This is a genomic window from Mesorhizobium sp. B2-5-13, assembly GCF_006440535.1.
Classification (GTDB): domain Bacteria; phylum Pseudomonadota; class Alphaproteobacteria; order Rhizobiales; family Rhizobiaceae; genus Mesorhizobium; species Mesorhizobium salmacidum.
This window is the reverse complement of record NZ_VFUI01000031.1, coordinates 1-45978: the sequence shown is the minus strand read 5'-3', so window position 1 is coordinate 45978 and position 45978 is coordinate 1. Positions and strand designations below refer to the sequence as shown.

The following is a 45978-nucleotide window of genomic DNA, read 5'->3' as shown; positions in this document are numbered from 1 at the left end:
CCAGTTGCTCCGGTCGAGCCCGTCGCACCAGTCGAGCCAGTTGCTCCGGTAGAGCCGGTTGCTCCGGTAGAGCCAGTCGAGCCGGTAGCTCCAGTCGAGCCGGTCGACCCTGTCGCTCCGGTCGAACCAGTCGAGCCCGTCGAGCCGGTAGAGCCAGTTGCTCCGGTCGAGCCCGTCGCACCAGTCGAGCCAGTTGCTCCGGTAGAGCCGGTTGCTCCGGTAGAGCCAGTCGAGCCGGTAGCTCCAGTCGAGCCGGTCGACCCTGTCGCTCCGGTCGAACCAGTCGAGCCGGTCGCACCGGTCGAGCCGGTCGCACCGGTCGAGCCTGTCGCACCGGTCGAACCAGTAGAGCCGGTGGCTCCAGTCGAGCCGGTTGCACCGGTCGAACCGGTAGCTCCGGTCGAGCCGGTAGCTCCGGTCGAGCCTGTTGCTCCGGTAGATCCGGTTGCACCAGTCGAACCTGTCGCTCCGGTAGAACCAGTCGAGCCTGTAGCTCCGGTCGAGCCAGTTGCTCCAGTCGAGCCGGTTGAGCCTGTTGCTCCGGTCGAACCAGTCGATCCGGTTGCACCAGTAGAGCCCGTCGAGCCTGTCGCACCGGTCGAGCCGGTCGCACCAGTAGAGCCGGTTGCTCCGGTATCACCGGTTGCACCTGTGGCTCCCGTAGAACCGGTCGAGCCGGTTGCTCCAGTCGATCCGGTCGAACCGGTCGAGCCTGTCGCTCCGGTATCACCAGTTGCACCTGTGGCTCCCGTAGAGCCGGTCGAGCCGGTTGCTCCAGTCGATCCGGTCGAACCGGTCGAGCCTGTCGCTCCGGTATCACCAGTTGCACCTGTGGCTCCCGTAGAGCCGGTCGAGCCGGTTGCTCCAGTCGATCCGGTCGAACCGGTCGCTCCGGTATTACCGGTTGCACCTGTGGCTCCGGTAGACCCTGTCGAGCCGGTTGCTCCGGTCGAGCCGGTCGCGCCCGTGGCTCCTGTCGAACCCGCACCCGTGGCGCCGGTCGCGCCGGTCGCGCCGGTCGCCCCCGCGGGTCCGGTCGCGCCTGCTTGGCCTGTGGTGGCGATAAAAGAAGCGGTATCAAAGAAATTGCCATTATCGCCATTATTAGCAGGCACCGGGGTAAAACTATAACCTCCTACAACGGGGGAAAGCGTACCGTATAATTTGAAATTGCTGTCGTAAACGAAATAAATATCAGTAGTGTTTGGAACTGTTATAGTTGCTGAAAAGTCACTAATTAAACCATTTTGGTTTGCGGATGGAAGCTGGAACGCACCAACAACTGTATCATCCCCAGTATTAAGCGCCGGATTAGTCGGCGGAGCCACGTGAGTATCCACTATATAGTACGTGTTAACAGCCGAAGAGTTGCCGCCCGCAGTTATGATCCCATGGAGTGTAAGATCGGCGGCAAGCACCCCCGAGTAACTGGCCACGCCAGCTGAAGTCATCGGAGGCAAAGGCGTGGACGAGCTTACGCGTGCGGATATCTCCCAGGAGCCGCCCAGAGCGGCCGCGCCAATCAGCGACCTGGATGCGAGAACGTCCGCGCCCACTGCCTCTTCCAGCGCCTCTATGAAGGTTTCGCCCGCATTGCCCGATGCCGTTTCGCAGCTCCACAGCCGCAGTTCGCCGTCCGCGGCAAGCGCCCGGCCGATCGCGGCAAGATCCTCAGCCTCTTCCTTCAATGTGGCGGTAGACCACTCTCCTGCAGTGAAGCTGATCCGGCCAGGCGCGCCATGCGCGAAGACGTGCACCGCATCGAGCCCTGCGTGCCCTGCGAGCGCGGCAGCGATCTGCCGCGCCGCCGGCCGGCGGCCGTCGAGCACAATCACTTGAACCTCGGGGCGCACGTTGCCGAGAACCGTCTGGAGGTCGGAGACTGAAGGATCGACAAAAAGAATTTCAGAGGCACGGGCCATGACTGGCTCCTGTTGGCTTCGAATTCAATTCACGGGGACACAGCCCACCGGCCTGGCCGGCGAGCGCTGGGGACAAGGGGCTTGAGACGCGTCACCTTCCGGACGACCCGACGGCGCCGTCGGGCCGTCCTACGGCTGGGGTCTCGACGCGAAGGAAGCTGGCGGCCTGGAAATTCCCGCCATCATCAAACGTTCCAATGCCAAGTGAGCCGGCGGTGCTCGGGACCTTGACGGTGAGAGCGACGGCGAGGCTTCGCTTGACGGCTTTGGGCAGGATGACCTGACCGACGATCGCGCTCTTGGCCGTGTCCAGAATGAAATACGTTGCATTTTCGGTCGTGTCGCCGATCGGCAAAACGCCCCGAACAGTGACTTCCATGACCGCAAATCCTGCTGTGTAGCTCATCATGTCCTCCTCGTCCGCTGCGGCCATGCCGCAGCTTCCTCTTGTTTCGTATCCTTAGATTTCAACTGCTGATTTCACTCGCCGCCGAGTCCAGATAACTCGCGCGGATCGGCGGATCGACAAAGTCTCAACCCACGTTGGCTGCAGCTCCGCAAGCCAACCGGCGACGCGCAGGGTGACGAGACCGGCGCGCAAGACTTGACGGCGTCTTCGCGCTGCTCGATCGAACGTGTTCAATGAGGTGGGTGTGAAGTTCGCAGACGCGCTGCGATCCACAGGGCGCAGAGGAAAACCCGGCAATCTCGGGACAATCCTGGCTAGCGGCCAGGTGCGGATAATGGAGGGACTGATCGAAGCCGAACCCGCGTCGCGAGCGCATCGTTTCGTACTTGGTATCACGCCAACCACAGCCAACTCCCGTAACGCACGTGCCGATTTCTCGACGACGACTTGCGAGGGAACCGACTACTCGCGAGGGAATATCAGGTTGGGAAAACGCTGGCCTTGAGTTCAAGGCGATACGACGTCTCTCCAGCACGTCAACAAACGCCCCATGCGCCCTAACGCACGAAGTGATTTGGCCCTGCGCGCCCTCAACGCACAAAGTAACTTGCTCCAGATACTCTCCTGGTCTTGTAGACTGCGTAGCCGACAGGCCCTCTGCCCGGTCCGCGGCTACCTTCCCATGCACAAGACATTAGTAAATTCTAAATTTAGCAACTTGTAAATAACGAAGTTAACGATTTATTAATTGTTGAGGACAAGCAACTACTTTTCGGCCGAGATCGAAATGGCGCGCATGGCCCAAACGCCTTGAAAAAACCGAGGCTTAAAGACGTCCCTGGGCTCGCGTCGAGCCCTCGATGTCGCGGAAGAATTTGTGCGTCAGCGGTTGAGCCGACGGGAACGTTTGTTCGCACCCCCCGGGTGCAAGGGTGAACACGAGCCCCCTTGCTGTGACGGAAACCGCTGACTAACAATGGATAGGGTTGAGATGCTGAACAGGAAGGGGCGATCGATCTCTGCAACAAACGCCATGCAAATGGCCGAGGCCGCGCGGAATGTTGTCTTGCGAACTGTTCCCCTTCAACAATTTCGAGCAGCGTGTAACGAACGCCGCTCCGCCGAGGGATTAACATGAGCACCATCGGCCTATGCATGATCGTCAAGAACGAGGCAAAGGTCATCCTGCAATGCCTCGCCAGCGCGCTTCCTCTCGTTGACTATGTGCTCGTCGTCGACACAGGTTCCGGGGACGGCACGCAGGATATCATCCGTACCTTCCTGACCACCCACAATGTAAATGGCGCAGTCATCGACGAGCCCTGGCGGGACTTCGCATACAACCGAACCTTCGCCCTTGCCCGGCTGCGTGAAGTCGAGACGGTCGACTACGCCATGATCATCGACGCGGACGACACTGTGGTTCAAGACCCGGGCTTCGATCCGATCGAGTTCAAGTCGCGGATGGAACATGATCTATACGACATCGAGGTGTCCCATGGTGGCATTTCGTTTTATCGCCCGCAGATCTGCCGCAACCGGCTGCCGTTCTCGTTCAAGGGCGTGCTGCACGAATATCTCGAGGCCCCTCCTGGCAATCTCACACGCGAGACCGCCAAGGGGTTTCGCGTGGCGACGGGGCGTGGCGGAGCACGCAGCCAAAACCCGCGAAAGTACCAAGACGACGCGGCTGTTCTTGAAAATGCGCTTGCAACGGAGACCGATCCCTTCCTTGTTTCGCGATACACTTTCTATTTGGCGCAGAGCTACAGGGATTGCGGTGAACGTGAAAAATCGCTGGCGAACTATCTGGAGCGTGCCGAGCTGGGTTTTTGGGACGAGGAGGTCTATGTCAGCCTGCTCGAGGCGGGCAATCTCATGGCAGCGCTGGCACGGCCATTCGACGAGGTCGTTGCCGTATTTGAGCGTGCGACGCAGGTCGTTCCCACCCGCGCGGAGGCTCTTCACGCCGCGAGCCTCTATTGCCGCAACCAGGGTCGGAATGCGGAAGGAATGGAATTTGCGCGTCGAGGGCTCGACCTTACCCAACCCGCTGGACTTTTCGTACAGCCCTGGGTCTACGATCACGGACTGCTCGACGAGTTTGCTGTCAATGCCTACTGGACAGGCGCTTACCGGGAATCGCTCGACGCCTGTCTGAAATTGCTCGCCAGCGACAAGTTGCCAGCAGACATGCTGAAGCGCGTGGTGGCCAACGCGCGCTTTGCCGCCGACAAGCTTCAGGTCGGCGAGCCAGCGGCTTTGGGCAGGTTCGGCGCCGAGAGCTTGGTTGAACAGCACAAGCTCATCCCGCAGCGTTCGTTGCGATCGCGCATCAAGGGCACCCCACGCGTCCTCATAGCAATCTTGGCAAAGCAGAAGGAGCCGGCACTGCCGCTTTACCTTGAGTGCATCGAGGCGCTCGACTACCCGAAGGAGTCGATCGTCCTCTACATCAGGACGAACAACAACACCGACAGGACCGAGCACATATTGCGCGAATGGGTAGAGCGTGTGGGCCACCTCTATGCGGCGGTTGAGTTCGACGCCTCAGACGTATCCGATCGTGTGGAGCAGTTTGGCGAGCACGAATGGAACGAGACGCGCTTCAGAGTGCTCGGTCGAATCCGCAACATAAGCTTGCGGAAAACTCTCCAGCACGGCTGCGATTTCTATTTCGTTGTCGACGTCGACAATTTCGTGCGACCGGCTACGCTGCGAGAACTTGTTGCGCTCGACTTGCCAATCGTCGCTCCGTTGCTTCGCTCTATCTCGTCCGGCCAATACTATTCGAACTACCACGCCGAGGTCGATGCGAACGGCTATTATATGGAGTGCGATCAATATGGTTGGGTGCTCAACCGCCATGTGCGCGGCATTATCGAGATGCCGCTCGTGCATTGCACCTATCTCGTCCGCGCCGACGTGCTGATCGAACTGACATACGAGGACGCCACATCGCGGTATGAGTACGTCATCTTTGCCGACAGCGCCAGGAAGGCCGGCGTCGTCCAGTATATGGATAATCGACAGGTCTATGGCTACATCACCTTCGGCGACGGCCAATACCATGTGAGTGACGGGATCGAGCGCGCTCGAGCGCTGTTGCACGGTGCGGGCGACACCCCCGCATTCACTGCCGCCCCGCCCTCTGTCTCCGGGACGATGCCAGCCCGGCCTGTCGAGCCTACGGGTTCGCCGAAAATTCACCTGATAAACCTCGACCGCAGCGTCGAGCGCTGGAGCAGGTATCAAAGCAACAACTGGCATCTGATGCACAATACGGTTCGCGTATCGGCCGTTGACGGCACTTCTCTCGACAGGGCGGCGCTCGTCGAGGAAGGGCTGATCACCAGTGATTGTCCGTATCCCCCGGGCACGCTGGGATGCGCTCTATCGCATATCAACTTGTGGAAGCTGTCGGCTTCAGAGAACAAGACAATAACCGTTTTTGAAGACGATGTTCGATCATCGTTTCGATTCATGGAGGAATCCGCCGATATTTTATCTCAAGCACCAGCGGATTGGGATATGATACAGTGGGGCTGGATATTTGATCCATCTTTCATTTGGTTGGATTTTGGTTTCTCGAAGGCCAAGCTGGATTTCTACGATCGCCGATATACCAATAGAACTGCCTTGTTTCAGTCCGAGAAATTCGCCAGATCCCTCATCAAGGTTGAGCATTCATTTGGGCTTCAGGCCTACACAATCACACCAAGAGGTGCGCGGATACTTCTGGAAAAATGCCTGCCGCTACGAAGAAAGCTAATCCCATTTCCTGGAACTGCCGTCGTCCTTGACGACACGGGTATCGACTGCGCGATGTGTGCGGCATATGGCTCGATGCAAGCTTTCCTTTGCATGCCACCACTGGTCATTCTGGACGACGAGCAACCTTCAGATCGAGTGGCGGCGGATCAGGGGGTTGGTTAGCCGGATCGGATGGTTGCAGATTCAGGGCGGCGCTTGAAGTTCACCAAAAGGGACTTACCCTTCGATGGGCGCCAAGAAGAAATTGTTGTCCAAGGGAAACGTCTCTTTGACCGCATAGCGAAAGGTATCACACCAAGAGACAAGTTCCTGGTGACGCTCCGGCCATACTTCGATAAGTATGCCCGGACGCCATAGCTCGACCGTTTCTTGAATTCCCTTGAGTACGTCGAATTCTGCGCCTTCCACATCAATCTTGATGAAGCCTACAGGTTTCTGCCGCAGAAAAACGTCACCAGGGATACATTTGATAGCCCCATGGTCGGCCTTAAGCATCTGCGCTTGACCCATGTTGTTGGAGATCGGGTAAAATACGTCCGCCAGATTAGATTCTGAACTGAGCGCCAAGCCAAGATAGGCAGGATTTACGTTTGCGCACCCGTTCAGCGCCAGATTTATTTTGAGGATTTCGATGGCTTTCGGGTTGGGTTCGAAGACTATCACTTCCGAGGGGCTGCAGAATTTTGACATAAATATAGAATGATTGCCTATGTTGGCACCAATATCGACAAATACTTTCCCGGGCGGAGAAAGACGCTTTATTAAATCAAGCTCAGATCTCTCGTAAAAATCACCTCGAATCAAGAACGATTGGATGTAGTCATCACCGTTCGATATGAAAAAGCTTACTATTTTTCCATCAATCCGATGGCTTATTATAGTGCCACTTGATTCCGACGCATCTTCCCGTAAATGAAAACGCTCCCAGATTTCACACACTGATCTTGACAAAGTAATGCGCCCATCGGGCTCGGCGCATAGGAACATTCCATTTTGTTCGAGTCCAAATTCTCGGTCCGTGACGTTGACGGTCTTGAACCTATTTCCGGACAGAGAGTTGAGCACGTCGAAACCACCCAATTTATTTGAGCCGATGACCGCTGAATAATCGGCAAGATATGATATCTCTTTCTCAACTCCGGAATCGACAAATCTGAGATAAGCTTGCGATCCCAATTGCACCAAAACGATATTGTTTGGACTGCGCTCAAGAGCTCCGTGCCGGACTTCGCCGGATGACGTGTCGACGAACACGCTCGTTCCGTGCGATGTAAAGACTTGGCTAGCTCGGTTGGCGTTCGCGGCCATAACAAGGCCCCCCTCGATTCAGCGTGAGTGTAAGCACATTTGTTATTTTTTGCCAAAGACGACGAGAAAGTGGTGAACGGGCCGGAGGCAAAGACCCATCTACGGACTGCGCATAACAATACGGGCTGGCTTGGCGATGCGTCGATGCTAGCGATGAGCTCTGCATACGGTTCTCTGAGGGCGAGCATCGACCAGTGAAGAGGAGACGCTTTACGGTGCTGGCAGCCTCCTCATTGCTTACCAGCTTGGGGCCCACGATGCTGCGAAGCGCCACCGAAGGAGTCTACGCGGCTATGTCTCCCCAACAATCCCCGGCCGGCCCGCAGCCAACCCTCCTCACCGCCCCCATCGAGCTTGCCGGGGACTGGGGGCGCATGCTGCCTGGTGCGGCCCAGCAGGTCGTCGAGCGCATGCGGCATTCGTGCCTCGATGGGGTCCGCCTGCTGTCCGACCGCCAGCCGACGCGGCTGCGTGTCGACGAGCACACTTCAGGTACGCCGGCCGTCTGGCTGCATCCGGACGGCAGCAGCATGGCCTGGATCATCGTCGACATCGGCGAGCGTGACTGGTCGAAGCTTGCCTACCAGTTCGGGCACGAGCTCGGCCACGTGCTCTGCAACAGCTGGCAGCCGGACGCCAAGCCGGCGCCCCCTTGCCAATGGATCGAGGAAGCCATGGTGGAGGCCCACTCGCTGCGCGGGCTCGGGCGCCTGGCGAAAAGCTGGAAGGACGCCCCGCCCTTCGCCGGCGACAACGCCTTCGGCGATGCCATCGCCCGGTATCGCCAGGACATTATCGACCGCTATGCGGCCCTCGCTGAAAGCCAGGGGCTCACGCGCGACGCCGCTGCGTGGTTCGCCGACCATCGCGGCGAAATCGAAATGCCCGCCCTCAATCCATTCGCCCAGGCGATGTCCTTGACCATCCTCGCCGAATACGACCGCGCACCGGACTGCGTCGAGGCGCTGGGCGCACTCAACCGCTGGCCCGACCGAACCAGTATTCCGATCGCCGAATATCTCCGGCAATGGGAGAACAGCTGCAAGCAATTGCACGCCTCGCCGCAACTGCCGCGCCGATTGCAGGACTTGTTGCGTACGCAACGGTTCAAGTGAAAGTGAGCGCCGAGCTCCATCGGTCCGGCCTCAGACCGGGTGTGTCATGTAACGCTAAAAGGACCGTTTCGCAGTCTTCCCTACTCCCACTCGATTGTTGTAAAGCATCATAACGCATTGATCCATCGAGGAAAATCTTTCCGCTGACGACGGAGAACCGTATCCGGAACCGTCGGAAATTCTTGCTCTTGAATTCAGAGGAGAATTTCGGCGATCCTCGATCTGCTCGGCTTCAAAGACGGTCGGTTTATTTCCTGGGAGTTCTCCGCATTACGGCAAGCGTCGCCGGCGAGCTGCCGGGCGTCAGTCGCGCGATATGGACAGCCCCGCGAGAAGCGGAGCGTATGCGGCGAGCCTGCGGGATACGAACTCCGTGAAGAGCTGCACGCGCTTCGTCTTGCGTGTCTCCCCCTGCGTGAGAAGCCAGAGCGTTCCGTACATGTGCAGGTCGGTGCCCGGCACCCTCACCAGCAGGGGGTCGGCATCTCCGACGAAGCACGGCAGCGTCGTGATTCCGAGCCCTTGCCGCACAGCAACGATCTGCGCCTCGGCGTCCGTGGTCCTGAATGGAACCCCCGTGGTGCGAACCTCACCCTCGATGACCCAATCCGGAATTCCATGAATGCTTATGACGATCCACCGGATGGGATCAGGCGCGCCCGCACGCCATGCGGCCAGTCGATCGCGGGACATGTAGACGTGGCCGAACAGCTCCGGCCCTTTCAGGCCGTGAAGATTGAGCGGCAGGGTCTTGCGGTCGTAGACGACGCGGATCGCCACGTCGGCCTCTCGGTTGGTCAGATTTGCCAGCTCGCCGGACGATGAGATTTCCATCTCGATGTCCGGATGCAGACGCGCGAACTCGGCGAAGTCCGGCATGAGCAGGTGTGTCGCGAGGGTCGGAGCCAACGTCACCCGCAGAAGCCCGCGCACGCTCTGGTCGCGCCCGAAAACGCGGGTCTCCAGCTGGTGCGACGACGCTTCCATCTGGTTCGCGAGCTCAAGGACCTCCTCGCCCGCAGTCGTCAGGCGATAGCCCGAAGGCAGCTTTTCGAACATCCGAGCCCCGAGGCGTTCCTCGAGCTGAGCGATGCGTCGCAGCACGGTCGAGTGATACACCCCGAGGCCCTCGGCGGCAGCCCGCACCGAGCCACCGCGTGCCACGGCAAGAAAGTGGCGAATGTCATCCCAGTCGATCATGGTGCAATCCCGCACCGCGCGGTGCGCCTTCCAAAGCCCGTATCCAACGCATCGTACAGCAGTACGGCGGTCATCATAGCTTATGTCAACGAGCGCCGCCCAGTTCCGAATGGCGGAAACTGATCGTCGCGCGGCTGGGGTCAGTCGTCCAGCCGGATCGATTTTGCACCACCGATGTGCGCGTTTCCGCACTCACCAACTGACGCCAGCGGACCCATTTCGAGGTCCTCGGAGGCAGATGCTGTCTCGACACCACGAAAGGAGAAGTCATGGGAAAGCTTGAAGGTAAGGTTGCAGTCATCACGGGTGGATCGAGCGGCATGGCGCTGGCGAGCGCCAAGCGGTTCGTCGAAGAAGGCGCCTACGTTTTCATCACGGGCCGGAGGCAGGAGGCGCTGGACGAGGCCATCATGCTGATTGGCCGGAACGTGACCGGCGTGCGCGGCGATGCGGCCAATCTCGACGACCTCGACCGCCTGTTCGATACAGTCAAGCGGGAAAAGGGCAAGATCGACGTCCTGTATGCGAGCGCCGGCACGGGCGAAGCCGTCCCACTGGGCGAGATTACCGAGCAGCATTTCGATGCGACCTTCGGCCTGAATACGCGCGGCACGCTGTTCACGGTTCAGAAGGCGTTGCCGCTGTTCAACGATGGCGGATCGATCTTCATGACCGGATCAGTTGCTTCGCTGAAAGGTTTTCCCGGCTACAGCGTGTATGCGGCGAGCAAGGCGGCGTTGCACGCATTCGCACGCGGGTGGCTCAACGAACTGAAGGGCAGGAATATCCGGGTGAACGTGCTGCACCCGGGGCCGATCGCCACACCGATGCAGGACCAAGTTCTCACCGAGGAGGCGAAGCAGATGTTCGAATCCCTGATCCCGCGGGGAAAGATGGGGCGTCCTGAGGAAATTGCGGCGGCCGCGCTGTTTCTTGCTTCAGACGATTCGAGCTTCGTGAATGGGCTGGAATTGTCTGTCGACGGAGGCTTCTCGGCCATCTGAAATCGCGCCGGATCGCGGGAAGCGGCTGATCGGCGGGAACCAGCGTGTCCATGGTCGAACGACTTCCGCACTGAACGGTCGGTCCGGCCGCGCCGGAGTCGTTCACGACGGGACGTCTACGCAAAGATCGCCATAAAGCAGAACGGATAACCCGGCGCCGTTGAGGGCCGGGAGCCAATATCAACACGGATCGGAGAAGTATTATGAGCTATGCGATTGTAGGATTCGGTAAGATAGGCCAGGCCCTCGCCCACGCCTTCGCCCGTAAAAACATCGAAGTGGCCGTCGCGAGCCGCCGGCCGCCCGAGGCGCTGGCGCCGCAGGCTCGGGCGATTGGACCCACGGTCGTCGCCAAGTCGCTGCGGGATGCACTCGAGGCCGACACAATCATCTTGGCGGTCCCGTTCGGGGAGCATCGCGAGGTTGCGAAGGCCCTGCCGAGCTGGAAAGGCAAGACGGTCATCGACGCGATGAACGCGTTAGTTCCCCCTGAGGAGTTGGACGGTCTCCCGTCCTCCGCCTTCGTCTCGAAGGCGTTCACCGGCGCCAAGTTCGTGAAAGGTTTCAATCACCTGATTGCGGCCACCCTGGCTGCCGATCCGACCATCGAGGGCGGACACCGGGTCGTCTTTCTGTCGAGCGACGATGAGGACGCGATTGGTCCCGTGGGGGCCCTGGCCAAACAACTCGGGTTCGCACCCGTCAAGCTGGGAAAGCTCAGCGAGGGTGGCGCGCTGGTGCACGCACGCGGCCGCGTTTGGGGCCAGCTCATCTTCCAGGATTTGTTCAAGAAGGAGCAATGACCGGTGTACGACCATGTAATTTGGCCCGAGCGGTATGATCCGGGAACGTCGACTCTCTACGCGCTCAACGACATCGACGTGAAGGCGCCCCCTGAAGTGGTTTGGAGGCTGCTTGTCGACGCCGAAAATTGGTCGAGCTACTTTCCGGCCGAGGATCAGGTCAAGGTTCTGACCGACGATCCGGAACTTGCGCTCGGAACCAAGTATAGCCGGGTGACGGTTGGATTCCCGATGAGTTTGATCGTGACGGAATGCGAGCCCTTCCGCAGGCTTGCGTGGGCGACGACCGTCGATGGCGACGCGACCGGCTCGAGCGCGTACCACGGCTGGGTCATCACTCCCACGAGCGATGGTTGCCATGTGCTGACCGAGGAGACACAGCAAGGCCCCTGGTTCCTCGAGGAACTCGGACGCAAGCATCCCGGTGCGCTCTACCGCTATCACCAGGAATGGGTCGAAAGCCTCGCACGCGCGGCGGAGGCGGAAGTCGCGAATAAGGCAGGTTAGCCCGTTTATCCTGATGCTTGGGCGGCCCTGCCGCCTAGGCATTAACTCATTGAGCGCAGCGATGGCTGTGCCGGCCAAGGTTGGAGATGAATGACATGAATATCGAACTCAAGGGCCGCACGGCGATCGTCACCGGGTCGACGGCAGGCATCGGGCGCGCCACCGCAGAGGGTTTAGCTCGTGCCGGGGCGTCGGTCGTCATTAATGGCCGTGGAAATGCCCGGGTCAACGAGGCGGTGCGGCAGATGCGCCAGTCTTTCCCGGACAGCGAGATCTCCGGCGTCGCCGCCGATCTGTCGACCGCGGAGGGCGCCGACACATTCTTCGCGCAAGCGCCCGACGCCGATATACTCGTGAACAACGTCGGTACGGCTCACATCCGGGACTATAACAGCGTCGAGGACATCGCCAAGATCCCCGACGAGGACTGGCTTGGCCTGTTCCAGCTGAACGTAATGAGCGGCGTGCGCATGACGCGCCACTACGTGCCGCGCATGGTGGCGAAGGGCTGGGGCCGCGTCGTGTTCGTGAGCAGCGAGTCCGCAGTCAACATTCCCAAGGAGATGCTCGACTATGGCATGACCAAGACCGCGCAGCTGGCGGTCTCGCGCGGTCTTGCCGAGGCGGTCGCGGGCACGGGTGTCACCGTCAACGCCGTCCTGCCGGGACCTACCCGGTCCGAGATCCTGGGTGACTTCATGGCCAAGCAGGCTGAGGCAACCGGAATCACGCAAGAAGAAGCCGAGCAGGGCTTCCTGAAGGCGATGCGTCCGACCACCCTCATCCAGCGGTTCGCGACCACCGACGAGGTCGCCAACATGATCATCTACGTGTGCTCAGAGCAGGCCTCCGCAACCACTGGCGCGGCTCTGCGCGTGGATGGTGGCGTGGTCCGCTTCGTCGCCTAAGCGTCTAGCTATAGGGCGTCAGTACGAGATCGCGTGAAAACCACTGAATCGATAGGGTTTTTCTAACAACACCCTCCCCTCACTCCCGCTCGATTGTTTTGAGACCAGCTATGTCATTGATCTAGATGGGCCCCCACGACTGTTTCCAGCCGCGGGGGCGTCGGGATAACTTCCCGGAAACCTGCGGTCAAATGTTGGCGAGCAATTCGTTGACGCGGCTTTCCATGTCGGCAAGTGCGGCATCGACGTCCTTCTGGCCGGTGATTGCAGCGCTCATCTCTTCGCCGACAATGTCCTGGATCGCAAACTGACGCTGCACCGCTGACGGCAGCGGCCTGCCGAGATCGGAGATGGCGGCAATCGTGTTGCGATGCGGCAGCGCCTTGAAGGCGTCCGAGGTGATGATGGCCTTGTATGCCGGCAGGTGACCGGTGCGCGACCATTCGAAGTCGTTGTCGGCGAAGAACTTCAGGAACTTGCCGATGGCCGCGGTCTGTTCCGGCGTGCGGTCCTTATGCGAGACTGCCCAGGTGTGGCCATCGGCATATTGCGCATGGGCGCCGCCAAACAGCTGCGGATACGGGTAGACCGCGTAGCCGCCCTTGTTGAGCGCCGTGCCCTTGGTTTCGGACTGGGCATTGTTGTCGCCGACAACCCACGTGCCGTTGAGCTGAACGCCACCCTCACCGGCAAGGAAGGCGTTGATAGCGCCGCCGTAGTCGAGGTCCTTGGTGGTGTAGCCCTTGTCGAAGATCGCCTTGTACATCTCGACGACCTTCTTGGCTTCCGGCGTATTCAGCTTCACATGCTTGGGATCGGCAAAAAAGTCGGAATCCTGCTGGAAGAGATAGGTGTAGAGATTGCGCGTGTAGAGTGCCGTCTCATTGGCCAGGTTTTGAACGAAGTAGGGCTTGCCGGTCTTCTGTTTGAACTGTTCGGCCTGGGCGAGCAGTTCCTCAGGCGATTTCGGAAGCATCGGAGTGCCGTCGGCATTGACAAGACCGGCCTGTTTGAAGAGATCCATATTGATGTGATAGAGCATCGTCCAGCTGTCGATCGGCAAGCCATAGATCTTGCCGTCTTTGGTGGCGCCGTTGCGCGCTGCGTCCGTGAAGGCTTCAGGTGCGACGCCGACGGACTTCAAGAGGTCATCGAGTGGCATCAACAGGCCCTTGGACTGATAGTCCGACAGCGCGGATTCGTGGATCGTGACGATGTCTGGAGCATCGCCCGAAGCGAACTGCGCAGTCAGTTGGTCATAGCCCGGCCATTCCACGGTGGTGACATTGACGTGCACGTCGGGATTGTCGGCGTTGAACTTGTTGATCAGCGAGGTGATGATGCCGCATTCGCCGACGGCCTTGCCTACATCGGTGTTGGTGCCGAAATTCGCATCGCAGGCACCGAAGAAGCGCTGCACGGTCAGTTCCGTCGCTGCAAGGCTCGGGCTGGCGAGCATCATTACCCCCGCGGAGACCGCGGCAAACAGTATTTTCTGCATTTTCATATCAGTTCCTCCTACTGAGTTTCCGCCTCTCCACCCTGGATTGGCTTCACGCTTTCCATCGCCGCGGCGCACTCCCCGCCGCCTGCAGTCGGGCAATTTCGTTATCGGACCGCGGCGCCAGAGACGGCCGTGACGATGTATTTCTGGAAAAAGAGGTAGACGATGAGGATCGGCGCGCCGGCGAACACCGCCTGCGCCATCAGAAAGCCGATGCCTTCAGACTGGGCGAAATTGGTCTGTGTCGAAGCCATACCGACGGTCAGCGTGTACATGTCCTTCTTGGTTGCCGAGATCAGCGGCCACAAATAGTCGTTCCACGCGCCAAGGAAGGTGAAGATGCCGAGGGTTGCCTGTGCAGGCACCGTGAGTGGCAAAAGCACCTTCCAGAAAATCCTGAAGCGGCTGGCATTGTCCAGCATGGCGGCTTCGTCCAGCTCCTTCGGGATGGCCTTGAAATATTGGGTCATCAGGAAGACGCCGAACGAAGCCGACAGGCCGGGGAGAATGAGCCCGTGATAGGTGTTGTGGAACTTCAGTATGCTGAAGATCTGGTGGCGGGCGACAAGCACGGCCTGTTCCGGAACCGCCAGACCGAAGAGCACGATCACGAACAGGACGTTTCGGCCGGGAAAGTTCAGCCGTGCAAAACCGTAGCCGGCGAGCGATGACAAAACCAGCGTGCCGAGTGTCAATCCGCCCGAGACGACGATGCTGTTGCCCACCCAGAGGAATACCGACGAGGTGCCGATGGTGTTGAGGTAGTTCTTGAGGGTGTAGGGCGCGTGAAACACCGAATTCGGATCGGCCATCAGCTCGGCATTTTCCTTGAGCGACAGGCCGATGACCCACAGAACCGGGGCGATCATGACGATCGAAAGCAGGATGACGAGGGCCAACAACACGCGGTCGCCAAATGCCCGCCCCTTGATGGAAGTGGCTGGAGCACTCATGCCTGGTCTGCCTTGTTGCGTGCGACGAGGTACTGGGCCATGGCCGCGATCAGGATGAGGATGAAGAGAATTTCCGATGCCGCGGCACCCATGCCGAGATCCCAGCGACGGAATGCGGTGTCATAGATATAGAGCACGATTGGCTTGGTCAGGTTGTTGGGACCGCCGCGCGTCATCAGCCAGGCCTGGCCGAACAGCTGGAATTGCAGCACGATCTGGATGATGATCACCAGGACGAAAGTGCGTTTGATCGACGGCAGCGTGATCGAGCGCAAGGTCTGCCAGCGATTGGCATTGTCGAGGGCCGCCGCTTCGTAGATATCCTGCGGGATCTGCTGCAGGGCCGAGAGAAAGAGCATCATCGGCAGGCCGATGCACCACCAGACAGTGGCAATGGCGATACCGATCATGGCAAGGCTTGGATCGGAAATGAAGGCTGGGGCAGTGGCACCAAACCATCCGTAGATCGTCGACAGCAGGCCGACATTCGGAATGAACACGATGCGCCAGATCAGTGTGACGATGGTAACCGACAGCACCGAGGAGGAAAAGAACAGGGTCCGCAGCACAGCGGCAGTGCGCGTGCGGCGGTTGAGGCAAAGCGCGAGGAAAAGGCCGATCAGAGCCAGCGTCGGCACCGTCAGGAGCACGAAGTAAAAGGTGTTCCAGACCGATTGCAGGAACACCTTGTCGTTAAACAGCCTGATATAGTTACCGAGACCGACAAAATTTCCGGATGAGAAAGTGTCGGCCTTGTGGAAGCTCAGCCACATCCCCCAAAGGAGCGGGAAGATGAGCAGCGTTGTAAAGAAGAACAGGAATGGCGCGACGAAAATGAAATTTCGCCATTGCGGCGCGTAGATATCGACGCTTGGGGCCCTGACGCTGGCGGCCGGCGTCGAGGTCCGCGGCATCGTCAAACCGTCGGCCACGTCAGGCCTCCCTCGCGTGCCAGGCGCGGCCTGTCTCGTTGAACAGATGCGATTTCTGGCCATCGAAGGCTAGCCCGACCTTGTGGCCGATGGCGACGCGGCTGTTGCCGACATCGGAGCCGACGATCTGCTGGCCATCCCCCAGCCGTGCGTAGATCAAGGTGCGTTCGCCGAGCCGCTCGAGCACATCGACCACGCCGTCGGTATTGCCCTGCCCTGCAGCAACGATGCGGACATCTTCCGAACGGATGCCGAAGCTGTGCTTGCCACCGGTCAACTGGCTGGAGGCGATCTCGGTCCGAACCGACATTCCGTCCGCAAACCTGACCGTGGCGTTCACAGCCGATCTGTCGACTGTCGCCTCGACAAAATTCATCGCCGGTGCGCCGACGAAGCCTGCGACGAATTTGGTCGCGGGGCGTTCGTAGATCTCCATGGGAGAGCCGATTTGCTCGATCCTGCGATTGTTCATGACGACGATACGGTCGGCGAGCGTCATCGCCTCAACCTGGTCGTGGGTGACGAAGATCATCGTCGATTGCAGGCGCTGGTGCAGTTGGGCAAGCTCGATGCGTGTGCGGGTCCGCAAAGCCGCATCGAGATTGGAGAGCGGCTCGTCGAACAGGAACGCCTTCGGCTCCTTTACGATCGCACGGCCGATGGCGACGCGCTGGCGCTGGCCGCCCGAGAGCTGGCCCGGCTTGCGCTCGAGCAAGTGAGCCATTTCGAGGATGCGGGCGGCTTCGTTGATCCGCGCGTCAATGACTTCGCGCGACATGCCGATATTCTCGAGCCCGAAGGCCATGTTGTCGCGCACGCTCATATGCGGATAAAGCGCATAGGACTGGAACACCATGGCAATGCCGCGCTTGCCCGGCGGCAGATGATCGATACGTTCGTTGTTGATGGCGATCTCGCCAGTATCGACAGTTTCGAGGCCCGCGATCATGCGCAGAAGCGTCGATTTCCCGCAGCCGGAGGGCCCGAGAAACACGATGAATTCGCGTGCCTTGATGGACAGCGACAGATCCTCCAGCACCGCCATGGCACCGAAATGCTTGCTCACATTCCTGATTTCGATATCGGCCGTCACGTCGACGCTCCTCCTCAGCGCATGCACTTTCGATGGTCCGCCCGAGATCAGAGTTTCAGGCGGATCATCTGGTAGGAATAGGCCGGCAGCGATAGGCTCAGTCTGCCGCCAGCCACCGAGGCGCCCTCCCCCCTCTTGGGCCCGACATTGCCGGGGTTCCCGGCCGAATTGACGGCTTTCAAATCCGCGTGCGTTATCACTTGGTGATCAGCGAGGTCAGCCGCACCGAAACCGCTGATGTCGATCACGGTTTCGATCGCCTCGCTCGAATGGCGGTTGACGGCGAAGAAGGTGACATGGCCGGTTTTGGTGTCATGCACGCCGGCCACGTCGACGCAGGAAACCTCACCCGCGACGGTGGACTTGTAGGTCGGGCTGTCCAGCTTGAGATCCAGCGCATTGCCACGACCGTAGATCGAGGCAAAGAGATAGGGATAGAATATCGTCTGGCGCCATGCCGGGCCATCCGGAACGGTCATGATCGGCGCAATGACGTTCACCAGCTGCGCCAGGCAGGCGATCTTGACCACATCGGATCGACGGATGAAGGTGTTGAGGATCAGGCCAACCTGCAGCACGTCCTCGAAATTGTAGATGTCTTCGAGCAATGGTGGGGCGAAGGGCCAGCCGTCATTGCCGCCAAGGATCTTCTTGTCCTGCTCTTTGGAATGATACCAGACGTTCCATTCGTCGAACGAGATGTAGACCTGCTTGCTGGAGCGCTTCTTGGCCTTGATATAGTCGATCACGCCGGCGACTGAGACGATGTAGCCGTCGAGCTTCTCGTTCATCGCGAGATAATTCGGCGCGTCATTGGCTTCATTGTCGAAATACATGTGCAGCGAGATATAGTCGACCTCGTTATAGGTATGGTCGAGAACGGTCGCCTCCCATTCAGGATAGGTTGGCATCTTGGCATTCGAAGAGCCGCATACGACCAGTTCGAGCGACTTGGAAAAAGCGCGCATGGCCTTGGCGGTCTCATGGGCCAGGCGGCCATACTCGTCGGCGGTCTTGTGGCCGATCTGCCAGGGGCCGTCCATTTCGTTGCCGAGGCACCACAGCTTGACGTCGAAGGGCTCCTTGCGGCCGTTGGCGATACGCTTGTCGCTCCACTCACTTCCGCCTGGATGATTGGTATATTCCAGAAAGTTGCGGGCTTCATCGAGGCCACGCGAGCCGAGATTGACGGCAAGCATCATCTCGGTGTTGGCGGACGCGCACCAGTTGGCAAATTCATGCAGGCCGACTTCGTTGCTTTCCGACGTGTGCCAGGCGAGGTCGAGGCGCACCGGGCGTTCTTCCTTGGGGCCGACACCGTCCTCCCAATTGTAAGCGGACACGAAATTGCCACCGGGATAGCGGACGATCGGAACGTTGAGTTCCCTGACGAGATCGATGACGTCTTGACGCATGCCGTTGGCATCTGCCGTCGGATGGCCGGGCTCATAGATGCCGGTGTAGACCGCCCGCCCCAGATGCTCGATAAAGGATCCGTAGAGCCTCGGATCGATTTCCGAGACGACATAGTGCGGATGCGCCGTTATGGCTGCCCTCATGCATTCCTCCCTAAATATCACAAATGATGATTTAAATCATCTTACTCGATATCAAAGGGAAGCAGGATCCATTCGTCAAGCGAAAAACCACCAAAAGTCTGACAATTAACCGACAGTCTCGGTCGTAAATGGAATCAATATATTGAAATCGCTGCGTTATTTTTGAGACCCGATTTGGTGATATCAATTGGTTTTGATCCTGAGCAGGATGTCCTGATCGTAATTTCCAAATCCCTTGCCGAAAATATTGATGCCGCCGGGACGCTTGGCATCGTCCTTGACGCCAATACGGACCCGGATTGAATGATGGCCCTTGAGGTCGAGGGCGGCGAGGCTGGTTTCTGAAATCCTGACACCGTCGACATGGGTGCCGTCGGTGGAAATTCGCCAGTTCTTCAGCTTGCCATATTGCGAGCCCTTGAGCTTCCACCAGGAGGGCGTGAAGACGCCGCGCTTGTCGCCGAAATCTCCGGGTGACGTCCACGTTCCGACATCGACGCCATTGATCGTCAGCGTGATGTCGGAGGGCCAATCGGCGCTGGTGCCAGGCACTTCCGAGGACAACTCCGTCACCAGTTCGAGTTCGGTAATCTCGGCATTGGCGAGCTTGGCATTGTTGGGGAACTGGTATTCGACAAAGCCGCGGGTGAACCACAACAGACCAGCCTTCATGCGGTCCGGATCGAGGAAGGTGTTGGGCACATCGAGGAGACCGATGATCCCGTCCGGCGAGCAGAGACCGCAGGGCGCGGTGACCTCGAATCCAGTGTAGAGCCCAATCGGCATCGACACTTCGATCGCATCGTTCTTGAGCGAACGATATTCGCTCTTGAAGACCACGAGCACTTCCTCAGCGGTCGGATAGCAGATCTTTTGACTGCCCTTCTTAGCCTTCTGGTTCTCGGTGCGGATCAGGCCAGCATCCTCGAGCACCTGTATATTGGTCGAGACCGTCGACTGCGGCAGCGACAGCAGGGCGGCGATGTCATTGACATTCATCGGCCCTTTCTCATGCAGCAGTTTCAGCATCGAGATGCGCGCCGAAGAGGCCAGCCCCTTGAGGACGGCCATGCCTTCCTCAGGTTCGATCACCAAAAAATTGCGACTCATCGATTGGCCAGTCTATACGAATTCCATATCCGAAATTGCGCCTGTATATCTTGGAATCTGATTTAAGCAATACGCTGACCGCCTCCAAGTCACTTTTATTGATCGCAGCCGTGCGGCGGGTTCCTTCCTCGGGGACTTTCGTACGCCTGCCGGCGCCCGAAATTCTTCACGCCCGAAACTCTTCACGAAAGCGGAATGACAGCGCAACAGCATCGGGATGGCGATAGCGGCATGGAACGCTGGAAGTCTCGACCTGGCCCTCGGACTCGGGGGTCCCTTACCGGACGACATGCCAATTCAACGCATTGGCGGGCCTACGCTCAGCAGCGGTCCGACAAGAGCAGCAAAAAGCTTGCCTACTTGGTATGCTGGTATAATATGTAGATGGTATGGTGTCTTTCGGAAAGAGCCACCGTACGGAATGAACAGACGAGCCGATCAGGTCGGCCGGTGTTTTTGGGAGGAGATATCATGAAGTTTTCAATTGTGGCGGCGCTTGCCGGCGCCGCGCTGGCCAGTGTTTCGGTTTTGCCGGTGATGGCGTCGCCGGACGCACCGGTGATCGCACTCGCCAACGCCTATTACGGCAACACCTGGCGGCATCAGATGGTGGAGGCTTTCGAGGCCTCGGCCAAGGAAGCCAAGGCGGCCGGTCGGATCGCCGACTACGTCGTCATGAACGGTGACGGCTCGGTGGCGCAACAGAACAGCCAGATCGCCGAACTGATCCTCAAGAAGGTCGACGTGCTCGCCGTCGACGCCGCCTCGGAAACCGCGGTCAACGGCATCATCGAAAAGGCCTGCAAGGCCGGCATCATCGTGGTTTCCTTCGATTCGGTTGCTTCGGCGCCCTGCAACTACCAGCTCAACTTCGACTTCAAGGGCTACAAGGCGGCCCAGGCCGAAGCCGTCTTCAAGATGATCGGCGGCAAGGGCAACGTCATCCAAGTGCGCGGCGTGAAGGGCTCGGCGCCCGACAACGACATGTTCAACGCGCAGCAGTCGGTGCTGGCGAAATATCCCGACATCAAGGTTGTCGCCACCGTCTATGGTCAGGCGACCGCCTCGGTCGCGCAGGCGGCGATCGCCAACGTCCTGCCCTCGCTGCCACATGTCGACGCCGTGCTCGGCCAAGGCGGCAGCGACGATGTCGGCATTGCCCAGGCCTTCGTCCAATATGGCGGTGATTATGCCGGCAAGATGCCGATCATCGAAGGCGGCGGCGGCACCGACTTCGTCAAATGGTGGGCCGAGGAGAATGCCAAGAACAGCTACCAGACGGTCTCGATGAACACCACGCCGGGCATTGGCGGCGCCGCATTCTGGCTCGGCCTTTCGCTGCTCAAGGGCGACAAGGCACCGAAGCTGATGATCATGCCGGTGGCGACCGTCGATGCCAGCAATCTCAAGGACTATGCGAAGCTGCCGGGGGGCCAGATCATCAGCCCCAGCTATTCGCTCGACTGGGTCAAGCAGAACCTGCTCAGCAAGTAAGGCTTGTCATTGCCAAGGACCGGGCGCCGCCCAGACGGCCGCGCCCGGTCCTTGCCCGTAAAGAAACGGAGGACGAATGTCCCATCTTGCCGTAGCCGATCCGGAAGGCGCAGCCGCTACGATACCCGACATCAGGCCAAACGTCGTCTCGCTGTCGCGGGTCACCAAGAGTTTCGGGCCGACGCTGGCGAATGCGCAGATCGACCTCGCCGTCTCGGCCGGTGAAATCATCGGCCTGGTCGGCGGCAACGGCGCCGGCAAGTCGACACTGATGCGCATCCTGTGCGGGGCGACGTCGCCGACCCTCGGCTCGATTTCGTTCGCCGGACAGGGCGTGAGCTTCGGCGCCTATGACACGGCGGAGGCGCAAAGGCGCGGCATCCGCATGGTTCACCAGGAACTGTCGCTGTGCGCCAACCTTTCCGTCGCCGAGAACTTCTTCCTGGAGACACCCGGCGACGCGGCCAACCGGCCGGGCTGGCGCGCACTCTACAGGGACCGCGCCCGCGCAGCGCTGGACGCCGTCTTTCACGCCAACGGCATCGATGTGAACGCCGAAGTCGGCCATCTCTCCATCGCCGAGCGGCAGATGGTCGAGATCGCGCGCGCCGCCGCCACGCCCGGCGTCAAGCTGATCGTGCTCGACGAGCCGACCTCCTCGCTCGACCTCGACCGCTCCAGACAGTTGCGGGCCTTTATCCGTGAGCGTGCCAAATCCGGCTTCGCCTTCATCTTCATCAGCCACAAGCTGCAGGAAATCATCGACATCGCCACGCAGGTGATGGTGCTGCGCAACGGACGCACCGCCTGGCGCGGCGATGTCGCCGACACCTCGATCGGCCAACTGGTGCAGCTCATGGGCGGCGACGCCAATTCAATCCACCAGCACAGCGCCGTCGCCGCCAGCAGCGGCGAGGCGCTGGTTAAATTGTCCGGTTCCCTGACCGCCGGACTCGGCCGCGATATCGAGATCGGCCGCGGCGAGATCATCGGACTGGCGGGGCTCGAGGGCAGCGGCCAGAAGGAGTTGCTGCACGCTGTCTTCGAGCCGGATTCTACCGGAGGAACCGCGATCACCAGGAGCGGCGACGCCGGTTTCATTGCCGGCGACCGCCAGAAGGAAGGCGTGTTCCCACTGTGGAGCGTGCTTGGAAACATCAGCATCGGCAGCCTTGCCCGCCGTCCGGCACTGGGCCTTGTTTCGGAACGCGCCTGCCGCGAGGCGGCCGGCGTTGCAGCCGGCCGGTTGCGGCTCGACGACAAACGCTTCGGCTCCAACATCCTCGAACTCAGCGGCGGCAACCAGCAGAAGGCGCTGGTTGCCCGCGCGCTCGTCGCCGACACGCCGATCCTGCTGCTCAACGATCCGACGCGCGGCGTCGACATTGCCACGAAACAAGACTTCTACCGGCTCTGCAACAAGATCGCGCACAGTGGTCGCACGCTGGTCTGGCACACGACCGAAGACGCCGAGCTTTTGGCCTGCGACCGCGTGCTGGTGTTTTCAGGCGGGCGCATCGTCAAGGAATTGAGCGGCGAAGCGATCACGGAATCGGCCGTCGTCGGCGCATCCTTTGCCCAGCAGGCGGACACCTGTGCCGGCCCGGGGCACAGCGCCGCCGGCGCCGGCCTTGCCCGCCGGCTGGTCAACGCGGCCCCCTTCATCGGCCTCGCCGCCGTGCTGGCGGTGATGATCTCGGCCAACCCGGCGGTGGCCTCGATCTTCGGGCTCGACCTGCTGTTGATGCCGGCGCTGTCCCTGGTGCTGGTGACGGCGGCGCAGATGTTCATCGTCGGCGGCAGCGAGATCGATCTCGGCGTCGGCGCCTTTGCTGGTCTGGTCAGTGTGCTCTCCGCCACGCTGCTCTACGATCAGCCATGGCTCGGTGCGCTGGCGCTGGCGGCGGCGGTCACCGCCTATGCTGGGCTTGGCGGCCTGATCCAGGCGCGCAAGATCCCGGCCATCGTCGTCACGCTCGGCGCCTCCTTCATCTGGATGGGACTGGGCTACGCGCTGCAGCCGACACCGGGCGGCACCAGCCCCGAATGGTTGTCGGCGATGTTCAGCTGGTCGGTGGGTTTCCTGCCCACCTCCATCATCCTCATCGCCGCCGTCGCGCTGGTGGTGCTGGTGATCGACCGGCTGCCGCTCGGCGTGGTGCTGCGCGGCTTCGGCAACAATCCAACCGCCATGATCCGCTCCGGCTGGTCGCCGACGCGCTATGCCCTGGTGCGTTACCTCGTCGCCGGATTGTTCGCCGCTGCCGCCGGCCTGTCGCTGACGGCGATCAACACGGCAAGCGACATCAATTCCGGCAATTCGTTCACGCTGCTCAGCGTCGCCGCCGTAGTGATGGGCGGCTGCTCGCTGCTGGGCGGTGTCATCTCGCCGGTCGGCACCGTCGCCGGTGCGGTCACACTGGCCTTGATCGGCGCCCTGCTCGGCACGCTAAACGTGAGCAGCGACTTCAACGCGGCAACGCAAGGGCTGATCCTCATCGCCCTTTTGACGCTGCGCAGCCTGATCGCAGACCGCAGGAGCGAACAATGAACGGCCTCGTCGCCTTCAGCCTCTGGGCACAGAAGAACCGCTGGGTCTGGTCGGCGATCGGCGTGCTTTTGCTTTGGCTGGTGCTCTCCGTAGTCACCAACCGCTTCAGCCTCTCCAGCCTGTCGGGCATCATGCTGTCGGCCTCGTTCCTGACCGTCGTCGGCATCGGCCAGATGTTCGTCGTCACCACCGGGCGCGGTAATATCGACCTTTCGGTGGCCTCGGTGATCACGCTCAGCGCCTTCGTGGCGCTGCTCACGATCAAGGGCCAGGACGCCAACCTTGCCATCGGCGTCGGCGCCGCGATCCTGCTCGGCCTTGCGATCGGCGGGTTGAATTCGCTGCTCGTCGTCGGGCTGAACATACCGGCCATCATTGCCACGCTGGCGACAGGTTATGTACTGGCAACCGCGACACTGCTATCGAACCGCGCCATAGCGGGCTTCGGCGTGAGCCCGCTCTTGAAGACGCTGGCGACGGGCCGCATTGCCGGCGTGCCGATCATGGCCGCCATCGCCATCGTTGGCGTGGCCGCGACCTCCTTCGTACTGCGCTACACGGTTTTCGGACAATTGCTGTCGGCGGTCGGCCAGAACCGCACCGCCGCGCGGCTGGCCGCGATCCGCAACAACCGGGTCATCGCTTCGGCTTTCATCATCTCGTCGGTGCTGGCTTCGCTCAATGGGCTGCTGCTCGGCGCCTATATAGGTGGCGCCTTCCTCGAAATGGGCCAGCCCTATCTCTTGCAGTCGATCGCCGCGGTGGTGCTGGGCGGCACGCTGATCTTTGGCGGCTCGGCGAGCGCCGTCGGCACGCTGTTCGCCAGTATCCTGCTGATCCTCATCGTCACCACCATGCAGATCGTCGGCCTGCCGCCAGGTGCGCAGGACATCGTGCAAGGCATCGTCGTCATCTTCGTTCTGGCGCTGGCCGGCCGGCAAGTGCTGTCGCGCCGAGCCGCCGTCGACCGCACCGACGACGACGGCACACTGGAATCCGAGCCAAATGCGGCGGCTGTCCGCCGGGAATGACAAGCGGATGATGATTTCCCTTGCCAATGTGGTAGAGTGATCATACCAGTAGGTAAGATGACGATCGGTAATGCCATCGTCCACGACCAGGGAGCAAGGCTAGATGACGACGATTGCGCTGTTCGGTGCCGGCGGCAAAATGGGCTACCGCCTTTCGACCAATTTCCGCGGCTCGCCCTATACGATCCGCCATGTCGAGGTCAGCGAGGCCGGGCGTGAGCGGCTGAAGACCGGACTGGGCTTCGACACGGTCAGCGCCGACGAGGCGCTGGAAGGCGCCGACGTGGTGATCCTGGCCGTGCCGGACACCCATATCGGCAAAGTCGCGACAAGCATCGAGAGCAAGCTTGCGCCGGGCACGATGGTCATCGTACTCGACGCAGCCGCGCCGTTCGCCGGCCATTTGCCCGATCGTCCCGACCTGACCTACTTCGTCACCCATCCCTGCCATCCGCCGATCTTCAACGACGAGACCGACATGGCGGCGAAGAAGGACTATTTCGGCGGTGTGAAGGCCAAGCAGCACATGGTCAGCGCCCTGATGCAGGGACCGGAAGCCGACTATGCCAAGGGCGAGGCCATCGCCAAGATCATCTGGGCGCCGGTGATGCGCTCGCACCGCGTTTCCGTCAAACAGATGGCGCTACTCGAGCCAGGTCTTTCGGAAACCGTTTGCGCTTCGCTGCTGGTCGTCATGAAGGAGGCGGTCGACGAGGTCGTGGCGCGTGGCGTCGACCGGCAAGCGGCGCTCGATTTCCTGCTTGGCCACATGAACGTGCTCGGCGCCGTCATCTTCGGCGAAACCAAGGGCGTGTTCTCTGACGCCTGCAACAAGGCGATCGAATTCGGCAAGCCGGTGCTGATGCGCGACGACTGGAAGCGGGTCTTCGAGCCGGAAGAGATCGCAGCCAGCATTCAGCGGATCACCTGAGTTGACTTGGGTACAGATTACCTGAATTTGTGGTTGACTCATCATACCAGTTGACTAAGCTAATCTCCGCTCGGATCAACCACGCTTCGCCGGGAGTTCGAAGCTGAGACGGGTGGAGGATGGCGGGGAACAGGAACTTGCTTGGGAGGCCGACTGACGGCTTGGGCCAGGCGTTCCGCAACCTTCACAGGCTGATGGATTCAAACGCAGACAGTGGCCTCGATCGGTCGAGACACAAGCTTTTTAAACGGGAGGACTTCATGAAACTGACTCGCAGAATAACGCTTGCGGCGTTCGCCGGCGTGCTGGCGCTCGGCACGGCGATGCCTGCTTACGCGGCGGACCTCATCGCCATCATCACGCCATCGCATGACAATCCGTTCTTCAAGGCGGAAGCGGTCGGCGCCGAGGCCAAGGCCAAGGAACTCGGCTACGAGGCGCTGGTGCTGGTGCATGACGACGATGCCAACAAGCAGTCCGAACTGATCGACACCGCGATCGGCCGCGGCGCCAAGGCGATCATCCTCGACAATGCCGGCGCCGACGCCACCGTCGCGGCCGTGCAGAAGGCCAAGGACGCGGGCATTCCCTCGTTCCTGATCGACCGCGAGATCAACGCCACCGGCGTCGCCGTGGCGCAGATCGTCTCCAACAACTACCAGGGCGCCCAGCTCGGCGCGCAGGAGTTCGTCAAGCTGATGGGTGAAAAGGGCAACTTCGTCGAGCTGGTCGGTAAGGAATCCGACACCAATGCCGGTATCCGCTCCAAGGGCTATCATGACGTCATCGATGACTATCCGGACCTGAAGATGGTCGCGCAGCAGTCGGCCAACTGGAGCCAGACCGAGGCCTATTCCAAGATGGAATCGATCCTGCAGGCCAATCCCGACATCAAGGGCGTCATCTCCGGCAACGACACGATGGCGATGGGCGCCTATGCCGCGCTCGCCGCCGCGAACCGCAAGGATGTCATCGTCGTCGGCTTCGACGGCTCGAACGACGTGCGCGATTCCATCACCTCCGGCGGCATCAAGGCGACAGTGCTGCAGCCTGCCTTTGCCCAGGCGCAGATGGCGGTCGAACAGGCCAACGACTTCATCAAGAACAAGAAGTCACCCGAGAAGGAAAAGCAGCTGATGGACTGCGTGCTCGTCAATGGCGAAAATGCCGCCAAGCTGGAAACCTTCGCGCTGAAGAACTGAGCCGGCCCAACGCAACGGCGAGGGGCGGACCTGTGTTCGCCCCTCGCCCAGTTTTGTTTTGACGCAATTTCGGACGAAAAACCGTTTCACACTTTTTCTGGAATTGCTCCAGTTTCACGTTCCGGGTGATTTTTTGACCGCCATGCCGAACAGATTGACTTGGCTGACCCGTTTCACCGGGATGATGCTTGCGGCGCTCGTGGGCCTTGGCCTCAGCGCCTGCAAGATCCTGCCGACGCCCGTGGCGCAAGGCGAAAACAATGCGCCTGCCTTCAAACCGGACAAGATGGTCGAGGACATCTGGGCCTCGAAGGTCATACCCTATCTCAAGCAGAAGGCCGGGCCGTTTGCCGAGGTCCATGCGTTGGCGAAGACCGATCCGGCGGCGGCCGGCGCCAAATACGGCAACCCCAGGAAGCAGGCGAATTCGCCATGGACCTTCGCGGTGCGTGTCGAGGGCAAGATCATCGCCGCCAACACGCAGTCGCGCGCGGCAACGATGGACATTGACGTGGATGGCGACGGCAAGGCCGATGCGCGCGTCCAGATCGGGCCAGCGATGCGCGGCACGGCACTGCGCGACAGCCTCGATTTCGTCCAGTTCAACGACTTCACCAACCAGATCGACTTCGCCCAGTTCGGCAAGGCTTTCAACGCCTATGCGGACAAGGCCGTGCTGTCCAAACTGCCGCGCGAGGCACTTGAAGGCCGCGCCGCCAAGGTGATCGGCGCTTATACGATCGAAGGTGGCCAGGACCTGCCGCTGGTGACTCCGGCGGAGGCCGAGATCGGGCCGAAGCCATGAGCCCTGGTCGCGAGGTCATCCTCAAGCTGGAGGACGTCTCGAAGGTCTATGCCGGCACGGTGGCGGTCAAGCAGGCGAACTTCGAGGTGCGCAAGGGTGCCGTCAACGTGCTGGTCGGTGAAAACGGCGCCGGCAAGTCGACGCTGATGAAGATCATCGCCGGCGTCGAGCAGCCGACCGCCGGCCGCATCCTGCTCGAAGGCGAAGAGGTTTCCTTCTCCTCATCGGGAGATGCGGTGGCGCGCGGCATCGGCATGGTGTTCCAGGAGCTGAACCTGTTCGGCAACATGACCGTCGCCGAGAACATCTTCGCCACACGCGAAATCACCAACCGGCTGGGCAAGATCGACCGCAAGGAGCAGGAAAAGCGGGCGGGCGAATTCCTCGACCGGCTCGAAGCCGGCATCCGGCCAGACATGTTGGTCGAGGATCTGCGCATCGGCCAGCAACAGCTGGTCGAGATCGCCAAGGCGGTTTCGCTCGACGCCAAGATCCTGATCATGGACGAGCCGACCTCGGCATTGAGCGCGGCGGAAGTAGAAATCCTGTTCAAGGTGATCGCCGACCTCAAGGCGCGCGGCGTCGCCATCGTCTACATCTCCCACCGGCTGGAAGAACTGATCCGCATCGGCGACACCGTCACCGTGCTGCGCGACGGCCGTATCACCGGCCAGGAGGAAATGAGACGAGTCGACACGCAGTGGATCGTGCGGCAGATGATCGGCTCGGATGCCAAGGATTTCGCCAAGGCCGACGGACATCAGCCCGGCGAGGAAATCTTCCGCGCCGAGGAGATCTGCCTGCCGCGCGTTACCGGCGGACTGGCGGTCGACCATGTCTCGCTGTCGCTGCGCGCCGGCGAAATCCTCGGCATATACGGGCTGATGGGCGCTGGGCGCAGCGAGCTGTTCGACTGCATCATGGGCCGTCATGGCCATGCCAGCGGCAAGATCTTCATCGCCGGCAAGCAGGTGAAGGAGCGCGACACGACGCGCCGCATCCAGCGCGGGCTGGCATTGATCCCCGAGGACCGCCAGCGCGAAGGGCTGGTGTCGATCCTCTCGGTCGCCAGCAACCTGACGCTGGCGAGCTTGTCGCGCTTCGTCAGCCTGTTCCATATCCGCGGCGGCGCCGAGCGGCAGGCCGTCGTCCAGATGGTTCGGGAACTGGCGATCAAGGTCGCCGATCCGGCGCAGGAAGTCTCGTCACTGTCGGGCGGCAACCAGCAGAAGGTGGTGATCGGCAAGGCACTGCTCACCGAACCGAAAGTGCTTTTGATGGACGAACCCAGCCGCGGTATCGATGTCGGCGCCAAGGCCGACGTCTTCCGCACCATGCGCAAGCTTTCGCGCGACGGGCTCGGCATCCTGTTCGCCACCTCCGATCTCGACGAGGTGATGGCGCTGTCCGACCGCGTCGCGGTGATGAGCAATGGCAGACTGACTGGCATGTTCGACCGCGCCGAGGCGACGGAAGCGGCGATCGTCGCTGCGTCGGCGCTGGGCCACGGACCGGCACATGGAGAGCAACGCTGATGACTGACATTCCGGCCAAGGCGGCCGCTCCTTCCGCCTCCAGCGGTTCCGCGCTGCTGACGCTGATGAAGCTCAGGACCTTCATCGCGCTGATCGCGGTGCTGGTGTTCTTCTCGATCGCCGCGCCGAACTTCCTGTCGGCGGCGAACCTGATCCTGATGGCCAAGCACGTAGCGCTCAACGCGTTCCTGGCCATGGGCATGACCTTCGTCATCATCACCGGCGGCATTGATCTTTCGGTCGGCTCGATCGTCGGCCTGTGCGGCATGGTGGCCGGCTATCTCGTGCTCAACGGCATCGACCTGCAGATCGGCTACACCGTCTATTTCAACGTCGTCGAGATCGCCCTGATCACGCTTCTGGTCGGCATAGCGATCGGCGCCGTCAACGGGCTGCTGATCACCAGGCTCAACGTCGCCCCCTTCATCGCCACGCTCGGCGTTCTCTATGTCGCGCGCGGTTTCGCGCTGCTGTCCTCCGACGGCCGCACCTTCCCCAACCTCGTCGGCAAGCCGGAACTCGGCACCACCGGCTTCGGCTTCCTCGGCGCCGGCCGGCTGCTCGGCTTGCCGGTGTCGATCTGGATCCTGATCGTGGTGGCGCTTGGGGCTGCCTATCTCGCGCGCTACACCCCGCTCGGCCGGCATATCTTCGCCGTCGGCGGCAATGAGCGCGCGGCGCGGATCTCGGGCGTGCGCGTCAACATGGTCAAGATGTTCGTCTACATGTTCTCCGGCTTCTGCGCCGCGATCGTCGGCCTGATCATCTCGTCGGAGCTGATGGCCTCGCATCCGGCGACGGGCGAGAGCTTTGAACTGAATGCCATCGCCGCGGCGGTGCTTGGCGGCACCTCGATGTCGGGCGGGCGCGGCACGATCGGCGGCACCATCGTCGGCGCCTTCGTCATCGGCATCCTGTCGGACGGGCTGGTGATGATGGGCGTGAGTTCTTTCTGGCAGATGGTGATCAAGGGGCTGGTCATCATCGTCGCCGTCGTCGTCGACCAAGCGCAGCGCCGGCTGCAGCAGCGCGTCACCCTCATGCAGATGGCAAAGGTGGGTTGAGCATGGCGAGCTTAAGTGGAGCGCTGATCGGCTGCGGCTTCTTCGCCGTCAACCAGATGCATGCCTGGCGTGACATCGAAGGCGCCGCGATCGTCGCCATCTGCGACCGCGATCCGGAGCGGCTCAGGCTCGTCGGGGACCAGTTCGATGTCGCACGGCGCTACACGGACGCAGCCTCGATGTTTGCGGCGGAGAAACTCGACTTCGTCGACGTCGCCACCACGGTGGGCAGCCATCGTGAGCTGGTCGAGATGGCCGCCGCGCACGGCATTCCCGTCATCTGCCAGAAGCCGTTCGCGCCGACGCTCAGTGATGCCAGGGCGATGGTGGAGGCCTGCCAAACAGCCGGCGTGCCATTGATGGTGCATGAGAACTTTCGCTGGCAGTCGCCGATCCAGGCGGTGCGCGCCGTACTCGACAGCGGCGAGATCGGGACGCCCTTCTTCGGCCGCATCTCCTTTCGCTCCGGCTATGACGTGTTTTCCGGCCAGCCCTATCTGGCGACGGGCAAACGCTTCATCATCGAGGATCTCGGCATTCATATTCTCGACATCGCCCGCTTCCTGCTCGGCGATGTGTCGAGCCTGACCGCGCGGACCGCACGCATCAACCCGGCCATCGCCGGCGAGGATGTCGCCACGATGCTCATGGACCACGCCGGCGGCGCCACTTCGGTGGTCGATTGCAGCTATGCGACCAAGCTCGCCGTGGAGCCGTTCCCGGAAACACTCATCGAACTCGACGGCAGCGACGGCACGATCCGGCTGGCGCAAGGCTACCGGCTGACCGTCACAGGCAAAACCGGAACCAAGGTGAGCGACCTCTCGCCGCCACTGCTGCCCTGGGCCTCGCGGCCTTGGCACAACATCCAGGAAAGCGTTGCCGCCATCCAGCGGCACTGGGTCGACTGCCTTGCATCAGGCCAGGAACCGGCTACTTCAGGCGCGGACAATCTGAAGACCTTAGCCCTGGTCGAGGCGGCCTATGCCGGTGCCGCCAGCCGAGAACCGGTGCGGATCGACGCGCTGCTCAGATGACGGCTGAGGCTTTCCAGCTCTACGGCACGCGCGCGGCCGAGCCTAAGCCGGTCACGTTGCGCGCGGGCGCGCTGAGTACGGAGCTGGTCAACGGCAATCTGCGCACCATCCGCCATGGCGGCATCGAAGTGCTGCGCGCCATCGCCTATGTCGTGCGCGACCGCGACTGGGGCACATACGAGCCTGATCTGACAGATCTGGCGATCGATCAGGAGGATGACCGTTTCTCAGTCAGCTACACGGCAAGCTGCCTCGGCCCGAACGGCAGCCGGCTCGGCTTCCGCGCCACGATCGAAGGCTCCGCCGACGGCAGGCTGGTGTTCGATGTGACCGCGTTGCCAGTGAGCGATTTCGAAACCAACCGCTGCGGCTTCTGCATCCTGCACCCGATCGCCGGTCTTGCCGGCAGCCCGGTGACGGTCGAGCATAGCGACGGCGGGGTAGTCGAGACGGAACTGCCCGATCTGATCGACCCCTGGCAGCCGTTCAAGGATTTGCGCGCCATCACGCATCAGGTGCGGCCCGGCGTTGTCGCGCAATGCCGGATGGATGGCGACACATTCGAAATGGAAGACCAGCGCAACTGGTCTGACGCTTCCTACAAGACCTATGTGAGGCCGCTGGCGCTGCCATGGCCCTATGTGCTGCCGGCCAGACAACCCCTGCGTCAGACGATCAGCCTGCAAATCACCGGCGACGCCAACGTGCCTGCCTCGGCAGTGGCGGCCGAACCCGTCCGCGTCGAACTCGGCAAGGCCGGCTCGAAGCTGCCTGACATCGGCGTGGTGATCTATCCCGAGGATGTCGAGGCGGCACTTGCCGACCTGCCGGTGCTGGGAAGGCTCGGTCCGCGGCAGCTGCTTTTCCACTTTGATCCGACGCGAGGCCACGGCCTCAACGCGCTGCGCGCCCATGCCCGGCTCGCCGCCGCCTATCCTGTTTCGACGACGCTGGAATGCGTGGTCGCCTGCGCCGGCGATCTCGACGCCGAACTTTCCGATGTCGCCGATATGGTACGCCGGGCAGGCCTGCGGCTCGATGCTGTCGCGGTGTCTCCTGCGGTCGACCGCCAGTCGACGCCGCCGGGCAGTGCCTGGCCGGCATGCCCGCCGCTCGAGGACGTCTACACGGCGGCGCGCCGCGCCTTTCCCGATATCCGTCTCGGCGGCGGCATGTTCAGCTATTTTACCGAGCTCAACCGCAAGCGCGTTCCGGCCCACCAGCTCGATTTCATCACCCACTGCACCTGTCCGATCGTGCATGCCGCCGATGATCTCAGCGTCATGCAATCGCTGGAGGCGCTGCCCTTCATCATTCGGTCCACTCGGGCGATCTTCGGGACAAAGCCGTACCGGATCGGGCCATCGACGATGGCCATGCGCCAGAACCCCTATGGTGGCGCGACCAAGGACAATCCGCAGGGGCAACGCATCGCCATGGCGAACCGCGATCCCCGCCATGCCGCGCAGTTCGCCGCCGCATGGACGATCGGCTATGCCGCGCGCGTCGCGCCGGCGGGCCTGGAGATGCTGACACTGTCCAGCTTCAGCGGGCCGTTCGGCGTGGTCGCGGGATCAGGCGAACCCGTCGCGCAAGGAACGCCGCGGCCGATCTTCCAGGCCGTCGAAGGGCTTTGTGAGTTGGCCGGACTGACGCATGTTTCCGCCATGACGAGCGACGAGACTCGGGTCCTGGCGCTGGCCGGTCGCTCTGTCTCGGGCAGGACCATCGTCTGGCTGGCGAACCTGACGGCGAATGATGTGTCCGTCGATGTTTCGGCGCTTGGCCAGGACCATCTCGTGATGTCGTCCTACGCCACTATGCGGGTCGGCTAGAGCTTCACTTCTCGGAATTCATCACATAGAGCGCACGCGAGCGTTCGAGGTGCTTGACCATCGCCTTCTCGGCACCGTCGGCATCCCGGTGCTCGATGCGGTCGATGATCTCCTCGTGCTCGGTCAGCGTGTATTTTTCCTTGCCGGTCCAGATAAGCATTTCAGTGTGGTATTCCTTCAGCCAGCCCAGCGTGGCTTCGCTGACGGCGACATAGATCGGATTGCCTGAAATGGACGCGATCTGGGTATGAAACTTCATGTCGGCGGAGATGAAGGCCTCCGAATCGCCGCGCGCGGCGCGCTGCTCGGCCACGGTTGCCTTCAGCAGTTGCACATCCTCCGATGTGGCCTTTTCCGCGGCTTCCCTGACCATGCCGCGTTCGAAAAAGATGCGCGCGGTCTTCAGGTGCTCCAGCGTGTCCCTGGACGAAGACAGGATGATCTTGGCCGCGCCGTCGACCTGCTTGATGATCGACTTGGCGGTCAGTTGCAGCACCTTGGCGCGCTCGCCATGCGAGATGGCGACGAGCCCCATATTGTTCAGCGCCTGCATGGCTTCACGGATCGCCGGTCGGCCGACCTCAAAGCGCTCCATCAACTCGCGCTCGGACGGCATGTCATCGCCGGGCTGCAGTTCGCCGCTGGTGATCAGCCGCTTCAGCCTTGCAAAGACTTCGTCGGAAAGTTTGCGCCGGACGATCGGCTCCGAACGGTTCATCGTCGCGAATCACTCCCTTGACCCAGCCCTATCTAGCATTGCCGCTGCGATTCCTGGAATGCCCGTCCGCTGACCGGACTGTAGCCGCCAATTGGGATAGTGCTTGCAATACTTATGTACTCATTATACCAGATTTCCTGCGCGACGAAACTTTTTTCGAACCCTTTTCGACCGGCCGACGTCCATGATCACTTTGACCTACCGCATCGAGACGGCCGGCAGCATCGAGTCGCTGGCGGCCAAGATCGCCAGCGACCAGTCGACCGGCACCTTCGTCGCGCTGCCGGGCGAGACGGAGGAACTGAAGGCTCGCGTGGCGGCGCGCGTGCTGGCAATCCGCCACCTGCCTGATGCCGCGCAGCCGTCTCTCCCGGGATCCGGCAACGGACCGTTCAGGCGCGCTGATGTCGACATCGCCTTTCCGTTCGATGCCATCGGCACCGACCTTGCGGCACTGATGACCATTGCCATCGGCGGCACATATTCGATCAAGGGGCTCACCGGCATTCGCGTCATCGATATGAAGCTGCCGGAACAATACCGGGGCGCCCATCCCGGACCACAATTCGGCCTCGCTGGCAGCCGCAGGCTGACCGGCGTCGAGGACCGTCCGATCATCGGCACCATCGTCAAGCCGGCGCTGGGCCTCCGGCCGCGTGAGACGGCCGCGATGGTGGGCGAACTGATCGAGGCCGGCGTCGATTTCATCAAGGACGACGAGAAGCTGATGAGCCCTGCCTATTCGCCGCTGGCGGAGCGGATAAAGGCGATCATGCCGCTCGTCCTCGACCATGAACAGAAGACCGGCAAGAAGGTGATGTATGCCTTCGGCATCTCGCATGCCGATCCCGACGAGATGATGCGCAACCACGATCTGGTGATCAAGGCCGGCGGCAATTGTGCCGTGGTCAACATCAACTCAATCGGCTTCGGCGGCATGGCGTTCTTGAGGAAGCGCTCCGGCCTGGTGCTGCACGCCCACCGCAATGGCTGGGACATCCTCACCCGCCATCCCGGCCTCGGCATGGATTTCAGAGTCTGGCAGCAGTTCTGGCGGCTGCTCGGCGTCGACCAGTTCCAGATTAATGGCATTGCCTCGAAATACTGGGAACCAGATGCATCCTTCGTCCGCTCCTTCAAGGCAGTGACCACGCCGATCTTCTCGCCTGACGATTGCGCGCTGCCGGTGGCCGGTTCCGGCCAATGGGGTGGACAGGCACCCGAGACCTATGAACGCACCGGGCGAACGGTCGATCTCCTTTATCTCTGCGGCGGCGGCATCGTCAGCCATCCGGACGGACCAGGCGCCGGCGTGCGCGCCGTGCGTCAGGCCTGGCAGGCGGCTGTGGACGGCATTCCGTTGGCCGATCATGCCCGCAGCCATGCCGAACTAGCGCGGTCGATTGAAAAATTCGGCGATGGCAGGGCGGCCTGACAGCCATGCAAGACCTGCTGCTCAGCTACTATGGCGACGACCTCACCGGCTCGACCGATGTGATGGAAGCACTCGAGCTTGGTGGCGTTCCGACCGTGTTGTTCATGCGCCAGCCGGACGCCGAGCAGCTTGCACGGTTTTCGCACTGTCGTGCGGTTGGCCTCGCTGGCACCAGCCGCAGCGAGACCCCGCAGTGGATGGACACGCATTTGCGTGACGCGTTCGCCTGGCTGAAGGCGCTGAGAGCCGAGATCTGCCATTACAAGGTCTGCTCGACCTTCGATTCAAGTCCGGTAATCGGCAGCATCGGCCGGGCAATCGAGATCGGCCGCTCGGTCTTCGCACAGGACAGCGTGCCTATGCTGGTCGGCGCACCACAGCTCAGACGCTACACTGCCTTTGGCCACTTGTTCGCGGCCTATCGCGACCAGTATTTCCGCATCGACCGTCATCCGGTGATGAGCCGCCATCCGACGACGCCGATGAATGAGTCCGACCTGCTGATTCATATGTCGCGACAGACCGGACTCTCCTTGGGATTGCTTGACCTGGCGACGCTGCAGTCCACATCGCGATCGCAGGCATTCGATCGCCTCGTGGAGAACGGTGCCGCCATCGTTCTTATCGACGTCGATAACCGGGAGACCCAAGCCCTTGCTGGCAAGGAAATATGGCGGGTTCGCAAACCGGGCGGTTCCATCGTCGTCGGCTCGTCCGGAATCGAATATGCGCTGTTGACCGAGTGGGCGTCGAGGGGCATCGCCAACGCTGGGCCACGCTTTGCGCCGCCGGGTGCCGTCGACCGGGTGGCCGTCGTGTCGGGCAGTTGCTCGCCGACCACCGAACGACAGATCCGGCATGCCCTGTCCGACGGTTTCGACGGCATTGAGGTCGACCCTGTCGAATTGGTTTCGGAGGGGTCGGTGCAGGCGATTGCGCGTGCGGCGGCAAAGGGCCGCGCCAGTCTGCAAGCCGGGCGCAGCGTCATCCTCTATACGGCACTTGGCCCCACCGCCGACAGGGGCGCCGAAATCGACCGGGAGGATGGTGCCCGCCACAAGCTTGGCCGCGGCCTTGGTGCGCTGCTGCGCCAATTGACGGAGGAGCAGAGTTTGCGGCGCGTGATCATCGCAGGCGGTGACACATCAAGCCATGCGCTGGGACAAATGGGTGTAGACGCGCTGACCGTCAGGATGCCCCTGCCCGCCTCGCCCGGTTCCCCGCTTTGCGTAGCCCATTCCAGCATCGATGCGATCGACGGACTGGAGGTCGCGTTGAAGGGCGGGCAGGTAGGAACCGACCGCTATTTCTCGTCCATCCGTGATGGCCTTCAGAATTGACCATGACGTTGCGCTGGGACATTGCGAACCCTGGGGAGACATGCACAGTCGATTAGGGTTTGCGCCTGAGCACCAAGCGAGCACATGTCTGCTCGAAAGTCGACCGGCAGAGCCCCCCCGGAACAGGCCTTTAGAATAAGCATTGGTTGAGCGACGACCGCTTTCGAAAAAGGCTGCGCTTCGCCAGGAATGGCAGACATGCTGCGCAAGCGAGCCACCCCGCCTGACTGCTCAAAATGACCGCTTTCGGGGACTGGCTACGGCGGGCTCTACAACTGATTGAGGCGCATTGCGGACCCGCCTTTGCGCACGCCAAACCGCAGCCTCCGCGATCGCACCAGGAAAACCTCTCGATCCGGGTATTGGTCGTCAGGAGAAACCGTTCTTGAGCGCCTACTGTCCAGCATGTCGCTGGTTAGATGAGAGGAAGTGAATCTAACCAGCGATTACCTTTGGCGAGACAAACCTGCTCTCGACAAAACGGCTTCGCGCGATCTGTCGAGGGGTCGGCATCTTCTGCGTCTCCCGGATACCAGAGCCAACAAATTCGACGGGTCCACTTATGCGGCCGAGCTGAAGCATTTCCGGTTTGGGCGATTGCGCGGGATGTAGGACTAGAGATGCAGCTTAAGCCGCAAAAACTGCCGCCGACCTCGAACGCAGCAAACCACAGCCCTTGGTTATGGCCTGTTAGACAAGCCTATTTGCACGCCGTTGTACGCCAAAACCCTCTGTCGGGCTGAACGGGATTTGCTTCCGAAGCAACGACGTGTCAGATCAACCAACGGTCCGGAAGAGGGCAGCTGAATCTCTGCTATTGCCGCGGTTCCCTACTCCCACTCGATTGTTTCCAGCCCAGCTAGCTCATTGATCCATCTGGCTTTTTCTTATTTGTGACGCACAACACCGATCAACGGGCCGTCAAAAAGTTAGGTTTCTGATTTTAAAGAGAAAATCGATTAGAAAGTATTTTTGAGATTTCGCCAACTATCGGGATCAATCGGACGATTTTCAACCTCTCGGCACCGCGCTCCAATCTTGAAAAGTACCGTCATCGATGCACTTTGAGGTCGACAGTTTGTGTCGCTATTACTCCTCGGCAAGGTGGAGAGCCTCTTCTTCTCCGCGAAATAGATGTCCAACAAAGTGTCGACGACGAGGTTCGTTCAGGCCTTTGGTAGAGGCCTTTTTTTACTGACACCTGGTTGTCTTCCCTTTTTTCAGTGCCTCACAAGCCTGGCGGACAAGAAACCAGGTCGCAGCAATGCTGTCTCATTGAGATTGGACCAGCATGCCAATGAGCTTGTGGCCGGTATGCGCAGATGCGAAATCGCTTCGTCGAATCCCGACAGCGAAGCTTGGGCAGATCGAGGTCGCCAGCGATGTCCAGAGCACCATGCACAATGTCCATATCTCCGGCGCCAAACCGGTTACGCAAAGTCTATCTAGGACCGCTCCTTCGCCCGCTTTGAGGTCTCGTTGCCCGCGAGGTAGACTGCTCGCATGACCTTCAGGCTTATCTTCCTCGGGACCTCGGCCAGCGTGCCCTCGGCCGAGCGCAATCACCCGGCGCTGCTCGTTGAAGCCGGCAGTCAACGGGTGCTGGTCGATTGCGGGGAAGGCACCCAGCGTCAGCTTCTGCGCAGCGGCGCCGGATTCAGGCGACTTGATCGCCTGCTCCTCACGCACGCGCATTTCGACCACGTGCTCGGGATTCCAGGCTTGTTCTCGACGCTTCGGCTCCGGCAGAGCAAGAACCATGTGACCATTCATGGTAGCGCAGACACTCTTGACGTCGTCGCCCGCATGCTCGCTGGCCTTTGGGGTGAGGGACGCGCGCCGATCCCGCTGCAACTCGTGCCGCTTGCCCCCGGACGCGTGTTCGAGGTGGATGAGTTCACCGTCGATTGCTTTCAAGTTCGCCATCGCGACACCGACAGCTATGGCTTCGTCTTCGAGACGCCGGCGCGTCGTCACCTCCGTTCGGACCGCTTGGTAGCTCTCGGTGTGCCAGACGGTCCGATCCGGAAGGATTTGGCCGAAGGCCGCTCAATTTCTCTCCCCGACGGCCGAACGATTGCTCCCGAAGCAGTCCTCGGGCCACCCGGGGCTGGCAAGAAGCTGGTCATAGTAGGCGACACCGAAACCACTGATGGATTGGCCGACAAGGTGAGCGGCGCCGACCTGCTTGTCATCGAAGCCACATTCCTGCAACGAGATGCAGCGATGGCGCGCGACTACGGACATCTGACAGCCGCGGAGGCAGCATCGCTGGCAGCGACCAGCGATGTAAAGCAGCTCGTTCTTACGCACATCTCCGGCCGCTATTGCGACGAAGAAATTCTCGCGGAAGCCGTTCAGGCGTTTGCGAACAGCCTTATCGCAACGGATTTAACCACCCTCACCGTCTAGTGGCAGGGCCATGACATTCAGAATTGGCGTTATCTCGGACACGCACGGCTTGCTGAGGCCGGAGGCGGCGCGTTGCCTGGCCGGGGTCGACCACATCATTCATGGAGGAGACATCGGTCGCCCTGAGATCATCACGGCGCTTCGCTGTATCGCGCCGGTTACCGCGATCAGAGGAAACGTAGACACCGGTGGCTGGGCGCTCCCATACGCGGAAACCGAGCTCGTACGCCTCGCCGGGCGAGCAATCTACGTGCTTCATGATCTCAAGACGCTGCAGATCGACCCGGTTGCCCAGGGCATCGACTTGATCGTGTCCGGTCACTCGCATGTGCCGAGGATGGAGACAGTGGATGGCGTGCTTTATTTGAATCCGGGCAGCGCTGGCCCACGACGGTTTAAGCTGCCTGTCACCCTTGCGGCGGTCGATATCACTCGAGATAGCATAGAGCCTTCGATATTGAGCTTGGCAAGCGGCTGAACCAATTCACCGCGCACATCACGCCCGCACCTATATCCGAGTGTCTCCTCGATTTTTCACAAGATGGCAGGCGCGCCGCAAGGCGGAGACACGGATTCTTCGCGATTTGTTGACGGGAGTTCTCGCCGCGTGCGGTGATGGACTGATCCGTCATTTCTGGCGAAACGCTGAGTGGAACGACACAACCAGCGGCCCTAGAATGTAGTCGAGCGCCGTGCGTTGCTCGGTAACGATCATGACTGACGCCGGCATGCCCGGATAAAGCGCGATCTGTGGGGCTGCGGCCAATTCCACCGGATCGACCGCTACGTCCGCGAGATAATAGGGGAAGCCGGTCTTGGTGTCGGTAATGCGATCCGCCGAAATGCGGGCGACGCGTCCATGAATTATGGGTATCGAACGCTGCTTATATGATGTGAAACGAACTTCGGCGGCCATGTCGGGACGCAGGTTCGATATATCGTCGACGCGAACCTGTGCCTGGACGATCAGTGAATTCTCGGTCGGCACGATGTCAAGAATGGTCTGGCCCGGCGCCACGATCGCACCGATCGAGAAAACGCTGAGATCCATCACCTGGCCATCATAGGGCGCACGCACTTCGGCCCGGTCCATGGCAGCCTGGGCGGCGAACATCTTGGGTATGAGGTCGGACAGGTTCGATTGCGTATCGATCAGCATGGCCGACAGCTTGGTCCGGCGCTCATTGGTCAATTGTGCGATCTGGCTCTCGAGTTCGGCTTTGCTCTGTTGGCTGCCGCCGATGGCGCCGAGATTATCGTCGATCAAGCCCTGCAAATCCGAGGCCGACCTTTCCAGTTCCAGGATGCGTGGGCGGGTCGTCAAACCGGCCTTGAGCAGCTTCGACAGGCTGGCCTTCTCGCCGATCGTCGATTTGAGCTGGGCCCGGTAGGATTCGACCCGAGACTGCTTGCCCCGTATCTGCTCCTCGAGCTCGGCAATGCGCCGCTCGAGGATCTGCCTTGCGCCGGCCATCGAGGCGCGTTGGCTTTCCAGGTCGGCGATCTGGTTTGCCATTGCGTCCTTGAGGTAGTCCTGGTGCTCCTTGAGGATGTCCTTGGGAAAGGCAACCGCCTCGCTGCCGTCCAGTTCGGCGCGGATCCTGGCATCGGTGGCGCGCAACAGTGCATATTGCTGGGCATAGAGATTGAACTCGGACCGGATCCTGGTGTCGTCCAGCTTCAGCATTATGTCGCCCTTCCTGACGACGTCGCCATCCTTAACGCGGATCTCCTTCACCGTACCGCCGTCGAAGTGCTGGACGCTCTTGCGATTGCCTTCCACCTTGACAATGGCATCGGCGAGCACGGCACCGTTCAGAGGGGCAAAGGCCGCCCAGCCGCCGAAAATGCCGAAAAAGGCCATTATGATCAGCAGGCCGATATAGGCCGGCACCCGGATGGAATCCGGAGCCAGGATGCCGGCCTCGCCGGGCAGGCTATGGTAAGTGAGGGCACTGTCGCTCATCGATCTCTCCGACCACCACAGCTCATTGGGTCGCCACTGCCATTGGAGCCGCGCGCTGGTTGAGCAGCGCCACGATCTCGTTTCTCATGCCGAACGCCTCGACGGCGCCATCGCGCAACAGCAGGATCTTGTCGACATTCGCCAAGGTCGAGGGCCGGTGCGAGACGATGATAACAGTGCTGCCGCGGCGCTTGAGCTCGATCGCGCAGTCGCTCAGCGCGCGATCGCCATCGGCGTCTAGATTGGAGCTCGGCTCGTCGAGAATGATCAGGTTCGGCGTTCCAAACACCGCCCGGGCAAGAGCAATCCGTTGCCGATATCCTCCCGACAGCACGGCGCCGCCCTCGCCGATCTGCGTCTCGTAGCCCTGCGGCAGTCGGATAATCATCTCGTGTACGCCGGCGAGCCGCGCGGCCTCGATCACCTCCTGGTCGACATTGGTCTTGAAGCGCCCAATGTTGGCGGCGACGGTATCGGAGAAGAGTTCGATATCTTGCGGCAGGTAGCCGATGTGATCACCTAATGCGTCGTGCCCCCATTGCGACAGGTCGGCGCCATCCAGCCTGACCGTGCCGCGACTGGGTTGCATGACGCCGGCAAGGTGGCGCGCCAGGGTCGACTTGCCGGCGCCGGAGGGGCCAACGATTCCGAGCGCCTCGCCTGCTTCCAACCGAAACGACACGTCGCGCAGAAGCACTTTCTGCTGGCTTTGAATTGCAAAGCTTACCTGCTCGACGGAAATCATGCCGCTGGGCTTCGGCAGGTTGAACGCTCTTTCGTTGCGCGCACCCCCGTCGACCAGCCTCTCGACCCTTGCCAACGCTGCCCGCGCCAGGATCAGGCTGCGCCAGAGGCCGACGATCTGCTCGACAGGCTGCAACCCCCTGCCCAGCAGGAGGCTCGCCGCGAACATGGTGCCGCCGGTAATCTGCCGTTCGATGACCAGATAGGCGCCGAGACCGAGGATCAGCGATTGCATGGTGAGCCGCAGGAACCGGATGAGGCCCGACATCAAGGCGGCACGGTCGCTTGCCTCCGCCTGGCGCCGCAGCGCGAGGTTGCGGTCGCGCCCCCAGCGGCGGATGAGACCGTCGATCATCCCCATGGCGCGAACGACTTCGGAGTTCCTGAGGCTCATCTCGGTGAAGTTATAGTTGTTCGTCGCCAGCTCGTTGGCCTGCTTCAGCGGCGAGCGCACGAGATACTCGTTGAGAACGGCCATGCCGATCAGAAGCAACGAGCAGCCCAGCGCGAAGAAGCCGAGCCACGGATGCAGCAGGAAGATGATGCCGATGTAGATGGGCGACCATGGCAGATCGAACAAAGCGTGGATGCCGCTGCCGGTGATGACCTGCCTGAACGTATCGAAGTCGCGGATCGGCTGGCTCGGCGAGGAGCCGGGCGATGGGTTTTCGACTGACGCGGCCAGGATCTTTGCCGAAAGCAGCCGGTCGAGCCGGGCGCTGGCACGCGTCAGGATCCAGGCGCGGACAAGGTCGAGACCCGCCAGCGAAAGGAAGGCTGCCAGCAACACCAGGGTCAGCATCACCAGCGTGGTTTCGCTGCCGCTGGTGACAACCCGGTCGTAGATCTGCAGCATGTAGAGGGGGGAAGCGAGGTAGAGCAGGTTGATCGCGAGGCTGAATGCCGCCGCAACCAGGAAATAGCGGCGGCATGCCCGAAGCGCATCCTTCACAATTCGAGACTTGCTATCCACTTCCAGAACCCCACTTGATACTCGTCAGGTCAGGGAGCCGCCGTAGCCGGCGGCCCTTTTCGCTCACACCACGAAGTCGCTTGAAATCGCTCCATTGCCGATGCCGGTCAGCGTGAATTCCGCCGGATTGTACGAAACGACGGTATGACCCTGGCCGTCATCGGCAAGCTTGAAGGCGTTCGCATCATAATTGCCGACCAGATGCAGCGCGGCGCCGTGGGTGCCGTCCGAAACGGTCAGCGTTCCGCCGCTGCCATCCTGGTTTGCCTGATAGACGGCCGTCGTTCCCGCACCGAACAGGATATCGCCGAGGTCCAGCCTGTCATCATTGGTGATGCCCCCGATCCGTCCGCTGTAGTCGAAAGAATCGTCGAGTTGCAGCATGCCGGCAGCGTCGTGTCCGAAGGTGACGTCCGTCGACGAGGCGCCACCGAATTCCAGCTTCGACAAATTGCCGATGGTGGCGTCGCCGTCGCCGGTAACCTGGCCGTGGATCACGATGTCGCCGCCATTGGCCCAGAGCATGCCTGAATTCGCCAGGCCGCCGGAGACCGTCAAGCCGCCTGAACCCGTTGCCTCGAGCGTTCCGGAGTTGGTGACGACGCTGCCACCGGTATCGATGACCAGCGCGTGCGAGCCGGTGGCGATAATGGTGCCCTGGTTGTCGATGCTGAGCATGCCGCCGCCCAGCTGGCCGGCGCCCGAGATCGTGTTGTCGACGTTGACCAGAGTGACGTCCGGCCCTGTGCCGGAAATCATGTTGGCGGCGCTGTCGGACAGCAGGATCTGCCCGCCCCCCTGCAATGTCACGCCGTGCTGGATGACCTGCAGCAGCGTATCGCTGCCGGTCGAGTCGAGCGAGATGAGGCCGCTGTTGTTGATAATGCCGCTGAGCGGCAGCAACGCGCCGTCGCCGATCGTCATGGTGCCTGAATTGTTGACCACAGGCGTCTGGTCGAACACGAAATTACTCGCTGTGAGTGCGCCCGAATGCACGCCGTCCAGCGTGATCGACTGTCCGTCGCCGAGTGCGATCACCGCATTGCCGTTGGCATCGTCGGCGATATGCGTCTGGAGGTCGGCGAAGTCCGCCAGTCCGTTATAGCCGATGAGATCGATCTGGTCGGCGGCCGCATCGAAATTGTGCACCGTGTCGGCGCCAATCGGTTGCGAGAAGACGAAGAGATCATTGCCGTGCGAGCCGGTCAGCACGTCGTCGCCGGACCAGGCAAAGATCGGCGAACCCGGTGCATAGGCCTCGACATTGTCGGCTATCGACGCGGTGCCCAAGGTGCCGTCGGCATTGATCCAGGTCATCTGGACATCGAGAACGGCGGCGCCGGTAAAGTTCACCGGCGTGGTGACGGTCAGCCCGTGCAGGTCGTTGGTCTGCGTCGTCCAGCTTCCGTCGGCATTATGGGTCGCACCGTCGATGGTCCAGCCCGAAGGCACATCCTTCACCGTGACGGTGATGAGGGCACCTTCATGCGAGGGGTCGGCGAGAGCAAGGTTGATGGGCTCGCCGGAGGTGCCGGCGGGTTTAAGGGTGCCTTGGCTGGCGCCGGTGCTGAGATTGCCCGCGCCGTCTTTGAAGGCCCCTGCGGCAAAAGTTGCCGTGTAGGTTGTGCCGTTATTGGGCTTGGTCACTAGGAGAGTATACGTATCAACTGTGTTGCCGCCGCCATCGGTCGTTGTGCCCCATGTGCCCGTGGTCGAGACCAGGAGTACGCTGTTCGACAGCGCCAGCTTTGTTGAATCGAAGAATGAGTGGTTCATCCCCACTTCGCTAAACGTGACAACGAGCGTGCTCGGCGCGTTGTTGTTCCCCTGAACACCGCTGATTAAAGTAATATTGGGCGGCGTGGTATCGCCACCCGTCACGTTGATCGTCGCGGTGGCGCTGCTGGTATCCGCGCCTCCATTGGCCGTGCCGTCTCCATCCACCAACGTGTAGGTCACCGTCTTGGCGATGGTGGCGCTGGTCGCGTTGGCATAGAGGATATGATCGGCGAGGGCCTGTGTCGCGGCCTGCGTGGCGTTTGCATTGAAGGTGACGACGAGGCTTGTCCCGCCTGTTCCGCCGGTGAATGTACCGATGGTCGTGCCGCCATAGGTGACGTTGGTGCCGGTGACACCGATCTGCCCGACCCCGGTACCCTGGTTCTGGATCGTCAGCTGGTCCGCCGCTGTGCCGTTTGTCGTGAAGGCGACGGTCAGCGATCCGCCACCGAAGTTGTCGGAGTCGATATCCGTTACTGTTCCCGCAGGAGCGATGGCGGTCGCCGCGGATCCAGCCGTGTAGCTCAGCGACGCCGATGCTCCGGCCGCGGCGCCGTTGAGATCAATTACGGGTGCGTCATTGGTGCCATGGATCGTGACCACAACGTTTTGAGTGGTCGAACCGCCATGATTGTCCGCAACCGTGACCTTATAGGTCTCCTGAATGGTCTGGCCCGCCGCCAGGAACTGAACCGCCGCGTTGTTGACGCTGTAGTTCCAGGTCCCGGTGCCTCCAGTGCCGCCGGACGTATCCAGAGTCTTTGCAGGGCTGAGTGAGCCGAGTTGACCCCCGCCCGCATTGGTTGATGACAAGAAGCTCGCGCTCACGGTGTGGGTGTCGGTCAGGTCCACGTCAGCGAAGCTGATCGTGCCCGAGGTGGTCTCGGTCGCACCCGCCGGACTGTCTTCCGTCACCGACCCCGTTGCGGTCGCCGTCATTGTCGGATTGTCGTTGGTGCCGTGAATGGTGACGGTGACCAGCTGGCTGGCGGTGCCGTCGGAGGAGACGGCGGTGAAGCTGTCGG

General features: G+C 61.3%; 34 protein-coding genes. 20 read left to right on the top strand and 14 right to left on the bottom strand.

The features are described from left to right. Positions 1-1922: DUF4347 domain-containing protein (locus tag FJ434_RS30415; protein WP_246679073.1), on the bottom strand; the 1922-nt coding region annotated here is incomplete at its 3' end. A gap of 91 nt (positions 1923-2013) precedes the next feature. Next, the gene (locus tag FJ434_RS27875; protein ID WP_140752359.1) at positions 2014-2355 is read right to left on the bottom strand and encodes a hypothetical protein; all 342 of its coding nucleotides are present in this window, start codon (positions 2353-2355) and stop codon (positions 2014-2016) included. Between the two features lie 1110 nt (positions 2356-3465). Here FJ434_RS27875 and FJ434_RS27870 point away from each other — a divergent pair. Next, positions 3466-6267 carry a glycosyltransferase family 25 protein gene (locus FJ434_RS27870; protein ID WP_140752357.1) on the top strand — a complete coding sequence of 934 codons (2802 nt, stop codon included), beginning with the start codon at positions 3466-3468 and terminating at the stop codon, positions 6265-6267. Between the two features lie 54 nt (positions 6268-6321). Here FJ434_RS27870 and FJ434_RS27865 read toward each other — a convergent pair whose 3' ends face one another. Beyond that, positions 6322-7413, bottom strand: coding sequence for an FkbM family methyltransferase (locus tag FJ434_RS27865; protein ID WP_140752355.1), 1092 nt, complete (start codon positions 7411-7413; stop codon positions 6322-6324). 293 nt (positions 7414-7706) lie between these two features. Between FJ434_RS27865 and FJ434_RS27860 the strand changes: the two genes are divergently transcribed. Continuing rightward, entirely contained in the window at positions 7707-8528 is an 822-nt protein-coding gene (locus tag FJ434_RS27860) for a hypothetical protein (RefSeq protein WP_246678410.1), read from the top strand. 303 nt (positions 8529-8831) lie between these two features. On the opposite strand, the gene FJ434_RS27855 is transcribed toward FJ434_RS27860, so the two are convergent. Beyond that, positions 8832-9728, bottom strand: coding sequence for a LysR family transcriptional regulator (locus tag FJ434_RS27855; RefSeq protein WP_140752353.1), 897 nt, complete (start codon positions 9726-9728; stop codon positions 8832-8834). 269 nt (positions 9729-9997) lie between these two features. Between FJ434_RS27855 and FJ434_RS27850 the strand changes: the two genes are divergently transcribed. The 4 genes from FJ434_RS27850 (at position 9998) to FJ434_RS27835 (ending at position 12950) form a co-directional block, all read left to right on the top strand. Then, positions 9998-10732, top strand: coding sequence for an SDR family oxidoreductase (locus FJ434_RS27850; protein WP_140510386.1), 735 nt, complete (start codon positions 9998-10000; stop codon positions 10730-10732). 203 nt (positions 10733-10935) lie between these two features. Then, complete coding sequence (locus FJ434_RS27845) at positions 10936-11535, top strand: NAD(P)-binding domain-containing protein (protein WP_140752351.1); 600 nt, start codon at positions 10936-10938, stop codon at positions 11533-11535. A 3-nt stretch (positions 11536-11538) separates the two neighbouring features. After that, positions 11539-12042, top strand: a complete 504-nt coding sequence (locus FJ434_RS27840; protein WP_140752349.1) for an SRPBCC domain-containing protein — start codon at positions 11539-11541, stop codon at positions 12040-12042. 95 nt (positions 12043-12137) lie between these two features. Beyond that, positions 12138-12950 carry an SDR family oxidoreductase gene (locus FJ434_RS27835; RefSeq protein WP_140718169.1) on the top strand — a complete coding sequence of 271 codons (813 nt, stop codon included), beginning with the start codon at positions 12138-12140 and terminating at the stop codon, positions 12948-12950. A 187-nt stretch (positions 12951-13137) separates the two neighbouring features. On the opposite strand, the gene FJ434_RS27830 is transcribed toward FJ434_RS27835, so the two are convergent. The 6 genes from FJ434_RS27830 to FJ434_RS27805 all read right to left on the bottom strand — a co-directional run bounded on the left by FJ434_RS27830 (position 13138) and on the right by FJ434_RS27805 (position 20101). Then, positions 13138-14457, bottom strand: a complete 1320-nt coding sequence (locus FJ434_RS27830) for an extracellular solute-binding protein (RefSeq protein WP_140510394.1) — start codon at positions 14455-14457, stop codon at positions 13138-13140. A gap of 101 nt (positions 14458-14558) precedes the next feature. Next, positions 14559-15407: a carbohydrate ABC transporter permease gene (locus FJ434_RS27825; RefSeq protein ID WP_140510395.1), complete on the bottom strand. Its 849-nt coding sequence runs from the start codon at positions 15405-15407 to the stop codon at positions 14559-14561. Beyond that, a complete protein-coding gene (locus FJ434_RS27820) occupies positions 15404-16321 on the bottom strand; it encodes a sugar ABC transporter permease (protein WP_246678412.1) in 918 nt (305 codons plus the stop codon). Before FJ434_RS27820 ends, FJ434_RS27825 begins: the two co-directional genes overlap by 4 nt. Before the next feature lie 19 nt (positions 16322-16340). Next, positions 16341-17432: a sn-glycerol-3-phosphate ABC transporter ATP-binding protein UgpC gene (gene ugpC / locus FJ434_RS27815; protein WP_140752347.1), complete on the bottom strand. Its 1092-nt coding sequence runs from the start codon at positions 17430-17432 to the stop codon at positions 16341-16343. 47 nt (positions 17433-17479) lie between these two features. Continuing rightward, complete coding sequence (locus tag FJ434_RS27810) at positions 17480-18991, bottom strand: alpha-N-arabinofuranosidase (RefSeq protein WP_140510401.1); 1512 nt, start codon at positions 18989-18991, stop codon at positions 17480-17482. A gap of 183 nt (positions 18992-19174) precedes the next feature. Beyond that, complete coding sequence (locus FJ434_RS27805) at positions 19175-20101, bottom strand: helix-turn-helix domain-containing protein (protein WP_140752345.1); 927 nt, start codon at positions 20099-20101, stop codon at positions 19175-19177. Between the two features lie 471 nt (positions 20102-20572). Between FJ434_RS27805 and FJ434_RS27800 the strand changes: the two genes are divergently transcribed. The 10 genes from FJ434_RS27800 to FJ434_RS27755 all read left to right on the top strand — a co-directional run bounded on the left by FJ434_RS27800 (position 20573) and on the right by FJ434_RS27755 (position 33586). Continuing rightward, positions 20573-21595, top strand: coding sequence for an ABC transporter substrate-binding protein (locus FJ434_RS27800; RefSeq protein ID WP_140752343.1), 1023 nt, complete (start codon positions 20573-20575; stop codon positions 21593-21595). 76 nt (positions 21596-21671) lie between these two features. Continuing rightward, positions 21672-24146, top strand: a complete 2475-nt coding sequence (locus FJ434_RS27795; protein WP_140752341.1) for an ATP-binding cassette domain-containing protein — start codon at positions 21672-21674, stop codon at positions 24144-24146. Continuing rightward, a complete protein-coding gene (locus FJ434_RS27790; protein ID WP_140752339.1) occupies positions 24143-25177 on the top strand; it encodes an ABC transporter permease in 1035 nt (344 codons plus the stop codon). Before FJ434_RS27795 ends, FJ434_RS27790 begins: the two co-directional genes overlap by 4 nt. Positions 25178-25280: 103 nt before the next feature. Then, the gene (locus FJ434_RS27785; protein ID WP_140510409.1) at positions 25281-26108 is read left to right on the top strand and encodes a phosphogluconate dehydrogenase C-terminal domain-containing protein; all 828 of its coding nucleotides are present in this window, start codon (positions 25281-25283) and stop codon (positions 26106-26108) included. Positions 26109-26368: 260 nt separating this feature from the next. Next, entirely contained in the window at positions 26369-27310 is a 942-nt protein-coding gene (locus tag FJ434_RS27780) for a D-ribose ABC transporter substrate-binding protein (protein ID WP_140752337.1), read from the top strand. A gap of 142 nt (positions 27311-27452) precedes the next feature. Continuing rightward, the gene (locus FJ434_RS27775; RefSeq protein ID WP_140752335.1) at positions 27453-28115 is read left to right on the top strand and encodes a DUF2291 family protein; all 663 of its coding nucleotides are present in this window, start codon (positions 27453-27455) and stop codon (positions 28113-28115) included. Further along, a complete protein-coding gene (locus FJ434_RS27770; RefSeq protein WP_140510414.1) occupies positions 28112-29650 on the top strand; it encodes a sugar ABC transporter ATP-binding protein in 1539 nt (512 codons plus the stop codon). The genes FJ434_RS27775 and FJ434_RS27770 overlap by 4 nt, the downstream gene beginning before the upstream one ends. After that, on the top strand, positions 29650-30714 hold the full coding sequence (locus tag FJ434_RS27765) for an ABC transporter permease (protein WP_140752333.1): 1065 nt from the start codon (positions 29650-29652) through the stop codon (positions 30712-30714). Before FJ434_RS27770 ends, FJ434_RS27765 begins: the two co-directional genes overlap by 1 nt. A gap of 2 nt (positions 30715-30716) precedes the next feature. Continuing rightward, positions 30717-31751 (top strand): Gfo/Idh/MocA family oxidoreductase, encoded by a 1035-nt coding sequence (locus FJ434_RS27760; protein ID WP_140718143.1) that lies wholly within the window; start codon positions 30717-30719, stop codon positions 31749-31751. Beyond that, positions 31748-33586 carry a hypothetical protein gene (locus FJ434_RS27755; protein ID WP_140752331.1) on the top strand — a complete coding sequence of 613 codons (1839 nt, stop codon included), beginning with the start codon at positions 31748-31750 and terminating at the stop codon, positions 33584-33586. Before FJ434_RS27760 ends, FJ434_RS27755 begins: the two co-directional genes overlap by 4 nt. Before the next feature lie 4 nt (positions 33587-33590). On the opposite strand, the gene FJ434_RS27750 is transcribed toward FJ434_RS27755, so the two are convergent. Beyond that, a complete protein-coding gene (locus FJ434_RS27750) occupies positions 33591-34304 on the bottom strand; it encodes a transcriptional regulator NanR (RefSeq protein ID WP_140752329.1) in 714 nt (237 codons plus the stop codon). 184 nt (positions 34305-34488) lie between these two features. On the opposite strand from FJ434_RS27750, the gene oiaX reads away from it, so the two are divergent. From oiaX to FJ434_RS27730, 4 genes are all read left to right on the top strand, one after another. Next, positions 34489-35739 (top strand): 3-oxo-isoapionate-4-phosphate decarboxylase OiaX, encoded by a 1251-nt coding sequence (gene oiaX / locus FJ434_RS27745; RefSeq protein WP_140510422.1) that lies wholly within the window; start codon positions 34489-34491, stop codon positions 35737-35739. Between the two features lie 5 nt (positions 35740-35744). Next, complete coding sequence (locus tag FJ434_RS27740) at positions 35745-37079, top strand: four-carbon acid sugar kinase family protein (protein ID WP_140752327.1); 1335 nt, start codon at positions 35745-35747, stop codon at positions 37077-37079. A 1503-nt stretch (positions 37080-38582) separates the two neighbouring features. Beyond that, positions 38583-39491, top strand: coding sequence for an MBL fold metallo-hydrolase (locus FJ434_RS27735; RefSeq protein WP_140510426.1), 909 nt, complete (start codon positions 38583-38585; stop codon positions 39489-39491). 10 nt (positions 39492-39501) lie between these two features. Continuing rightward, complete coding sequence (locus FJ434_RS27730) at positions 39502-39969, top strand: metallophosphoesterase family protein (protein ID WP_140746887.1); 468 nt, start codon at positions 39502-39504, stop codon at positions 39967-39969. Positions 39970-40119: 150 nt separating this feature from the next. Here FJ434_RS27730 and FJ434_RS27725 read toward each other — a convergent pair whose 3' ends face one another. The 3 genes from FJ434_RS27725 to FJ434_RS27715 form a co-directional block, all read right to left on the bottom strand. Further along, entirely contained in the window at positions 40120-41457 is a 1338-nt protein-coding gene (locus FJ434_RS27725) for an HlyD family type I secretion periplasmic adaptor subunit (RefSeq protein WP_140752325.1), read from the bottom strand. 22 nt (positions 41458-41479) lie between these two features. Next, positions 41480-43174: a type I secretion system permease/ATPase gene (locus FJ434_RS27720; protein ID WP_140752323.1), complete on the bottom strand. Its 1695-nt coding sequence runs from the start codon at positions 43172-43174 to the stop codon at positions 41480-41482. A 63-nt stretch (positions 43175-43237) separates the two neighbouring features. Beyond that, the coding region (locus FJ434_RS27715; protein WP_210242302.1) for a VCBS domain-containing protein at positions 43238-45978 on the bottom strand (2741 nt) is incomplete at its 5' end.

Excerpts from the sequence above, each read along its gene's own strand:
- FJ434_RS27875 (WP_140752359.1), bottom strand. The coding sequence starts at position 2,355 with ATGGCCGCAGCGGACGAGGAGGACATGATGAGCTACACAGCAGGATTT.
- FJ434_RS27870 (WP_140752357.1), top strand. The coding sequence starts at position 3,466 with ATGAGCACCATCGGCCTATGCATGATCGTCAAGAACGAGGCAAAGGTC.
- FJ434_RS27865 (WP_140752355.1), bottom strand. The coding sequence starts at position 7,413 with ATGGCCGCGAACGCCAACCGAGCTAGCCAAGTCTTTACATCGCACGGA.
- FJ434_RS27860 (WP_246678410.1), top strand. The coding sequence starts at position 7,707 with ATGTCTCCCCAACAATCCCCGGCCGGCCCGCAGCCAACCCTCCTCACC.
- FJ434_RS27855 (WP_140752353.1), bottom strand. The coding sequence starts at position 9,728 with ATGATCGACTGGGATGACATTCGCCACTTTCTTGCCGTGGCACGCGGT.
- FJ434_RS27850 (WP_140510386.1), top strand. The coding sequence starts at position 9,998 with ATGGGAAAGCTTGAAGGTAAGGTTGCAGTCATCACGGGTGGATCGAGC.
- FJ434_RS27845 (WP_140752351.1), top strand. The coding sequence starts at position 10,936 with ATGAGCTATGCGATTGTAGGATTCGGTAAGATAGGCCAGGCCCTCGCC.
- FJ434_RS27835 (WP_140718169.1), top strand. The coding sequence starts at position 12,138 with ATGAATATCGAACTCAAGGGCCGCACGGCGATCGTCACCGGGTCGACG.
- FJ434_RS27830 (WP_140510394.1), bottom strand. The coding sequence starts at position 14,457 with ATGAAAATGCAGAAAATACTGTTTGCCGCGGTCTCCGCGGGGGTAATG.
- FJ434_RS27825 (WP_140510395.1), bottom strand. The coding sequence starts at position 15,407 with ATGAGTGCTCCAGCCACTTCCATCAAGGGGCGGGCATTTGGCGACCGC.
- FJ434_RS27820 (WP_246678412.1), bottom strand. The coding sequence starts at position 16,321 with ATGCCGCGGACCTCGACGCCGGCCGCCAGCGTCAGGGCCCCAAGCGTC.
- FJ434_RS27810 (WP_140510401.1), bottom strand. The coding sequence starts at position 18,991 with ATGAGGGCAGCCATAACGGCGCATCCGCACTATGTCGTCTCGGAAATC.
- FJ434_RS27805 (WP_140752345.1), bottom strand. The coding sequence starts at position 20,101 with ATGAGTCGCAATTTTTTGGTGATCGAACCTGAGGAAGGCATGGCCGTC.
- FJ434_RS27800 (WP_140752343.1), top strand. The coding sequence starts at position 20,573 with ATGAAGTTTTCAATTGTGGCGGCGCTTGCCGGCGCCGCGCTGGCCAGT.
- FJ434_RS27795 (WP_140752341.1), top strand. The coding sequence starts at position 21,672 with ATGTCCCATCTTGCCGTAGCCGATCCGGAAGGCGCAGCCGCTACGATA.
- FJ434_RS27790 (WP_140752339.1), top strand. The coding sequence starts at position 24,143 with ATGAACGGCCTCGTCGCCTTCAGCCTCTGGGCACAGAAGAACCGCTGG.
- FJ434_RS27785 (WP_140510409.1), top strand. The coding sequence starts at position 25,281 with ATGACGACGATTGCGCTGTTCGGTGCCGGCGGCAAAATGGGCTACCGC.
- FJ434_RS27780 (WP_140752337.1), top strand. The coding sequence starts at position 26,369 with ATGAAACTGACTCGCAGAATAACGCTTGCGGCGTTCGCCGGCGTGCTG.
- FJ434_RS27775 (WP_140752335.1), top strand. The coding sequence starts at position 27,453 with ATGCCGAACAGATTGACTTGGCTGACCCGTTTCACCGGGATGATGCTT.
- FJ434_RS27770 (WP_140510414.1), top strand. The coding sequence starts at position 28,112 with ATGAGCCCTGGTCGCGAGGTCATCCTCAAGCTGGAGGACGTCTCGAAG.
- FJ434_RS27765 (WP_140752333.1), top strand. The coding sequence starts at position 29,650 with ATGACTGACATTCCGGCCAAGGCGGCCGCTCCTTCCGCCTCCAGCGGT.
- FJ434_RS27760 (WP_140718143.1), top strand. The coding sequence starts at position 30,717 with ATGGCGAGCTTAAGTGGAGCGCTGATCGGCTGCGGCTTCTTCGCCGTC.
- FJ434_RS27755 (WP_140752331.1), top strand. The coding sequence starts at position 31,748 with ATGACGGCTGAGGCTTTCCAGCTCTACGGCACGCGCGCGGCCGAGCCT.
- FJ434_RS27750 (WP_140752329.1), bottom strand. The coding sequence starts at position 34,304 with ATGAACCGTTCGGAGCCGATCGTCCGGCGCAAACTTTCCGACGAAGTC.
- oiaX (WP_140510422.1), top strand. The coding sequence starts at position 34,489 with ATGATCACTTTGACCTACCGCATCGAGACGGCCGGCAGCATCGAGTCG.
- FJ434_RS27740 (WP_140752327.1), top strand. The coding sequence starts at position 35,745 with ATGCAAGACCTGCTGCTCAGCTACTATGGCGACGACCTCACCGGCTCG.
- FJ434_RS27735 (WP_140510426.1), top strand. The coding sequence starts at position 38,583 with ATGACCTTCAGGCTTATCTTCCTCGGGACCTCGGCCAGCGTGCCCTCG.
- FJ434_RS27730 (WP_140746887.1), top strand. The coding sequence starts at position 39,502 with ATGACATTCAGAATTGGCGTTATCTCGGACACGCACGGCTTGCTGAGG.
- FJ434_RS27725 (WP_140752325.1), bottom strand. The coding sequence starts at position 41,457 with ATGAGCGACAGTGCCCTCACTTACCATAGCCTGCCCGGCGAGGCCGGC.